54 protein-coding genes (2 of these 54 running past the window's edge) are annotated in these 55,568 nt (G+C 65.9%); 33 read left to right on the top strand and 21 right to left on the bottom strand.

Annotated features, from left to right (window positions below):
• The 3 genes in view from AC5RWA_RS07795 to AC5RWA_RS07785 are tightly spaced (at most 48 nt apart) and all read left to right on the top strand, a layout consistent with a single transcriptional unit that may run on beyond the window.
• Positions 1-585 carry the end of an NAD(P)(+) transhydrogenase (Re/Si-specific) subunit beta gene (locus AC5RWA_RS07795; protein WP_115526098.1) on the top strand. Its footprint begins 789 nt before the window's first position, so only the last 585 of its 1,374 coding nucleotides appear in the window; its start codon lies off the left edge, out of view; the stop codon is at positions 583-585.
• Positions 586-633: 48 nt separating this feature from the next.
• Positions 634-858: a hypothetical protein gene (locus tag AC5RWA_RS07790; RefSeq protein WP_494057160.1), complete on the top strand. Its 225-nt coding sequence runs from the start codon at positions 634-636 to the stop codon at positions 856-858.
• A complete protein-coding gene (locus tag AC5RWA_RS07785; protein ID WP_115526100.1) occupies positions 855-1,775 on the top strand; it encodes a diacylglycerol/lipid kinase family protein in 921 nt (306 codons plus the stop codon). The genes AC5RWA_RS07790 and AC5RWA_RS07785 overlap by 4 nt, the downstream gene beginning before the upstream one ends.
• 59 nt (positions 1,776-1,834) lie before the next feature.
• On the opposite strand, the gene AC5RWA_RS07780 is transcribed toward AC5RWA_RS07785, so the two are convergent.
• On the bottom strand, positions 1,835-2,674 hold the full coding sequence (locus AC5RWA_RS07780; protein WP_494057159.1) for an ACT domain-containing protein: 840 nt from the start codon (positions 2,672-2,674) through the stop codon (positions 1,835-1,837).
• Positions 2,675-2,834: 160 nt separating this feature from the next.
• Here AC5RWA_RS07780 and AC5RWA_RS07775 point away from each other — a divergent pair, with 160 nt between their 5' ends.
• The 3 genes from AC5RWA_RS07775 (at position 2,835) to AC5RWA_RS07765 (ending at position 6,005) form a co-directional block, all read left to right on the top strand.
• On the top strand, positions 2,835-3,899 hold the full coding sequence (locus tag AC5RWA_RS07775; protein WP_494057158.1) for an FUSC family protein: 1,065 nt from the start codon (positions 2,835-2,837) through the stop codon (positions 3,897-3,899).
• A 60-nt stretch (positions 3,900-3,959) separates the two neighbouring features.
• Positions 3,960-4,703, top strand: coding sequence for an IclR family transcriptional regulator (locus AC5RWA_RS07770; RefSeq protein WP_494057157.1), 744 nt, complete (start codon positions 3,960-3,962; stop codon positions 4,701-4,703).
• 111 nt (positions 4,704-4,814) lie between these two features.
• On the top strand, positions 4,815-6,005 hold the full coding sequence (locus AC5RWA_RS07765; protein WP_494057156.1) for a 4-hydroxybenzoate 3-monooxygenase: 1,191 nt from the start codon (positions 4,815-4,817) through the stop codon (positions 6,003-6,005).
• Here AC5RWA_RS07765 and AC5RWA_RS07760 read toward each other — a convergent pair.
• Positions 6,002-6,538 carry a TetR/AcrR family transcriptional regulator gene (locus AC5RWA_RS07760; protein ID WP_494057155.1) on the bottom strand — a complete coding sequence of 179 codons (537 nt, stop codon included), beginning with the start codon at positions 6,536-6,538 and terminating at the stop codon, positions 6,002-6,004. The genes AC5RWA_RS07765 and AC5RWA_RS07760 overlap by 4 nt on opposite strands.
• A gap of 56 nt (positions 6,539-6,594) precedes the next feature.
• Here AC5RWA_RS07760 and AC5RWA_RS07755 point away from each other — a divergent pair, with 56 nt between their 5' ends.
• Positions 6,595-7,650 carry an FAD-dependent monooxygenase gene (locus AC5RWA_RS07755; protein WP_494057154.1) on the top strand — a complete coding sequence of 352 codons (1,056 nt, stop codon included), beginning with the start codon at positions 6,595-6,597 and terminating at the stop codon, positions 7,648-7,650.
• Here AC5RWA_RS07755 and AC5RWA_RS07750 read toward each other — a convergent pair whose 3' ends face one another.
• From AC5RWA_RS07750 to AC5RWA_RS07730, 5 genes are all read right to left on the bottom strand, one after another.
• Positions 7,651-9,471, bottom strand: coding sequence for an ABC transporter permease (locus tag AC5RWA_RS07750; RefSeq protein WP_494057153.1), 1,821 nt, complete (start codon positions 9,469-9,471; stop codon positions 7,651-7,653). It lies immediately after the preceding gene.
• The gene (locus AC5RWA_RS07745) at positions 9,468-10,535 is read right to left on the bottom strand and encodes an ABC transporter ATP-binding protein (protein ID WP_115526105.1); all 1,068 of its coding nucleotides are present in this window, start codon (positions 10,533-10,535) and stop codon (positions 9,468-9,470) included. The genes AC5RWA_RS07750 and AC5RWA_RS07745 overlap by 4 nt, the downstream gene beginning before the upstream one ends.
• A 48-nt stretch (positions 10,536-10,583) precedes the next feature.
• Entirely contained in the window at positions 10,584-11,660 is a 1,077-nt protein-coding gene (locus AC5RWA_RS07740) for an extracellular solute-binding protein (RefSeq protein WP_494057152.1), read from the bottom strand.
• Positions 11,661-11,828: 168 nt separating this feature from the next.
• The gene (locus AC5RWA_RS07735; protein WP_079598037.1) at positions 11,829-12,263 is read right to left on the bottom strand and encodes an acyl-CoA thioesterase; all 435 of its coding nucleotides are present in this window, start codon (positions 12,261-12,263) and stop codon (positions 11,829-11,831) included.
• 52 nt (positions 12,264-12,315) lie between these two features.
• Entirely contained in the window at positions 12,316-12,819 is a 504-nt protein-coding gene (locus AC5RWA_RS07730; protein ID WP_079598036.1) for a GNAT family N-acetyltransferase, read from the bottom strand.
• Between the two features lie 154 nt (positions 12,820-12,973).
• On the opposite strand from AC5RWA_RS07730, the gene AC5RWA_RS07725 reads away from it, so the two are divergent.
• From AC5RWA_RS07725 to AC5RWA_RS07715, 3 genes are all read left to right on the top strand, one after another.
• A complete protein-coding gene (locus AC5RWA_RS07725; protein WP_275725282.1) occupies positions 12,974-13,486 on the top strand; it encodes a MarR family winged helix-turn-helix transcriptional regulator in 513 nt (170 codons plus the stop codon).
• Positions 13,487-13,556: 70 nt separating this feature from the next.
• Entirely contained in the window at positions 13,557-13,796 is a 240-nt protein-coding gene (locus AC5RWA_RS07720; protein WP_494057151.1) for a hypothetical protein, read from the top strand.
• Positions 13,793-14,701 carry a serine/threonine-protein kinase gene (locus AC5RWA_RS07715; RefSeq protein WP_494057150.1) on the top strand — a complete coding sequence of 303 codons (909 nt, stop codon included), beginning with the start codon at positions 13,793-13,795 and terminating at the stop codon, positions 14,699-14,701. Before AC5RWA_RS07720 ends, AC5RWA_RS07715 begins: the two co-directional genes overlap by 4 nt.
• Before the next feature lie 10 nt (positions 14,702-14,711).
• Here AC5RWA_RS07715 and AC5RWA_RS07710 read toward each other — a convergent pair whose 3' ends face one another.
• Entirely contained in the window at positions 14,712-15,389 is a 678-nt protein-coding gene (locus tag AC5RWA_RS07710) for a histidine phosphatase family protein (RefSeq protein WP_494057149.1), read from the bottom strand.
• A 129-nt stretch (positions 15,390-15,518) separates the two neighbouring features.
• On the bottom strand, positions 15,519-16,961 hold the full coding sequence (purB, locus tag AC5RWA_RS07705; RefSeq protein WP_494057148.1) for an adenylosuccinate lyase: 1,443 nt from the start codon (positions 16,959-16,961) through the stop codon (positions 15,519-15,521).
• A gap of 173 nt (positions 16,962-17,134) precedes the next feature.
• Between purB and AC5RWA_RS07700 the strand changes: the two genes are divergently transcribed.
• Together AC5RWA_RS07700 and AC5RWA_RS07695 are read left to right on the top strand one after the other, a co-directional pair.
• On the top strand, positions 17,135-17,434 hold the full coding sequence (locus AC5RWA_RS07700; protein WP_275725288.1) for a hypothetical protein: 300 nt from the start codon (positions 17,135-17,137) through the stop codon (positions 17,432-17,434).
• Between the two features lie 17 nt (positions 17,435-17,451).
• Positions 17,452-18,804, top strand: coding sequence for a hypothetical protein (locus AC5RWA_RS07695; RefSeq protein WP_494057147.1), 1,353 nt, complete (start codon positions 17,452-17,454; stop codon positions 18,802-18,804).
• A 23-nt stretch (positions 18,805-18,827) separates the two neighbouring features.
• Here AC5RWA_RS07695 and AC5RWA_RS07690 read toward each other — a convergent pair whose 3' ends face one another.
• Positions 18,828-19,256, bottom strand: coding sequence for a phage holin family protein (locus tag AC5RWA_RS07690; RefSeq protein WP_494057146.1), 429 nt, complete (start codon positions 19,254-19,256; stop codon positions 18,828-18,830).
• A 120-nt stretch (positions 19,257-19,376) separates the two neighbouring features.
• Here AC5RWA_RS07690 and AC5RWA_RS07685 point away from each other — a divergent pair, with 120 nt between their 5' ends.
• The 5 genes from AC5RWA_RS07685 (at position 19,377) to AC5RWA_RS07665 (ending at position 24,986) form a co-directional block, all read left to right on the top strand.
• Complete coding sequence (locus tag AC5RWA_RS07685; protein ID WP_494057145.1) at positions 19,377-20,495, top strand: histidinol-phosphate transaminase; 1,119 nt, start codon at positions 19,377-19,379, stop codon at positions 20,493-20,495.
• 149 nt (positions 20,496-20,644) lie between these two features.
• Positions 20,645-21,889: a pyruvate dehydrogenase (acetyl-transferring) E1 component subunit alpha gene (gene pdhA / locus AC5RWA_RS07680; RefSeq protein WP_079598026.1), complete on the top strand. Its 1,245-nt coding sequence runs from the start codon at positions 20,645-20,647 to the stop codon at positions 21,887-21,889.
• The gene (locus tag AC5RWA_RS07675) at positions 21,889-22,869 is read left to right on the top strand and encodes an alpha-ketoacid dehydrogenase subunit beta (protein WP_079598025.1); all 981 of its coding nucleotides are present in this window, start codon (positions 21,889-21,891) and stop codon (positions 22,867-22,869) included. Before pdhA ends, AC5RWA_RS07675 begins: the two co-directional genes overlap by 1 nt.
• Before the next feature lie 7 nt (positions 22,870-22,876).
• Positions 22,877-24,364, top strand: coding sequence for a dihydrolipoamide acetyltransferase family protein (locus AC5RWA_RS07670; RefSeq protein ID WP_494057144.1), 1,488 nt, complete (start codon positions 22,877-22,879; stop codon positions 24,362-24,364).
• On the top strand, positions 24,357-24,986 hold the full coding sequence (locus tag AC5RWA_RS07665; RefSeq protein WP_494057143.1) for a phosphatase PAP2 family protein: 630 nt from the start codon (positions 24,357-24,359) through the stop codon (positions 24,984-24,986). The genes AC5RWA_RS07670 and AC5RWA_RS07665 overlap by 8 nt, the downstream gene beginning before the upstream one ends.
• 27 nt (positions 24,987-25,013) lie before the next feature.
• Here AC5RWA_RS07665 and AC5RWA_RS07660 read toward each other — a convergent pair whose 3' ends face one another.
• From AC5RWA_RS07660 to AC5RWA_RS07640, 5 genes are all read right to left on the bottom strand, one after another.
• Positions 25,014-25,355 carry a hypothetical protein gene (locus tag AC5RWA_RS07660; protein WP_079598084.1) on the bottom strand — a complete coding sequence of 114 codons (342 nt, stop codon included), beginning with the start codon at positions 25,353-25,355 and terminating at the stop codon, positions 25,014-25,016.
• Between the two features lie 153 nt (positions 25,356-25,508).
• A complete protein-coding gene (locus AC5RWA_RS07655) occupies positions 25,509-25,937 on the bottom strand; it encodes a universal stress protein (RefSeq protein WP_079598023.1) in 429 nt (142 codons plus the stop codon).
• Between the two features lie 45 nt (positions 25,938-25,982).
• On the bottom strand, positions 25,983-27,272 hold the full coding sequence (locus AC5RWA_RS07650) for an aminotransferase-like domain-containing protein (protein WP_494057142.1): 1,290 nt from the start codon (positions 27,270-27,272) through the stop codon (positions 25,983-25,985).
• Between the two features lie 80 nt (positions 27,273-27,352).
• A complete protein-coding gene (locus AC5RWA_RS07645; RefSeq protein ID WP_494057141.1) occupies positions 27,353-27,778 on the bottom strand; it encodes a GerMN domain-containing protein in 426 nt (141 codons plus the stop codon).
• Positions 27,779-28,326: 548 nt separating this feature from the next.
• Positions 28,327-28,884 carry an NAD(P)H-dependent oxidoreductase gene (locus tag AC5RWA_RS07640; RefSeq protein WP_079598020.1) on the bottom strand — a complete coding sequence of 186 codons (558 nt, stop codon included), beginning with the start codon at positions 28,882-28,884 and terminating at the stop codon, positions 28,327-28,329.
• A 124-nt stretch (positions 28,885-29,008) separates the two neighbouring features.
• Here AC5RWA_RS07640 and AC5RWA_RS07635 point away from each other — a divergent pair, with 124 nt between their 5' ends.
• The 6 genes from AC5RWA_RS07635 to AC5RWA_RS07610 all read left to right on the top strand — a co-directional run bounded on the left by AC5RWA_RS07635 (position 29,009) and on the right by AC5RWA_RS07610 (position 37,224).
• The gene (locus tag AC5RWA_RS07635) at positions 29,009-29,617 is read left to right on the top strand and encodes a TetR/AcrR family transcriptional regulator (RefSeq protein ID WP_494057140.1); all 609 of its coding nucleotides are present in this window, start codon (positions 29,009-29,011) and stop codon (positions 29,615-29,617) included.
• A 359-nt stretch (positions 29,618-29,976) separates the two neighbouring features.
• A complete protein-coding gene (locus AC5RWA_RS07630) occupies positions 29,977-30,960 on the top strand; it encodes an ABC transporter permease (RefSeq protein WP_494057407.1) in 984 nt (327 codons plus the stop codon).
• 2 nt (positions 30,961-30,962) lie between these two features.
• Positions 30,963-31,967: an ABC transporter permease gene (locus AC5RWA_RS07625; RefSeq protein WP_079598018.1), complete on the top strand. Its 1,005-nt coding sequence runs from the start codon at positions 30,963-30,965 to the stop codon at positions 31,965-31,967.
• A complete protein-coding gene (locus AC5RWA_RS07620; RefSeq protein WP_494057139.1) occupies positions 31,964-34,201 on the top strand; it encodes an ABC transporter ATP-binding protein in 2,238 nt (745 codons plus the stop codon). Before AC5RWA_RS07625 ends, AC5RWA_RS07620 begins: the two co-directional genes overlap by 4 nt.
• A 52-nt stretch (positions 34,202-34,253) precedes the next feature.
• Positions 34,254-35,972, top strand: a complete 1,719-nt coding sequence (locus AC5RWA_RS07615; protein WP_494057138.1) for an ABC transporter family substrate-binding protein — start codon at positions 34,254-34,256, stop codon at positions 35,970-35,972.
• A gap of 178 nt (positions 35,973-36,150) precedes the next feature.
• On the top strand, positions 36,151-37,224 hold the full coding sequence (locus AC5RWA_RS07610; protein ID WP_494057137.1) for a Gfo/Idh/MocA family protein: 1,074 nt from the start codon (positions 36,151-36,153) through the stop codon (positions 37,222-37,224).
• Positions 37,225-37,325: 101 nt separating this feature from the next.
• Here AC5RWA_RS07610 and ald read toward each other — a convergent pair whose 3' ends face one another.
• Positions 37,326-38,444 carry an alanine dehydrogenase gene (gene ald / locus AC5RWA_RS07605; RefSeq protein WP_494057136.1) on the bottom strand — a complete coding sequence of 373 codons (1,119 nt, stop codon included), beginning with the start codon at positions 38,442-38,444 and terminating at the stop codon, positions 37,326-37,328.
• 234 nt (positions 38,445-38,678) lie between these two features.
• Here ald and AC5RWA_RS07600 point away from each other — a divergent pair, with 234 nt between their 5' ends.
• Positions 38,679-39,899, top strand: coding sequence for a PucR family transcriptional regulator (locus tag AC5RWA_RS07600; RefSeq protein WP_079598012.1), 1,221 nt, complete (start codon positions 38,679-38,681; stop codon positions 39,897-39,899).
• Here the strand turns inward: AC5RWA_RS07600 and AC5RWA_RS07595 are convergent.
• Positions 39,896-40,333 (bottom strand): helix-turn-helix domain-containing protein, encoded by a 438-nt coding sequence (locus AC5RWA_RS07595; protein ID WP_494057135.1) that lies wholly within the window; start codon positions 40,331-40,333, stop codon positions 39,896-39,898. The two genes, AC5RWA_RS07600 and AC5RWA_RS07595, sit on opposite strands and share 4 nt — an antisense overlap.
• A 48-nt stretch (positions 40,334-40,381) precedes the next feature.
• Between AC5RWA_RS07595 and AC5RWA_RS07590 the strand changes: the two genes are divergently transcribed.
• Positions 40,382-41,176, top strand: a complete 795-nt coding sequence (locus AC5RWA_RS07590; RefSeq protein ID WP_494057134.1) for an alpha/beta fold hydrolase — start codon at positions 40,382-40,384, stop codon at positions 41,174-41,176.
• 16 nt (positions 41,177-41,192) lie between these two features.
• Here the strand turns inward: AC5RWA_RS07590 and ptsP are convergent, their stop codons facing one another.
• Entirely contained in the window at positions 41,193-42,878 is a 1,686-nt protein-coding gene (ptsP, locus tag AC5RWA_RS07585) for a phosphoenolpyruvate--protein phosphotransferase (RefSeq protein WP_494057133.1), read from the bottom strand.
• Positions 42,879-43,038: 160 nt separating this feature from the next.
• On the opposite strand from ptsP, the gene AC5RWA_RS07580 reads away from it, so the two are divergent.
• From AC5RWA_RS07580 to AC5RWA_RS07550, 7 genes are all read left to right on the top strand, one after another.
• The gene (locus AC5RWA_RS07580; RefSeq protein WP_079598008.1) at positions 43,039-43,764 is read left to right on the top strand and encodes a TetR/AcrR family transcriptional regulator; all 726 of its coding nucleotides are present in this window, start codon (positions 43,039-43,041) and stop codon (positions 43,762-43,764) included.
• Positions 43,765-43,864: 100 nt separating this feature from the next.
• Complete coding sequence (locus tag AC5RWA_RS07575; protein ID WP_494057132.1) at positions 43,865-45,937, top strand: PTS mannitol transporter subunit IICBA; 2,073 nt, start codon at positions 43,865-43,867, stop codon at positions 45,935-45,937.
• Positions 45,937-47,100 carry a mannitol-1-phosphate 5-dehydrogenase gene (locus tag AC5RWA_RS07570; RefSeq protein ID WP_494057131.1) on the top strand — a complete coding sequence of 388 codons (1,164 nt, stop codon included), beginning with the start codon at positions 45,937-45,939 and terminating at the stop codon, positions 47,098-47,100. The genes AC5RWA_RS07575 and AC5RWA_RS07570 overlap by 1 nt, the downstream gene beginning before the upstream one ends.
• Positions 47,101-47,295: 195 nt before the next feature.
• Positions 47,296-48,243 (top strand): siderophore ABC transporter substrate-binding protein, encoded by a 948-nt coding sequence (locus tag AC5RWA_RS07565; protein ID WP_275727645.1) that lies wholly within the window; start codon positions 47,296-47,298, stop codon positions 48,241-48,243.
• 25 nt (positions 48,244-48,268) lie between these two features.
• Complete coding sequence (locus AC5RWA_RS07560; protein ID WP_494057130.1) at positions 48,269-49,276, top strand: ABC transporter permease; 1,008 nt, start codon at positions 48,269-48,271, stop codon at positions 49,274-49,276.
• Positions 49,269-50,297, top strand: a complete 1,029-nt coding sequence (locus AC5RWA_RS07555) for an iron chelate uptake ABC transporter family permease subunit (protein WP_494057129.1) — start codon at positions 49,269-49,271, stop codon at positions 50,295-50,297. The genes AC5RWA_RS07560 and AC5RWA_RS07555 overlap by 8 nt, the downstream gene beginning before the upstream one ends.
• Positions 50,294-51,055, top strand: a complete 762-nt coding sequence (locus AC5RWA_RS07550) for an iron ABC transporter ATP-binding protein (RefSeq protein WP_079598002.1) — start codon at positions 50,294-50,296, stop codon at positions 51,053-51,055. The genes AC5RWA_RS07555 and AC5RWA_RS07550 overlap by 4 nt, the downstream gene beginning before the upstream one ends.
• 15 nt (positions 51,056-51,070) lie before the next feature.
• Here the strand turns inward: AC5RWA_RS07550 and AC5RWA_RS07545 are convergent, their stop codons facing one another.
• The 3 genes from AC5RWA_RS07545 to rraA form a co-directional block, all read right to left on the bottom strand.
• Positions 51,071-52,510: a sugar porter family MFS transporter gene (locus AC5RWA_RS07545; RefSeq protein WP_494057128.1), complete on the bottom strand. Its 1,440-nt coding sequence runs from the start codon at positions 52,508-52,510 to the stop codon at positions 51,071-51,073.
• Between the two features lie 218 nt (positions 52,511-52,728).
• Positions 52,729-54,378: an MDR family MFS transporter gene (locus AC5RWA_RS07540; protein ID WP_494057127.1), complete on the bottom strand. Its 1,650-nt coding sequence runs from the start codon at positions 54,376-54,378 to the stop codon at positions 52,729-52,731.
• A 111-nt stretch (positions 54,379-54,489) separates the two neighbouring features.
• The gene (gene rraA, locus AC5RWA_RS07535) at positions 54,490-54,987 is read right to left on the bottom strand and encodes a ribonuclease E activity regulator RraA (protein ID WP_494057126.1); all 498 of its coding nucleotides are present in this window, start codon (positions 54,985-54,987) and stop codon (positions 54,490-54,492) included.
• 121 nt (positions 54,988-55,108) lie between these two features.
• Here rraA and AC5RWA_RS07530 point away from each other — a divergent pair, with 121 nt between their 5' ends.
• A protein-coding gene (locus AC5RWA_RS07530) for an MFS transporter (RefSeq protein WP_494057125.1) crosses the window boundary here: on the top strand, positions 55,109-55,568 show its start. The gene runs 827 nt beyond the window's last position; only the first 460 of its 1,287 coding nucleotides appear in the window; the start codon lies at positions 55,109-55,111; its stop codon lies off the right edge, out of view.

Raw genomic sequence — 55,568 nt, 5'->3', positions numbered from 1 at the left:
TTCGGCGCCTTCCGGGGAGGTTCGACGGCGGGGTCCACCGCCGTGAGCGAGCGTCCTGTCCGGTCGTCCAGCGCCGAGGACGTGGCCGTGCTGCTGGGCTATGCGCAGCGCGTGATCATTGTCCCGGGGTATGGCCTGGCCGTGGCGCAGGGGCAGCACACCGCGGCGGAACTGGCGCAGGCCCTGGAGGCCCGCGGCATCGACGTCGATTTTGCCATCCACCCGGTGGCAGGGAGGATGCCGGGGCACATGAACGTGCTCCTGGCCGAGGCGAACGTGCCCTACGAGTCGCTCAAGGAGATGGGTGAGATCAACCCGGAGTTCAAGACCGCGGACGTGGCGCTGGTGGTGGGCGCCAATGATGTTGTGAACCCGGCGGCGAAGACCTCCTCCGGCTCGCCGATTTACGGCATGCCTATTTTGGAGGTGGCGGATGCCCGGCAGGTGGTGTTCCTGAAACGTTCGATGCGTCCGGGGTTTGCCGGGATCGAAAACGACCTGCTGTACGAACCCCAGACGTCGCTGCTATTCGGAGACGCAAAGGACTCGCTGGCCCAGGTGCTGGGGGCGGTCAAGGCGCTGTAGCCTGCAAGGAACAGGATTCACCGGAAACAGCCCAAGGAGCCGTACCGCATGAGCGACCCCCAGACCACCTCCGACGCGCCTCCCGCGGGCGGTTCGTCCCGGCCCGCCTGGCTGCTGCCGGTCATCGTGAGCATTGCCACCAGCCTGCTCGGCATGGTTCTGGTGGCGGCACAGGGTTTGTACTGGATGATTGCTGTCATCGCCGCGGTTGAGGCCCTGGGGATCTTCACCATCATCCGCTCCGCCCGGATCAACGCCCGAAGGACACCATGACCACCCACAGCTCCAACACGCTTCAGCGCGCCGCCATCATCGTGAACCCCGCCAAGCCGGTGGACATCGACGTGCGGGGCCTGGTGGCCAAGCACTGCGTCGAAAACGGCTGGGGCGAGACGCTCTGGTACGAGACCACCAAGGAAGACCCGGGCGTCGGCCAGGCGAAGGACGCCCTAGCCGCGGGAGCGGACATCGTCATCGCCGCGGGCGGCGACGGGACCGTGCGGTGCGTCGCCGAGGTCCTTGCCGGCGGCGACGTCCCGATGGGCCTGCTGCCGCTGGGTACCGGCAACCTGCTGGCCCGCAATCTTGGCATGGACGTCACGGATTACGACGGCGCCATGGCCGGTGCGCTGATCGGTACGGAGCGGAAGATCGACGTGGTCCGCGCCCGCCGCAGCGACCCCGACGAGGAGCAGCTGTTCCTTGTCATGGCCGGGGTGGGGTACGACGCCACCATCATGGCGGACACCAACGAGGACCTCAAGGACAAGGTGGGCTGGCTCGCCTACGTTGACGCGGGTATCCGCAACCTTCCCGGCAAACCCGTGAAGGCCACCGTGGTGATCGACGGCCAAACCGTGGTGCGCCGGGGCGTCCGCAGCGTCATGGTGGGCAACTGCGGCAAGGTCCAGGGCGGCCTGGAAATCTTCCCGGACGCCAAAATGGATGACGGGCTGCTGGACATCGCGGTCCTGGCGCCGCACCACGGCCGGCTGGGCTGGCTGTCCGTACTTGCAGGCATCATCGGCAAGGGACGGGGCAAGGACACCGCGGTGGAGTACTTCCAGGGCAAGTCAGTAGAGATCAGCCTGGAGCACAACGACGACTACCAGCTGGACGGCGACCATGAGGGACAGGGTAAGCACGTCCTGATGACCATGGTCCCCTCCGCCCTCACCCTGCGGATGTAGCACCCAACCGGGTAGCGCGAACTGCCGTTTTGGAGCCTCAAAACGGCAGTTAGCGCTACCTAGCTGGGACGGGAGGCAGCCGGGCGGTGCGCCAGGATCTCGGCGAGCTCTGCGAGCCGGTGGGCGCGGGCGGACTCCGCGGGCGTGAACGGTTCGCCGGGCCGGACGAAGATGATGGGCCCGTGCCAGGCGGTGGGGATCTTCAGGCGTGTGCCGGCGTCGTTCTTTTCCAGGACGGCCTCTGCCGGGCTGAGGATCCGGGCCCGCAGCAGTTCCGCCACGGCCAGGGGAAGCTCCTCCGGGGCGTCGGCAATCCGGGCGGCCAGGCTCAGCGCCCTGGTCTGGCCGTCGGCCATCGCCAGGGCCGTGGTGGGCCAGACGTGCGCCCGGGTCCCGCCGGATTCGTGCAGGGCCTCCAGTAACTCGCGCTCGCTGACGGAGCCGGGAGCAGCAAGGACAAACTCGTCCAGCACCCCGCCCGGCACCGGATGGACGTGGATGCTCAGGATGTTGGTGTCCAGGCGGGCCAGTGCCTTGGTGACTTTCTGCAGCGACCCCGGCTCGTCGCGCAGGACTGTCCGTGCCCGCCACAGAGCCGGTGCCGTACCAAGCTTCCGGCGGTGGCGGAGTGCGGGGGCGTGCAGCCAGCCGCGCAGGATCCGGGCAGCGGACGGCTCCGCCACCCAGATCACCAGGACAGTGGCGGTGACGGCCAGTACGAGGACTTTGGCCACGTAGGGGAGCTGGGTGTCCACCACCAGGGCGTGCACCAGGAGTTCGATGGGCAGCATCACGGCCACGTTGGCCAGGGTCAGGCGGGTTTTGGGAGGCTCGGGCATCAGGCCGCAGACTTCACAGCTCAGTTCGGCGGCTGGGGAATGCTGTGCGCGTGGCGTCATGGCATAAGCATCGCCGGGTGCTGTTTCGGCAGCGTTGCCTCCTGATTCCATTCAAGGGAACGCGGCGGGCAGTTTCCGGAGCCGGCGCCGTAAGATCGTGAAGGAACGTCAGCGCGGCCGCCCGTCCAACCAGGTACCGCAGGAAAGGCGCTATTGCCACGTGAAGATGCTCGCTGAGATGTTCAGCATTGCTCCCGCCAACAAGGACCACCACCCTGCCCTGAGATGCGCCGTGGGAGTTTTCGTTCCGCTCTTCATCCTGGTCCTCCTGGGGAGGCTGGACCTGGCCATCTTCGCGTCCTTCGGGGCGTTCGCCGGAATCTACGGCCGCGGCGAGCCGCACGGCATCCGCTTCGCGCTGCAGCTGCGCGCCGGGCTGCTGATGTTGCTGGTGATCCTCCTGGCTGCCCTCGCGGCGAGGATGGAGGCGGCCTGGGGCCTGGACGTCCCCACCACCACCTGGCTCCTGGTCCTCGCCACCACCGTGGTTGCCGGGGCCTGCTCGGTGGCCATCTCGTGGCTGCGGCTGCGCCCGGCCGGTTCGCTGTTCCACATCTTTGCCTTCGCCGCCATTGCCTCCATCCCCAACCAGCCCCCGCTGTGGCAGGGCATGCTGGTTTCCGTCCTCACTACCGGCTTCTGCCTGCTGATCGGATTCTCCTCCCGCGTGCTGCCCAGCCACCGCACGCCGTGGGCCAGGCCCCGGCCCATCCGGCGCACCCCGGACGAGAAACGGGCGGCATGGCTGGAAGGCTTTGGCTACCTGGTGGCCGCCGGGCTCGCCGGGGCACTGGCCACCTGGGCAGGGGAACGGCTTGGATTCGGCCACAACTACTGGGCCATGGTGGCTGCCGTGGTTCCGCTCGTGGGGCACACCACCCGCCACCGGGTGCGCCGCGGAATCCAAAGGATCATCGGCACGGTGCTGGGCCTGGTGATCCTGGCCGGCATCGTGCTGCTGGGGCTGCAACCGTGGCAGACGGTGCTCGTGATGGCGCTGTGCCAGTTCGGCGCGGAGATGTTCATCATCCGGCAGTACCTGCTGGCCCAGGTGTTCGTCACCCCGCTGGCACTGATCTCCACGCTGCTGGTGGTGCCTTCGGCGCCCGGCATCCTGCTCCGGGACCGCATCATCGAAACGGTGATCGGGGCCGCCGTCGGGATTGCCGTGGTGCTTGCCCCGGGAGCGTGGCGCCGCGTGCGTCAACGCACGACGACGGCCTAGCCGCCTGCAGCGGCGGGCGGTACCCTGAGGCTTCAACCATTCATCGGAAGCTGGTGCTGCGTGGCGAATTCGAGGTCCGGCGATTCGGTGGTGGACCGGATCGTCCGGCTCATCTCTGCCTTTCCGCCGGAAGTCAGCACGCTCCAGCTGTCCGACCTTGCGGTCCGGGCGGACCTGCCGCTCACCACCACGCACCGGCTGGTCCGGCAGTTGGCGGGGCATGGACTCCTGGAGACGGGGCCTGAGGGCATGGTGCGTCCGGGGCTGCGGCTGTGGGAGCTGGTGAACCGCACGTCCCCAACCCTTGCCTTGCGCCAGGCGGCCATGCCGTTCATGGAGGACATCCAGCATGTGCTCAACCAGAACGTGAACTTCGCCGTGCTGGACGGCTGGGAGGCGCTCTTCGTGGAGCGGCTGTCCCGGCGGGGTTCCGTGGCCAACCGTGCCCAGGTGGCCGGGCGGATGCCCGTCCACATCTCTTCTGCGGGGCTGGCGCTGATGGCGCACCAGGACAAGGCGCTCCAGGCGCAATACCTGGAGCAGTTCGTCGACCCCGACGGAAAGGTCACCAGGGACGCCATCCGCGCGCTGCTCAGCGAAACGTCCCATCAGGGCTTCGCCCAGCTGGCTGGCGTCGTGGACCCGGATACGTGGGGCATCGCCGTCCCCGTGCTTAACCGCAAGCAGCGCGCGGTGGCATCCCTCGGCGTCGTGGTTCCCCTGCGCGAGATGCGCCTGCAGGCGCTGGTGCCCGCCCTGCAGACAGCCGCCCGCGGCATTGCCCGGAACCTTGCCGACTCCTGACCCGGAACCATTCAACGGAATTGCTGTAACGACGGTCACCCCTGGCGGTGCACACTGTTAGCCAGACGCACTGAACCGGCCCCAGCGGCCCCGCAACGAAGCGAGAGAATCATGGCAGCACGCAAGATCATCACCACCCAGGTAGCCATCATGGGCGCCGGCCCCGCCGGGCTGATGCTGTCCCACCTGCTGGCCAAGGCCGGCATCGAGTCCACCGTCATTGAAGTCCGCAGCCACAAGGAGATCTCCGAGACGGTCCGGGCCGGAATCCTGGAGCACGGGACGGTCAACCTGCTGGTGGACAGCGGCGTCTCGGACCGGGTGCTGCGTGACGGGGACCGGCACGACGGCATTGAGCTGCGCTTCAACGGTGAAAGCCACCGCGTCGACTTCAAGGACCTGGTGGGGGAGTCCGTCTGGCTGTACCCGCAGACGGACGTTTTCCTGGACCTCGCCGCGCGCAGGACGGCCGACGGCGGCGACGTCCGGTACAGCGTCACGGACACCACCGTCCACGACCTCGAAGGCAAGCCGAAGGTCTGGTTCACCGACTCCGACGGCGTGGAATACGAAATCCAGGCAGACTTCCTGGTGGGCGCCGACGGCTCCCGCAGCCACTGCCGGTTCCAGATCCCCGAGGCGCACCGCAAGTGGTACTTCCACGAATACCCCTTCGCCTGGTTCGGCATCCTGGCCGAGGCTCCGCGCAGCTCCGACGAACTGATCTACGCCAACTCGGCCAACGGCTTCGCACTGATCAGCCAGCGCACCGAAACCGTGCAGCGGATGTACTTCCAGTGCGACCCCAAGGAAAACGTCGCCAACTGGGACGACGACCGCATCTGGGCCGAGTTCCGCAGCCGCGTGAACGGCAACGGCTTCGAGCTCAAGGAAGGGCCGGTCATCGAGAAAATGGTCCTGCCGTTCCGCAGCTTCGTCCACACCCCGATGCGCCATGGCAACCTCTTCCTCGTGGGGGACGCCGCCCACACGGTCCCGCCCACCGGCGCGAAGGGCCTGAACCTTGCCATCCATGACGTCAAGGTCCTCTTCGAAGGACTTGACACCCATTACAACTCCGGATCGGACCGCCTGCTCGAGGCGTACAGCGACCGCGCCCTGGAGCGGGTCTGGAAGGCGCAGCAGTTCTCCTACTGGATGACCACCATGCTCCACACCCCCGCCGACGCCGACGATTTCTCCCGTGCACGCCAGCTCGGCGAACTCAACTCCGTCGTCTCCTCCCGGCACGGACTGGCCTACCTCGCCGAGGCCTACACCGGCTGGCCCGGCGCCCGCTAAGCCAGCAGCCGCCGGACTGCTGCGGCGATGGCTGCACCGTCCGGTTGCTCATCGCGCCTGACCGTGAGCAGGTGCAGCAGCACGCCGTCGCCGTAGTCCGCCAGGTCCCGTGCCCGGGCAGGCGCATCCGCCACACCCAGCGCGGCGAGGGCCTGCTCCAGGCCGCCCACCAGCCGGAAGTGTCCCGCTGTCACTGACTCGGGCCTGTCGAGGGAGATGGCCAGGCGGGCGCGGCTGAGCCCCGCGTGCCGCCCGGCCAGCGCCAGCATCAGGGTGGCCAGCTGGTCTGCCAGTTCCTCAATGTCCTGCGGCGGACCGGCGGGGCCCTGGTCCTGCAGGAGTGCGGCGTCCAGCTCCAGCATGCGGTCAAGCACCGCTTCCACGAGGGCCGCGCGGTTCCGGTAGTAGTTGGAAGTGGTGCCCTCGGGCAGGTGTGCGGCGGCATCCACTGCCCGGTGGGTGAGGCCCTTCATGCCCTTCTCCGCCACCACGGCGAGGGCGGCGTCCATCAATTCGGTGCGTCTGTCGGGCATGGCCACAGTCTAATTGCCCCCTAGCCATCCACTACAAAAGTAGTAGAATCACAGGCATGGAAACCATCTCGATCGTTGGCGGCGGAATCGCGGGACTGGCATTGGCCGCCTGCCTGGACCCGGACCGGTTCCAGGTGACGGTGTATGAGAAGCGCCCCGAACTGCCCGCTGTCGGAAACGCGCTGGGCATGTGGCCGAATGCCCAGCGTGCGCTGGAGCGGCTGGGAATCCTTGAAGAGGCGCGGGCGGTCAGCCCGGTGATCGGCAGCGGATCGGTCCGTGACGCCCAGGGTGAGCCGTGGGTCACCGTCAGCGTGGGGGATATGTTCGGCATATCCCGGGTTGACCTTCTCCGGTTGCTGGACGGCGCAGTCCCGGGAACCGTCCACCGGATTACCAGCAACGTCACATCACTTCCTGCCGACGGCAGCCTTGTGGTCGGCGCCGACGGCGTGCACAGCGCAGTCCGCCGGGAGATCTGGGGCGCCGCAACCGATGCCCGCCTCACCCCGTACCTCGCCCTCCGCGGCACTCTCCCAGCTCCGGTCAGTCCCGGCGAGGTGGGAGAGTACTGGGGCCGCGGCGACCTGTTCGGCATGGCTGCCGCCAGGGGAGGGTCCTTCTGGTACGCCAGCTACCGCTCCGGGGTGGGCCCGTACGGGATTAACGCAGCATCAGCCTTGGACCACGCCCGGGAACGCTATGCCACCCACGCCCCCGCCATCCGCCGCACGCTGGCCGCAGCCACTCCCGAAGCATGCCTGGTCCAGCGGATCTGGACAGTTCCGCGCCTGGGCTCCTATGTCCGCGGGCGGACCGCGCTCATCGGCGATGCCGCCCACGCCATGCTCCCCACCCTGGGTCGCGGCGCCTGCGAGTCCTTGGTGGACGCGGTGACACTGGCTGACCTTCTCAACACGCTGCCCGAAGACCAGGCACTGCGTGCCTACGACCGGCAGCGGCGGCTGCGGACCCGCGTCCTGAGCCTGGCATCCTCGGCGCTGGGGCGCGTCGCCCTCGCCGACGGTGGCCAGCCCTTCCGCGACCGCCTCCTCAGCCTCGCCCGACGGCGGAACGGACGTTCCGCCGTCGTCAGCGGTTCCGCGGACTGATCACCGGACGGGAGCTGCCGGCTGTGCGGCATCCTCTGTGGATACCGGCGTTCCAGGAAGACCCGGACCGGGAACCGGGGAGGCGGGCGGAACGGCCGGCAGCCGCTTCTTCCGTGACTTGCCCCTGCTTGAGCGGCCGTAGACGAGATACATGGTGACCCCGGTGATCACCATCAGGAGCACTGTGTAGACGAAGGTGTTGGCAACCCCCGCCACGCCTTCGGCGCCGTCGGTGTTGGCTTTGATGACCAGGCCCAGCGGCTGGACCAGGGGGTGGGCCAGGAAGATGGCCGTGTCGTAGTCGTCCAGCAGGCTGTTGAAGTTCAGTGCGGTGATGGCGGCGGCCGCCGGAAGCACCAGCGGCAGCAGGATCCGCCGGAACACATACAGCGTCCTGGCACCCATGATGGCCGCCGCTTCCTCCAGCGAGGAGTTCACCGAGGCGAAGGAAGCCTTCAGCATGCGGAGCGTGAACGGGATCTTGACGGTGACAAAGGCGATCAGGAGGATCACCGTGGTGCCTGTGAGCACCGCACCGCCCACCAGCGGATTGGGGTGGTCGTAGCTGATGATCAGGCCAAGGGCCAGCAGTGCCGAAGGCAGGATCCAGGGAATGTGCAGCAGGTATTCGAAAGCTGTTGCCGCCCAGTTTTTGTATTTCTGCAGCAGCCGGGCCACGAACAGCAGCCCGCCCACGGCGATGAGCGCGGCCAGTGCGCTGTACACCACGCTGACGATGAACGGCCGCAGCCCGGACTGCTGGGTCAGGACCCGCACGTAGTTGTCCAGGGTGAGGTTGCCCAGGGCGAGCTGGCCGGTCTGGATGGCGGCGCCGTCCGCGAATGAATACAGCACGATCAGCACCACGGGCAGTGTGTACACCGCGAACAGCAGGTATGCCAGCACATGGACGGCAATGTTGGCTGCGGGGTTGGTGATCTCCTGCTTCTGCAGCTCGGAGGACACCTTGGACACCGAGAAGTAGGTCCCGCCCTTCTCCAGGCGGGACATCACCGCGAGCATCAGGATGGTGGCCAGGCCAAGGATCACGGCCAGCAGCGCCGCGAGGTCCCGTGAGGTGGGGCTGTTGGTGAAGGTCAGGATCATCGGGGTGATGGTCTGGAAATCGCGCCCGCCCAGCACCTGCGGGGCGCTCAGTGCCCCCAGCCCGGTAAGGAAGGACAGGATGGTCACGGCGAACAGCGTGGGCTTGAGCATGGGAAGCACAATCCGGCGCAGGATGGTCCAGGTGGAGGCGCCCAGGTTCCGGGCGGCCTCGATGGTCTGGTAGTCGATGCCCTTCAGCGCGTTGGCCACGAACAGCATGTGGTTGGTGGTGGTGGCGAAGGTCATCACCACCAGGACAGCGAAGAACCCGGAGAACCAGCCCGGATCCATGCCGGGAAACACCTTCACCAACAAGGACGTGACAATCCCCTTGTCCCCATAGATGAACTTGTACCCGGCGGCCAGCACGATGCCGCCGTAGATGAACGTGGAGGCGTAGCCCAGGAAGAGGATCCGTGAGCCCCGGATCCGGAAGTAATGCGTCACCAGGACAATGAAGATGCCCACCAGGTTGACCGTGATGGACAGGGCCACTGCCAGCAGGAAGCTGTTGCCCAGCGCCTTCATGGCCCGCTGGGACGAGAAGAGCTTTTCGGCCGCCCGCCCGGAAAAGCTGCCGTCCGGAAAGAACGTGGCGATCAGGACGTTGACGTTGGGCCATACCAGGAACGCGGCGATGAACCAGGTGAGCACCACACCCACCACCAGGACGAACGGGGAGCGGACCATGCCGCGGACGGACGCGCTGCTCATGGCAGGACGACCGCCTGTTCCTGCTGCCTCAGGGCGACGCCTGTTTCCCGGTGGTACTGCAGGATATGGGCAGGCTGGAGGTAGACAGTGGTTTCCGTTCCCGGTTCCGGGTGGGCTCCGCCGTCCTCCTTGACCAGCAGCCGGATCTCCGCGCCGTGGCTGCGCACCACATACCGGCTGTGCAGGCCGTGGTAGGTGCGGGATACTACGGTACCGGGAAGTCCGACGGCGGGGCTGCCGCCGGCAGGTGCGGCAAGTGACGCCTTCTCCACCCGCAGGTAGGAGGTGGCTTCCGTGCTGAGCTGCGCGCCGGAAAGACGGTTCACTTCGGCCACGAACTCCGGTGTCAGGGTGGAGCTGTCACCGATGAAGTTGCAGACGAACTCCGTGCCGGCATGGTCGTAGATTTCCTGCGGGGTGCCCACCTGCTCCACCACTCCCTTGTTGAACACGGCCACCCGGTCGCTCATGGCCAGGGCTTCGTCCTGGTCATGGGTGACGTACACGGTGGTAATGCCGAACTCGCTCTGCAGGTCCTTGAGCTGCTGCCGGAGCTGGTGGCGGAGCTTGGCGTCCAGGTTGGACAGCGGCTCGTCCAGCAGCAGGATCTTGGGCCGCAGCACCAGTGCCCGCGCCACGGCCACCCGCTGCTGCTGCCCGCCGGACAGCTCGGCCACGTTCTTGGCCAGCTGCTCATCACTGAGTTCCACCCGGCGGGCAATGTCCCGGACAAGCCGGTCACTGTCGGCCTGCTTCTCCTTCCGGACCCGCAGGCCGAAGGCTATGTTCTCCCACACGCTCATGCTCGGAAACAGGGCATAGTTCTGGAACACCATGCCCACCTGCCGCTTATCGCTCGGCAGCCGGGTGACGTCCTTGCCGTCCACGTGGACAGTGCCCGCGGACGGCTGGATGAAACCTGCCAGGGTGCGCAGCGCCGTCGTCTTTCCGCAGCCTGACGGGCCCAGCAGGGTGAAGAATTCGCCCGGCCGGACGTGCAGGTCCAGGTGCGGTATGGCGGTGAAGTCACCAAAGGAAACTTCAATGTTGTCCAAGCGGATCATGGCAAAACCTGTCTGGTGGAGCGGGAAAGCTGGCGGCGGGAAACCGGACTACGTCATGTACTCGAGCTCGATCTTCTCCACCCAGGCGCCCATGTTCTCCTGCACGAACTCCCAGTCGATGTCCTGCTGCTTGAGGTCCGCGAAGAAGTCCACCACCTCGGGGTTGGCCTTCGCTTCGGCGGACTTGTTCACCGGCATGGAGTTGAACTGCTGGGCAAACGCACCCTGGACATCCGCACTGCCGAACCAGTCGATGAACTTCTGCGCCTGCTCCTTCTTCCCGGTCCCCTTCACCAGGGCGATCTGCTCCACCGCGAGCGGGACACCCACGGAGGGAATGACCGTGTCAACGTTCACCTTGAAGGACTTTTCCCGTTCGGCGATGATCGAGGACGGCATCTGTCCCATGTCCACCTCGCCGGAAGCGATGCGTGCGAAAAGGTCGGTCTTGGCAACGGCCGGGCTGCCGTTCTGGAAGTACTGCTCAACCTGCTGCCAGCCCTCATCGGAAATGCCCAGGTCGCCGGAGTCGTCCCGGTAGCGGCTGAGGATGCCGGCGAACACGAGCTGGGCGGTGGCCGTGCCCAGTCCGGTCACGCGCTCGTAGCGGTCCTTGAATTCATCCTTGGTCCACAGGTCCGTCCAGTCCTGCGGGGCGGCGTCCTTGGAGATCTTGTCTGAGTTGTAGCCCAGAAGGATGGCCTGTTTCACCAGGGGCCAGTAGGTTTCGCCGTCGCCCAGTTCCTTGTCCACCTCGCCTGCCCAGGAGGGGGTGTACGGTTCCAGGGCGTCTTCGGCCTTGATCTGCGAGAAGTACATGTTGTTCAAGCCGAAGGCCACGTCCGCGATCGGGTTGTTCTTCTCGGCAATCAGTTTGTTGGTGGCGTCCGCGCCGCCGGCACCCACGATCTCGATGGTGAAGCCGGCTTCTGCTGCCTTGGCGGTCAGCCATTCGCCGCGGCCTTCGCCGTTGGAGTTGGTGTACACCACCAGCGTTTCGCCGGAACCCCCGGCGGGAGCGGAGGACGCGTCCGCGGAGGAAGCGGGCGGAGTTGCGGCACCGCCGCATCCGGCAAGAAGGGCGGCGGCGACGGCGGCGGCAACCAAGGACTGCAATTTACGCACGATCAGGACTCATTTCTGCACTGGAACCGGAGCATGTCCGCACAGCCTATAGCCGGGCGTGCGGAATGGGGGGCTGTTTTGCTATCGATTCGATAAACAGCCCGGCTGTTCACTGTGGTCCAGTGGAGGGAATGGTGGGCGGCGTGCGGGTGAACGCCGGGTGAAACGTCAGTCCTGGGTCACCGTTTCCGTCAGGTGGTGGGTGGGAATGCGGTCGCGGTCGTAGGTGATCTCCGTGTAGCCATGCGGTTCGGGCTTTCCGGAGGGATTCAGGTTAACGAAGACGATCTCCTCGATGGTGAGGATGCTCTGCCGGGTGATCATGTTGCGGACTTCGGCGCGCATGGTCAGCGATGTCCTGCCGAACCGCGTGGCCGTCAGGCCCATCTCGATCAGGTCGCCCTGGACGGCCGAGCTGACGAAGTTGATTTCCGAGATGTACTTTGTCACCGCCCTGCCGTTGCCCAGCTGGAGGATGGCGTAGATCGCGGCTTCCTCGTCAATCCACTTCAGCAGGCTTCCACCGAACAGGGTCCCGTTGGCGTTGAGGTCCTCAGGACGTACCCACTTGCGGGTGCGGAAGGTGATGTCTGCTGTTTCCATAGGCCGAGATTAGCCGAGGCGCGGAACCCCTACGCACTTATGACGCCGGCCCTTATGCCATGGCCGTGTGGGCAGCGCTTCGTGCATCAATGCTCTTGGCGTAGCAGTAGGAGTGTTCCACCCCGATATAGGGACCATAATTCGGGACCGGCTCAAACCCGGAGTTCTGGTAGAAATTGCGGCCGTCCGGCTGTGCGGAACCGGCTTCGGCCTTGATCCTGGTGATCCCCTGTTTGTGTGCCTCTGCCTCCAGTGCGGCCAGGATGGAGCTGGCCACGCCCGAGCCTCGGGTGTAGGGAAGGACGTACAGGCGCTTGATCTCGGCGGTGGTGGAATCCAGGAGCCGGAGGCCGCCGCAGCCCACGGGCTGGCCCGATCCCTTGTCATACGCCACGAGGAACACGGCGCAATCAGCGCCCGACGGCGGTGTGCCGGGTTCGTGGTCAGGGGTACCAAAGCGCGCATCGAGTTCAGCCTGCTGCGCGCGGCGCAGGTCGGCGCCCACAGGGTTGGACCAGGATACCTGCCGGATGTTCAGCCGCGGATTGGTCTGCATGTCTGCCTCGATTCGCCGAAGGGATATGCATTATGAGGCTAGAAGCCGGCGGTTACGCGGGTGTTTCTTCTGCGTAAGCGGTTGGATAACGTGGACGGGCCGCTTAGCCCGTATTGCTAGCTTGCCTACTTATCAGTTGGTCTAAGATCAATCCATGGGTTCCACGGGTAACGAAGGCTCCGGCTACTGGTACGGTCCGGACGGGCAGTTGGATTACGGTGCTGCCGTGCTGAAGTCACTGCGCGATTACCGGGCCGCGGAGACTGCCGTCCGCCGTTCCACCAGGGACTCCATGGGCATGGGCGAAACGGACATCCTGGCGCTACGCTTCCTCCTCCGCGCCCAGGCTTCCGGGAAGGCGGTTGTTCCCAAGGATTTGAGCCAGTTCCTCGGCATCACCAGCGCGTCCACCACCTCGCTGATCGACAGGCTGGTGGCCAGCGGGCACGTCCGCCGCGAGGCCCACCCCTCCGACCGCCGTTCCATCGTCGTCATTCCCACCGTGGAATCCGACACGGAGGTGCGCGAAACGCTGGGTGCGATGCACCGCCGGATGATGACTGTTGCCGAAGGTCTGACGGCGGACCAGGCCCACGTCGTGGTCGACTTCCTGCAGCAGATGACGGATGCCCTCTCCGTCAGGGACGGGCACCAAAAAAGTAACTAGCCGGACTAGCTAGTCTGGCTAGTAATATGTAAGCTTACGATCAACCTTGAAGTTTCTTCCTTAGGGAGTCGTGAGCGCGTTGACCACTTTTACCGAAGTCCATTGCGGGACGCCCATGGAACTTGCCACTCCTGCCATCGGGCCGGCGGGCGCTGGTTACAGCTTTCCGCCGGACAATGCCGTCCTCATCGAACTGCCGCCGGTATGGCGTTGCCGCTGCGGATTCCAGCTCGATGCCTGGCTGCCCGCTGACTCAGCCGATGAAGCGGCCGCCCTGGCCGAAGCCTGCGTCCCGCCACGGCACCCATGACCGCGCCCGCCCTGGCTCCCGCAAAACAAGCACCCAGCGAACAGGGACACCCGGAACGGGGACGTGCGCACCGGCCTCGCCGCGCCGGGAACCCTGACGGAAGCGTCGTCGTCGCGGGGCGCTTTTACCTCAAGGAACGCCTTGGGCGCGGTTCCGCAGCAGAAGTCTTCCGGGCCGTGGACCTCGCAGGCGGACCGGATGTGGCCGTCAAGATGGCTTCGGTGCACTCAGCCAAGCAGCACGAGCGGATCCGCAACGAAGCCGGCATCCTGGCGGCGCTGGATCATCCCTCCATCATCAGGTTCATTGCCCACGGTTCCCTGCCGGACCACGGACCGCACGGCGGGCGGCCGTTCCTGGTGCAGGAGCTGGCGCTGGGATCCAGCATGTCCGAGGCAGTCCGGATCAACAGCCACAACCCCGGCGACGTGGCAGTCTGGGCCCACGGGCTGTTCAGTGCGCTCGCCCACCTTCACTCCAAGGGCCTGGTCCACCGCGACATCAAGCCTGCCAACCTGATGCTGAGCGGCCTGCGGAGAAGTCCTGTCCGGATCATCGACTTCGGAATCACAGCGGCAGCCGGCTCAGCACCCGAGCCGGGCATCTCCTCCGGAACAGTGCACTACATGAGCCCGGAACAGGCAGCAGGAGGGGCCGCCCGGCCGTCGTGGGATGTCTACTCCCTGGGGCTGGTCCTCCTGGAACTGCTGACCGGGACCAAGGCATTTCCCGGGACTGCCATCGAATCCCTGGTGGCCAGGACGCTTCGCAGCCCTGATGTTCCTGATGTCGTGGCGCCCCGCTGGAGGCCGTTCCTGCGGTCCCTGACGGCCATGGACAGCCGGGAACGTCCGACGGTGGAAGAGGCTGCGGCGTTTGCCGCACGGCTTGTCCCGCGGCACTGAGCCGTGACGGCTAAGGGCCCGCTACGTTCCCACCGGTAGGATCTTCTGCCGTGGGATCTGCGAGGGCCAGCCCGCCGACAGGGCTGCCGTCCCAGTGGAGCAGTTTCCAGCCCGCGTCGGGGTCGCCTTCCAGGGCGACGATTCCGGTGTTCGCCAGTACGTGGCGTGCGGCGAACTCGTGGTCAGCGTCCTCCGCCCGGCGCCCGGCCCAGGTGCGGATCGCGGCACCATGGCTGACTACCGCTGCAGTTTCATGCTGTCCTTGAGCCGCCTGGTCCACCACCCGGGTGATGGCAGCGTCGAAGCGGTCGAAGAACGCGTGGCCGTCCGGCCCCGCCGGCATGCGGACATCAAGATCCCCGGCCGCCCAGGCGAACACCGTCCCCATGTACCGCTTGTGGGACTCGTGGTCCGTCAGTTTTTCCAAGGCGCCGGCCTCGATCTCATGAAGGCCATCCAGCACGGTCACATCCAGACTGTGCAGCTTGCCCAGCGGCGCCGCGGTGATCTGTGTGCGGATCAGGGTGGAGGCATACAGCGCGCCGATCGGCTCGTTGGCCAGCGACCTGGCCATGGCCTCGGCCTGCCGTTCGCCAAGTTCGGTGAGCCCGGGCCCCGGATGGGCGGTATCCAGCTGGCCAAGGACGTTGCCGGGGGTTTGTCCATGACGGATGAGCAGCAGCTTCATGCTCTCCAGTTTCGCACCCCGGCAACAGGACCGTGGACCGGCGCCGTGCAGGGCCTGGCAACGCGAAGGCGCCGGGCCCGCCAGAGCCCGGCGCCGCCGTCGTACTTCCTTTGATGTTTGCCGACCGGCCTACTTGAGGTGGTCCACCAGCTGGTCGGCGATGCCCGTGTACTTCCCGGGCGTCAGAGCGAGCAGGCGGGCCTCAGCGTCGGCCGAAAGGCCAAGGCTCTGCACGAATTCCTGCATGCGGGCGGCGTCCACGCGCTGGCCCCGGGTGAGGTCCTTGAGCCGCTCGTACGGGTTTTCCATGCCTTCGACGCCGGCAATCGCCTCCGCGCGCATGACCATCTGGATGGCCTCGCCCAGGACTTCCCAGTTGGTGTCGAGATCCCCGGCCAGCACGTCCTCAGCGACGTCCAGGCGTTCCAGGCCTTTGGCGACGTTGGAGATGGCGAGCAGTGAGTGGCCAAAGGCCACGCCGATGTTGCGCTGGCTGGAGGAGTCCGTGAGGTCGCGCTGCCAGCGGGAGGTCACCAGGGTGGCGGCCAGGGTGTCCAGCAGGCCGTTGGAGATTTCGAGGTTGGCCTCGGCATTCTCGAAGCGGATCGGGTTGACCTTGTGCGGCATGGTGGAGGAACCGGTGGCTCCGGCCACGGGGATCTGGGCGAAGTAGCCGATGGAGATGTAGCTCCAGATGTCCGTGCAGACGTTGTGCAGGATGCGGTTGAAACGCGCGACGTCGGCGTACAGTTCTGCCTGCCAGTCGTGGCTTTCAATCTGCGTGGTGAGGGGGTTCCAGGTCAGCCCCAGCCCTTCCACGAAGGACTTGGCCACGTGCTGCCAGTCTGCGCCGGGAACCGAAGCAACGTGGGCGGCGTAGGTGCCGGTGGCACCGTTGATCTTGCCGAGGTACTCCGTCCGGGCGATCCGCTCCAGCTGGCGTGTGAGGCGGTGTGCGATGACCGCCAGTTCCTTGCCCAGGGTGGTGGGCGTGGCCGGCTGCCCGTGGGTCCGCGACAGCATGGGAACGGCGCGGTTGTCCTCAGCCATCCTGCTGATCTGGGCCACGAGCGCGCGGGCAGCGGGCAGCCACACGTCCTCCACAGCGCCCTTGACTCCCAGGGCGTAGGAGAGGTTGTTGATGTCCTCGGATGTGCAGCCGAAGTGGACCATGGCCGTCAGGTTTTCAATGCCGATGCCGGGGAGGCGGCGTCCGATGTAGTACTCCACGGCTTTGACGTCGTGAACCGTGACGGCTTCGATTTCGGCCAGTTCAGCGACTGACGCGGCGTCGAATTCGGTGACGATGGCGCGGAGCTGCTCCTCCTGTTCCGGTGTGAGCCGCCCGGCGCCCGGGAGGACGTTGTTGCTGGTCAGGTGGATGAGCCATTCCACTTCCACAGCCACACGGTCACGGTTCAGCGCAGCTTCGGACAGGTAATCAACCAGCGGCGCGACGGCGGACTGGTACCGGCCGTCCAGGGGACCGAGCGCGATTTTTTCCGGTGACGCGGCAAGGGCCAGGCGTCCTGAGGGCGTACGTGTATCAGCTGTGGCGGCAGTTTCAGGCATGTGCTGATTCTTTCACGAACTCCGTCGGCTCCTTAAGCGTGCCTTTGCACGTTACTTGTCCACATAGCCGCCGGCGGTGCTGGGGTTGCTGCCGGGTCTTCCTTAGCGTTGTCTAACCAGTAGAACAATGCGAGGGCAGCAACCCGTGGGCTGCCCAGGGTGGGGGAGTGCGGATGTGGAATGTATTGGGGGACGGCATGCCCGGAGCGGCAGACCATGTCGCCGCCGACCTCATGCCACTGGCGGGACGGCTCGGGTCCTGCATGGCAAGGGTTGAGGAAGTCATCGCTGGCCTGAGGGCTATCCAGCTGCTCGACTGGCAGTCACCGGCGGGGCAGGCCTACCGGAACACCGTCGCCCGCCAGGAGGCTGCCCTGCGCCAGGCTTCGGAATGCCTGGCGGAAGCCAAGGCCGCCGTTGCACGGCATGCCCAGGAGAGCGTCGCGGCTGCACTCGCCAATAGCCAGCACTGATGCAAGGCGGACAACCCATGGACACTGACCGCATTCGCCTGTTCGGCCCCTCCAGGGAGGGACATCTGAGCATCAGGGGCGGCCCCACGGGCATCAGCGTCCAGCTCGAAGAGCTGACGGCAGGCGCGGAGAAGCTGGATACCCTGGCCAGTGACCTCGTTGCCGTTGAGCAGGAGACCGGGCGGATCCTGGACCACCTTTGCTGGGTTGACCGGCAGCCGGCATGGTCCACGTCCGCCCACCTGGCCGCCGTGCGGAACGGCCAGTGGCGCGTCCAGGCTGCCAGGGCAGAGCTACAGCGCATCAGCAGCCAGATACGTGCCTGCCTCCGGGACTATGAGGACGCGGAGTGGCGTGCCAACGCCGGGAGGTTCCTCGGAATCACGAGTGTGGAGGAGTTCAGCACCTCGTGGGCCACCATGGCCGCAGCAGGAGTCCCGGACCGGCGGACCGCAGAATCCATCATCACCATGCTGGGGCTGGCGGCTCCGGATGTCCGGGCAAGGATCGATCAGGAACCTTTCGTCCGGGACGCCCTGATGTTCCTGGTCGCGAACTTCATACCCAGGCCGCTCGCCGCGCGGCAGGAAGAGTCCGCCCAGGTGGAACTGGATGCATCACCGGCCGGCCTCCTGGAGCGCATCCGGAACGTCGATGCCCGCGGTCCCGGACACATTGAGGTCCTTGAGGTCCATAACGGCGGTGCTGCAACGTACGTGGTGGTCCTTCCCGGCACCCAGGCGGCAGGAATGTACGCGGGCGGTGACAACCCCTTCGACGAAGCCGGCATCGCGGAGGCGATGCTGTACGGCTCGGAGGAGATCAACCGGGCCGTCCTTGCTGCTCTGGAAACCGCCGGGGCAGAACGTGGTGCCGCCGTGGTTGCGGTGGGCTACAGCCAGGGCGGGATCCATGCCATGAACCTGGCTTCCGATCCCCGCGTCCTGGAACAGTACGACGTCAAGTATGTGCTGACAGCCGGCTCGCCGGTGGCCGGGACCAGGCCGGGAGCGGGAGTAAGCTCACTGCACCTTGAACACGAGGCTGACTGGGTGCCCGGAAGCGATGGTCTGGCGAACCCCGAAACCCGCAACCGGGTCACCGTATCCATGGCCTCCCCCGTTTCCGCTCAGGAGGATAAGGGGCTGGGCCCTGGCCACAGCTTCGAGGGGTACCAGGATGCCGCGCGGCTGGTCGCGGACAGCAGCGACCCGTCCCTGATACAGTCCACCGCAGTGCTGACAGGCGTCCTTGGAGTGGGCGGGACCGCCACGGCCACCCGTTTCTCCCTCTCGAGGGCTAAGGGCCCCATGCCCACGCTCACCCCGCAGGACCCCCGCGCCCACGGGCGGGGACATGGCGGCCGGTAGCCCCGCGGGTGGAATCCGGCAGGCTAACGCTTCCGTCCCCCGGGCAGCACACCTGCCACCAGCGATACCAGGGAAATGATGATGGCCGCCAGTACGGCGGTCCAGAAGAAGGAATCGATGGTGAACTCCACCGGTGTGTAACTGCTGATCCAGGACGTCAGGTACAGCATCGCGGCATTGATGACGATGGTGAAGAGTCCCAGGGTGAGGATGGTGATGGGGAGTGCGAGGAACCGCACCAGGGGCCGGACAAACGCGTTCACCACGCCAAAGATGGCACCGATAAAGAGGTAGGCCAGGACCAGGCCGATGGTGTCCGTGCCTTCCGTAACACCGGTCCTGGCCACAGCCTCGGAGGCCTCCTGGCTGGAGATTTCCAGGCCGGGCAGGGCCCAGCTCGCTGCCCAGATGGCAGCGGCGTTGATGATGACCCGAAGAATGAAGGAACCCATGGCCCCATGCTCGCACAGCGTGCTGGACGGGGGCTGGGTACGGTAGGGCCTTCTTCCCACGCCGGAAGAAGCTAATGCACCACCCGGAACGGTTATCGCACGAGAAGTAGGCTAGTGCGCATGACCTCATCAGAGACCCTGGCCGGTGGAATCCCGCCGCGTCCGGTGGTAGGCCGGCTGCCCCGCTACGCGGCCGGAAAACCGCCCGCCGCCGTCGACGGACTGGCCAGTTACAAGTTGTCCTCCAACGAGAACCCGCTCCCGCCGCTCCCCGCAGTTATCGAGGCGATCGCGCAGCAGACCGATTTCAACCGCTATCCGGACCCGGTCAGCACCAAGCTTCGGGCGGCGCTCGCGGATTTCCTCAATGTCCCCGCCGAGGACATCGTCACCGGAGCGGGCAGCCTGGGTGCCCTCAACCAGATCCTCGCCGCGTTCGCTGGCCAGAACGACGACGGCAAGGCCGATGAAGTCATCTATGCCTGGCGCTCCTTTGAGGCTTATCCCATCAGCGTGGGCCTGGCCGGGGCGGAGAGTGTCCGGATTCCCGTAACCTCCGACGGCCGGCACAACCTGGACGCCATGGCGGCAGCGGTTACGGCCCGCACCAGGGTGATACTCCTGTGCACGCCCAACAACCCCACCGGCCCGGCCCTTACCGCCGCCGAGACCGAAGCCTTCATCCGCTCGGTGCCTTCCAACGTCGTGGTGGTCATTGATGAGGCGTACCAGGAGTTCGTGCGGGCAGCCAATGTGGTGGACGGGATCGCCCTTTACCGGAAATACCCCAACGTGGTGGTACTCCGGACTTTCTCCAAAGCGCACGGCCTGGCTGGCCTGCGCGTCGGCTACAGCGTCTCCAATCCAGCGCTGACCCAGCACCTGCGGGTGGCTGCGACGCCGTTCGCGGTGTCGCAGATTGCCGAAAAGGCGGCCATTGTTTCCCTCCAGAATTTCCCTCAGGTTGTAGAAAGGGTACAAACGCTGGTGGACGAGCGGGCCCGCGTTACTGCCGGTCTGCGGGACCTTGGCTGGGCTGTTCCGGATGCGCAGGGAAACTTCGTCTGGCTGGATCTGGGGTCCGACAGCAGCCAATTTGCAGAGCTGGCGGGAGCCCAGGGGCTCTCGGTACGCGCTTTTCCCGGCGAGGGGGTCAGGGTTAGCGTCGGCGAGCAAGAGGCCAACACGCGCTTCCTTCGGTTATGTGCCGACTATACAAAGGCCCCGCGGGGTTCCTAGCGCTTAACAAGTAGTCCTGCGGCTACCTACTGAAGATAAAGTTAGGATCAGTAAGCCAATGTATATGCCGCACCGGGAATGTATTCCTTTTGAGGCATATATCCCAGCGACATTGCATTGCATCCGGATGCGGCAAGCAAGGAGACGGTATGGGCACACATCTGCCTTCCACCGAGTTCGACGGAACAGCGGTTGACGACCAGCGGGAAGCTGATGCGGAAGCCGTTATGGGCGAGCCCCCGGCGCAGATGGTGCAGCTGCTGGGTCCCGACGGAAAGCTGGGTTCCGATCCGGTGTACAGCGAGTACGCCGACAAGCTCACGCCCGATGCCCTGCGCGGGCTTTACGGCGATATGGCTGCCATCCGCCGGTTCGACGTGGAGGCCACCGCGCTGCAGCGCCAGGGCCAGCTGGCGCTGTGGGTGCCCCTGACCGGGCAGGAAGCTGCCCAGATCGGTTCGGGCAGGGCCAGCCAGCCGCAGGACTACATTTTTCCCACCTACCGTGAACACGGGGTGGCGCTGACGAGGAACGTGGACCTGGCTGAGCTCCTCCGCCAGTTCCGGGGCGTCTCTAATGGCGGCTGGAACCCCAAGGACACCAACTTCCACCTCTACACACTGGTCCTGGCCGCCCAGACCCTCCATGCCGTGGGCTACGCCATGGGAATCCAGCGGGACCAGAAGCTTGCCGCAGCCGCCGGCTCCAAGGCGGAGGTGCCGGACGCCGCGGTCATCGCCTACTTCGGGGATGGCGCCAGTTCCGAGGGTGACGTCCACGAATCCATGGTCTTCGCCTCCTCGTACAACGCTCCCGTGGTGTTCTTCTGCCAGAACAACCACTGGGCCATCTCGGTACCCACCAACGTGCAGACCCGCGTTCCGCTGTCCAACCGTGCCAAGGGCTACGGCTTCCCCGGCATCCGGGTGGACGGCAACGACGTCATCGCCGTCCACGCCGTCACCGAGTGGGCCCTGGAGCACGCACGCCAAGGCAAGGGCCCGGTCCTGATCGAGGCCTTCACCTACCGCGTCGGCGCCCACACCACCGCCGATGACCCCACCAAATACCGCCCGTCCTCCGAAGAGGACGCCTGGCGGGCCAAGGATCCCCTGCTGCGGCTGGAGAAATACCTGCGCGCCCAAGGCCTCGCGGACGACGCCTTCTTCGCCCAGGTCAAGGCCGACGGCGACGAACTCGCCTCCTACGTCCGGCGCACTACCCATGACCTTGAGACCCCGAACATCCGCTCCGCCTTCGCCAACACCTACGCAGAGGCGCACCCGCTGGTGGCCGAAGAGCTGGCGTGGTTCGAGGAATACTCCGCAGGGTTTGCCGGTGAGGAACCCCCGGCGGTACCGGCCGGACAGGCAGCAGCAAAGGCAGGCCACTGATGACCACCATGACCATTGCCAAGGCCATCAACGAAGGCCTCCGCGCCACCCTGGCCAGCAACCCGAAATCACTCCTGATGGGCGAAGACATCGGCCCGCTGGGCGGCGTCTACCGCGTAACAGACGGGCTCATCGGTGAATTCGGCCCCGACCGCGTGGTGGACACCCCCCTGGCGGAATCCGGCATCATCGGCACTGCCATTGGCCTGGCGCTGCGGGGTTACAGCCCCGTGTGCGAGATCCAGTTCGACGGCTTCGTCTTCCCGGGTTTCAACCAGATCACCACCCAGCTCGCCAAGATGCATGCCCGCAGCAACGGCAACCTCACGGTTCCCGTGGTCATCCGGATCCCCTACGGCGGCGGCATCGGTTCCGTGGAGCATCACTCCGAATCCCCGGAGGCCCTGTTCGCCCACACTGCGGGCTTGCGCATCATCACCCCGTCCAACGCGCATGACGCCTACTGGATGATCCAGCAGGCCGTGGAATGCCTGGATCCCGTGATCATTTTTGAGCCGAAGCGGCGCTACTGGCTTAAGGGCGACGTGGATGTGGAGAACCCGGGGCCGTCAGCGGATCCGTTCAAGGCCCACGTCCTCCGGGAAGGTACCGACGCCACCATCGTGGCCTACGGCCCCCTGGTTCCCGTTGCCCTCGCGGCCGCCAATGCCGCGGAGGAGGACGGCCGCAGCGTCGAAGTCATCGACCTTCGCTCCATCTCGCCCCTGGACTTCGATACCGTGACGGCCTCCGTACAGAAGACCGGCCGGCTGATCGTCGCCCACGAGGCCCCGACGTTCGGCGGGATCGGCGGCGAAATTGCCGCGCGGATCAGCGAACGTGCCTTCCACTCACTCGAGGCCCCCGTGATCCGCGTGGGCGGCTTCCACATGCCCTATCCCGTTGCCAAGGTGGAGGAAGACTACCTTCCGGACATCGACCGCATCCTCGAGGCGCTGGACCGCGCCCTCTCCTACTGAGGACACCATGACTCTCAACAAGTTCAACCTGCCGGACGTCGGCGAGGGCCTCACCGAGGCGGAAATTGTCTCCTGGAAGGTCAAGCCCGGTGACGCCGTCGCCATCAACGATGTCCTGTGCGAAATCGAAACCGCAAAGTCCATCGTGGAACTGCCCTCCCCGTTTGCCGGGACAGTCACCGAACTGCTGGTCCCCGAAGGGGTGACCATCGACGTCGGGACGGCCATCATCAGCGTCAGCGATGACGTGGCAGGCGACCCCACGCCCGCAGACGTGCGCGCCCCGGAAACGCCCGTGCAGCCCCTCTACGGCATGCTGCCCGCCGATGAGGGAGCAAGGGCCGACGGCGGCGCGCAGGAAAGTGCCCTGGCCGGCGGTCCGCTGGTGGGTTCCGGACCGAAGGCCGACGCCGTCAAGCGCCGCCCGCGGAAAGCCCAGCCCTCCGCTGCCGTGACACTCAACGCCCCGGAAGTGGAGCCCGTCCAGCCACACACGCCGGCCGCCGTGACAGCAGCACCCGAGGTTTCGGCCGGCCCGGCCGCAGGTGACATGGACAACCGCCCCACCCTGGGCGGCACCATCACGGGCCTGGTCAACCGGGTCCTGGCCAAGCCTCCCGTACGCAAGATTGCCCGGGACCTCGGCATCGACCTTGCGGACGTGGTGGCCACCGGTTCACGGGGCGAGGTGACCCGCGAGGACCTGGTCAGCTACCAGGCCCAGCGCGACGCAGAGCTGGACAAGGCGGACGGCTTCTGGGGCAAAGCGGGCAAGCCGCAGGACCAGCGGATTGAACGGATTCCGGTCAAGGGCGTCCGCAAGGCCACGGCCAAGGCGATGGTGGAATCCGCGTTCTCCGCGCCGCACGTCAGCATCTTTGTGGACGTGGACGCCAGCCGCACCATGGAGTTCGTCAAGCGGCTCAAGGCATCCCGGGATTTCGAGGGCATCAGGGTCTCCCCGCTGCTCATCCTGGCCAAGGCCGTCATCTGGGCTGCCGCGCGCAACCCCAGCGTCAACGCCACCTGGGTGGACAACGCGGACGGGGCTGACGCCGCGGAAATCCACGTCAAGCACTACATGAACCTGGGCATCGCGGCTGCCACGCCGCGGGGCCTGATGGTGCCGAACATCAAGAACGCACAGGACCTGTCCCTGAAGGAGCTGGCGCTGGCGCTGAATAACCTGGCCACCACCGCCAGGGCCGGAAAAACCCAGCCCGCCGAGATGCAGGGCGGCACGCTGACCATCACGAACATCGGCGCCCTGGGCATCGACACGGGAACGCCCATCATCAACCCGGGCGAGGTGGCCATCGTTGCCTTTGGCACCATCAAGCAGAAACCCTGGGTCCTTGACGGTGAAGTGATCCCGCGCTGGATCACCACGCTTGGCGGCTCGTTCGACCACCGCGTTGTGGACGGTGACCTCTCCGCCCGCTTCATGGCGGACGTCGCCGCCATCCTGGAAGAGCCTGCGCTCCTCCTTGACTGACGGCGTGGGCATCAGCGCCGGCACCATCCGGGCGAAGAACAGGACCGCCCGGTGGCTGACGGAGACGTTTCAGCCTCCCGTGGTGGTGAGCATCCAGCTGCTGGTCAGTCCGCTGACCGAGGGCGGTTTTCCGGCCACCATGGCGTACGGCGCGTTGGCGGCCCTGTTTGTCTGCGTGCTTCCGCTGCTTCTGCTGCTGGTCCTGGTCCGGCTGGGAAAGGTTACCGACCATCATGTCAGTAACCGGAAGCAGCGGGCTCCTGTCCTGCTGATGGCCCTGGCATCGATCCTTGTAGGGCTGGTGGTCCTGGAGGCTGTTGGCGCGCCCCGGAGCGTTGTTGCCATGGTCCTTGCGGTGGTTGGCGGAGTCGTGGTGCTGGCCGGAGTGAGCCCGTTCTGGAAGATCAGCGGGCACGCTGCCGCCATCTCCTGCTCGACCGTCATCGCCGTGCTGATGCTCGGGGCGGCCTGGACTCCGTTGCTTCTCCTGATCCCGGCCGTCGGCTGGTCCCGTGTGGTACTGCGGGCCCATTCGGTGGCACAGGTGGTGACGGGGTCACTCTTCGGCGGAGTGGTGATGGCAGGCATCTGGTGGATCCTGCAGGGCCTGATGGTGGCCTAGGCAGTACAAGTCCCGGCCGGGCAGGCCCTAGAACGAGGAATACGGGTACGCCGAAAACATCTCGATGGTGGCCGGATCTGCGGTAGTTCCCAGGACCACGGCCGCGGCCGTCATGAGGACGCCCATAGCAGCGGCCATGCCGGCCCACGCCGTGAAGAGCTTCCAGTCTTCGCGCAGCACGCTTCCCACGGTTTCGGGAAGCTGCAGCCCGGGCGTGATGAGGTTCGGCGCGGAGTCCACACTGCCGTCATCCAGCAGTGCCACGACGGTGCCATTGCTGCGGTCAACCCGCATGGAGCAGATGTGGTTGCCGTGGCGGGCCAGGAGGATGTCGTGGCCTACGAGCTGCCGGCGCTGGAGAGTGATCAAGATATGCCCCTCGATAGTGGTTGCTGGGTGCCGCACCATTGGGGGCCTATTCAATTTTATCGTTGCGCTAACGGCTGAACCCGGGTATCGGGCGTGAAACCAGACACCCCCCGCAGCGACTTTCGCCACCCGGGGGAGTGTCCGGGGTTACTGCTAGTCGGCGTCGTACGTGTTCGCGATGTAGACGTCGCAGGGCGCGTTGTGCGCCACGCTGTTGGCCACGCTGCCCAGGACGCGGCCTATGCCCTGCATCCTGCGGTTGCCCACAACGATGATGCGGGCTTCCATCCGGACCGCTTCCTTGATGAGGGCATCCGCCGGCCGGCCGCGGGCTGCGGAATACGTGACCTTGACGCCGCCACCGAGGGACTCCGCCACGGTACGGGCCACGTGTTCGGCCGCGTCGGCGTCTGAGACGATCCACTGGTCGCTGCCGCTGCCGAAGATCTCGGTGCGGTCGCTGTCGAAGGCCGACACAACGTGGAGTGATGCGTCCAAGGCAGCGGCGAGGTCGCGTGCGGACTCGGCTGCCTTCTTCGCTGTTCCGCTGCCGTCAACCCCTACAACGATGATTCCGCTCATGTGATGCTCCTTTGCTTCGTTTATGCGGCACTGGTCAGGCCAACGCTACAGCGCAGCTATGGCTTCCTGAAGCACAGGCGCCAGGCGGCGGACACCCTCGGCGATGGCTTCGGGAGGCACGGCGCTGAAGGCGAGTCGCAGTTTGTTGGACGGTTCGTCCGACGGCGTGAAGGCGGCGCCGGGGATAAATACCACGCCGGCGTCGATGGCCTTGTGCAGCAGCGGGTAGGTGTCCACGCCTTCCGGCAGCGTCACCCAGACAAAAAAGCCGCCCTCCGGGCTGGTCCACGTGGCCCCTGCGGGCATGTGTTCCTGCAACGCAGCCAGCATCGCCGCGCACCGCTCGGCGTACAGGCCGCGGTAGGTCTCGATCTGGCCCCTCCAGTCGTACTCACGAAGGTAGGCGGAGACCAGCATCTGGTTCAGGGCGGGCGGGCACAGCGTCACAGACTCGGCTGCAAGGTAGTAGCGCCGCTGCAGGTGTTCCGGCACCAGCGCCCACCCGATGCGCAGGCCGGGCGCGAAGATCTTCGAGAACGAACCCATGTAGATGACGTCCCCGGGATTGTCGGCCCGGAGCGGGGCCAAGTGCTCGCCGGAGTAGCGCAGCAGACCGTAGGGGTTGTCTTCGAGGATCAGAATATTCGCAGTGCGGCATATATCCACCACCTGCTGCCGGCGCTCTTTGGCGAGGGTGGTCCCTGACGGGTTGTTGAAGTTCGGGATGGTGTAAAGGAACTTGATGTTCTTGCCGGCCAGTTGAAGCGCCGCGATCCGCGCCTCCAGGAGATCGGGGACCAGGCCGGATTCATCCATGTCCACCGTTTCCACCTGCACCTGGTATGCCTCGAATGTGTTGAGGGCACCCACGTAGGTAGGGTCTTCCACGAGCACCACGTCGCCGGGATTGCAGAACAATTTGGTGGCAACATCCTGGGCCGACTGTGAACCGGCGGTGATCACCACGTTCTGCGGCAGGGCGTCGAGGATACCTTCAGCGGCCATCACCTCGCAGATCTGGGTGCGCAGTTCTTCGGTCCCCTGTCCGGCGCCATACTGCAGCGCCGTGAGGCCGTCCTCGGCAATGATTTTGGCGGCGGTGGCCGCAAGCCGGTCCAGCGGAAGCGACTGCAGGTACGGACTGCCGCCCGCAAGGGAGACCAGGCCGGGCCGCATGGAAATATCGAAAACGTCCCGCACCGCCGACTGCCGGATGTTCGCGGCACGCTCCGAGAACAGGTCCTCATGCCGGTGCGCTGACGTTGCAGCCCGTTCAATCGCATCTATGGCTTCCGCTGGCAGCGTCCCTGCTGCATCAAGTGTTTCGTGGCTCACACCCACAGGATACAGCCGGATGTTGCTCCAAAAGCAACACTTGTTGTCAACCCGCTTACGACAGGTTGCTGGGCGGGTGGCTAGTCCTGCCTCAGTGCTTCTTTCAGCGGCTGCCCGTTGACGTAGATTTCAGCCCGGATTGCGCCCACGGCCGCAACCGCTGTCTGCGTCAGCTGCGCCTCAACCCGCGGGATGTCGCACACCCCGCCAAGGCTCAACGCGCCGGCCAGGTACACGGTGACCGTCGTTCCATCGAAAGAGCCGGAGAGGAACTTCAGCCCGGAGTCCGCCAAGGCGTTGTACATCTCCCGGCCCTGTCCCGCCCCGGGGCCAAGCATTCCCGCTCCACCCGTTCCCCGCAGAAGCGCACCTATGGCGGCCGGCAGCGGATCGGAATCGGGGGCTTCACCCTCCATGCCCACCAGGCTGTCATTGCAGCCGAATCGCACGCCGTTGCTGCCGCCGTCGTCCAGGAGCACGTAGTATGCCGTCACTGTGCGCGGCACGGCAGGAATGGTGGCCGGGGCCGGCGCCGGTGGTGCGGGCGCCTGCGTTGCGGGCGCCCGTCCGGCCTCGGGAACGGGCAAGCCCTGCGCGGCTTCCGGCGTTGTGGAAGGGCCGGCCGGCGGTACGCTCTCGGCAGGAGGGAGCGTTTCCGGCTCCGGTCCTGCCGGCGGCTGGTCCTGGGGCTGTGGCGCCGGAGCCGCCGGGGGTGCCGCAGCCGGGGCGCTGCTGCCGGGGGCGGATGGAGGGAAAGCCCCCGCGCCTGGACCTGCAGGCGGTGTGCTAATGCAGGCGCAGAGCAGCAGCGGCAGTGCCAGGCAGGCTTTTGCCGTTAGGCGCAAGCCCGTCCGTCGCCTCCCGGCGCTCCATTCTGCTGCCATGACTGCACCGCGATCCCGTTCCGGTACGTTCCGTGGGTTAACGTTACGGCTGGCATTTCCGGCGGAGTGTGTCCGTGAGGTACCGGTTGGGACAAGAGTTGGTCACGGCAGTACCCGGATGCAGCAGCGCCCGGTACGCGTAGCTGCGTACCGGGCGCCGGCGGGTGTCCCTAGGCTGCGGGAGCGGCGGCAGCAAGGGCATCGAACACGCCCTTGATCTGCTCCACAACCTCGGCGTCATCCTTGGGGTGGATTTCGGCGAACCGGACCATGGACCCGGGAACGGCGAGCTTGACGTCCTCGAGGACCTGGGCGCCGGCGATGCCGGCTGCCTTGCGCGCCTCATCCTGCGCCCACACGCCACCGAACTGGCCAAAGGCAGTGCCGACGACGGCCGTGGGCTTGCCGGCGAGGGCTCCGGCGCCGAAGGGGCGGGACAGCCAGTCGATGGCGTTCTTCAGGGCTGCGGGAACGGTGCCGTTGTGCTCGGGGGTCACCAGGAGGACGGTGTCGGCTTCGCTGGCAGCGGCACGCAGGGCGGCGGCGGCGGCAGGTACCTGGCCTTCGACGTCGATGTCCTCGTTGTAGAAGGGGATGTTGCCCAGGCTGTCGTGGATGACAACCTCCACCTGCTCGGGGGCGTTCAGCTGGATGGCCTCGGCCAGCTTCTGGTTCGTTGACCCGGCGCGCAGGCTGCCGACGAGGGTGAGGACGGTGCTCTTAGTCATGAATACTCCTGGGGTAGGGGCAGCGGGAGGGGCCGCGTGCCGGTTGAAGCTGAGGCTTGTTATGCCTTCACCAGCCTAAACGGACCACGGTCCGCTTATTATTCCCAGGGGCTAGAATGTGGCTGTGAGCTCCATCCCACTGCGGCCGGGAATGACGCCGGCAACGCCCGCCGAGCGCAGTGATGCCGTCCGGAACCGGGAACGCCTGCTGGTGGCTGCCCGTGAACTGATATCGGAATGCGGGGCCGAAGGCCTGACCATGGACCGCCTCGCGGAACGTGCCGGCGTGGGCAAGGGCACAGTGTTCCGGCGCTTCGGCAGCAGGGCCGGGCTCATGCTGACGCTGCTCGACGATTCCGAATCCGCGTTCCAGGCCCGGTTCCTGTTTGGCCCTCCTCCGCTGGGTCCCGGCGCGCCCGGACGTGAGCGGCTGATCGCGTTCGGTTCTGAACGGATCGCCTACGTGGTGGAGTTCGGCGACCTGGTGCTTGCCGCTGAGAACGCCTCGCGGGGCCGGTTTGACGTGCCGGCCGCGGCGCTGTGGCACCGGCACATCGAGGTGCTCCTGCGCGAGGCGGGTTTCGACTCGGACCCCTGGCTCATGGCAGGGTCCCTGAGCGCAACGCTGGATCCGGAGCGGCTCCTCCACCTGGTACGGGACCGCGGCGTGGCACCGGAAAGGCTGGCCGCCTCTTGGGCCGACCTTGTCACAAGGGTGGTCAAAGACGCGTAGATTACGCCGGACCCAGCCGCGGCGTCCAGTCATACGGACTTCACAGAATTATTCATAACAATCTGATACGCGCGGGTAGCTTTCCTGCGGTTGCCCACGTTTTACCTCATGGCTTGTGATAGTTTCCTCAAGAAATGTGACCCGCGACATAGTCCATCAGGACGGCCCTGCCAAGGCTGCGGGACAGCCAGCTACCCGCTGGCACAACACCCGGTAAGGCGGCACAACCCCCGCCAATCCCGGGAAGACGGAAGGATCCTGCGCGTGATTGTTGAACTGTCCCGCACTCCGGCACGCCGGCGGAAGCAAGCGTGCCACTTCAGTCAGCGCGCGGCGGCGAATCCGAAGTAGCGCACACCATGCTCAAGTACCTCGCCAGGCGCGGCATCACCTATTTGGTCATGATCTTCCTGACCACGTCGGCCGGATATTTCCTTGCCGTCAGTACACTCAAACCGGCATTGCTGGAACAGGAGCGCATTCCGCGTCCGACGCCGGAGCAGGTAGCCACTTCCATGCGCCTGAAGGGCCTGGACCCGGAGCTCAGCCCCTGGGAGCGGTACCTTGAGTGGTTGACCGCCATCGTGACCCGGTGGGACTGGGGCAGGAGCCCCAATGGGGCGTTCATCAACGCCGAATTCGGTGACCGGGTGTGGATCTCGACGCGGCTGTTCCTCGCGTCCATCATCCTGACCCTGATCATCGGTGTGGCCCTGGGCGTTTATTCGGCCGCCCGGCAGTACAAGTTCCAGGACCGGGTGATCACGTCCTACAGCTACCTCGCCTACATTGTGCCCGCCCCCATCGCATACTTCCTCGTACAGCTGGGCGCCATCAACATCAACGAAACAGTAGGCCAGCGGATCTTCTTCGTCACCGGCATTTCCACTCCCGGCATGGAACCGGGGTGGGAGCAGTTCGTGGACATGCTGGCGCACTACGCGGTTCCGACCATAGCGATCACGCTGGTCGGCTGGGGTTCCTACCAAATAGCGCAGCGCCAGTACCTTTTGGACAACGTCAACGCCGACTTTGTCCGCACCGCGCGCGCCAAGGGGCTCACCCGCAACCAGGCGATCACCCGGCATGCGCTCCGCGTCTCGTTCATTCCCGTTGCCCAAAGCATCGCCTTCACCATCCCAGCCATCTTTGCCGGCGGCTTCTTCGCGGAGAAAATCTTCGCCTGGCCCGGTGTCGGCTCGTGGAGCATCGATGCCATCTCGCTGCAGGACGTCAACGCGGCCACTGCCACGCTCGCCTACGGTTCCGTCATTTTCGCCCTGGGGGCCATCCTGGCTGATTTTGCCACAACCCTCGTTGACCCCAGAGTGCGGGTGCAGTAGCCATGACCAACCTCAATGCCGTCGACCCCGCTGCCGCTGCGCAGGACGCGCACCTGGAAAACGCCGATGTGGTGATCGGCAAGAACACGATCATCTTCCGCCGCTTCATGCGCAACAAAACCGCCGTGGCGGGCCTCGCCATCTTCCTTGCCCTGACGCTCTTCTCCTTTGTGGGCGGCTACTTCACGCAGTGGGACAAGGAAACCATCGATCCCTTCAACATTGGGATGCCGCCGTCGGCGGAGCATTACCTGGGCACCTCCCAGGCTGGCATCGACCTCTATGCGATGACTGTGGAAGGAACCCGGATCTCCATCCTGATCGGCCTGATCGTGGGCCTGGTGTCGGTCCTCATCGCCGCCGTGTACGGGTGCACCATGGCGTACTTTGGCGGCAAGGTGGACAAGGTGATGCTTTTTGTCCTTGAAGCGCTCATCATGATGCCCGCTCTGCTGGTGGTGGCGGTTGCCACCAGCGGGGGAGGGGAAGGCCTGAAACGGGACCTGCCCTCCTGGCTGCTGCTGATCATCGTCCTGCTGGTCTTCAGCTGGATGGGAACGGCCAGGCTGATCCGTTCGCTGTCCATGTCGCTCATGCAGCGGGACTTCGTCAAGGCAGCCCAGTACATGGGCGTCCCGCCGCGCCGGATCGTGTGGCGGCACCTGGTCCCCAACATCGGCTCCCTGCTGGTTCTGGACATCACCCGCGGTGTCACCGGAGCCATCCTTGCGGAAGTCGCCTTTTCCTTCATCGGCATCGGCATCAAGGTTCCGGACGTCAGCCTCGGCGTGCTGATCGGCGGTGCGACCTCCCAGGTCCAGACGTTCCCCTGGATGTTCTGGGTACCCCTGACGGTGATGTTCCTCCTCACCGGTTCCCTGGCGATGATGAACGACGGCCTGCGGGATGCCTTCGACCCCAGTTCCAGTTCCTCGGGCAAAGCCAGGAAAACCAAAGCCCGGAGAATCAGCGCAGAGACGGCAACCATGAAGAAGAAGGCGTCATGAGCAGCGAAACCACTGCCGGGCCGGCAGAGTCCACCGGGCCGGTTGAGCGGCTGCACATCGCCGGGCTCCACGCGGCAACGGATGCCGTGCTGTCCGTCCGGGACCTCAACGTCCGCTTCAACACCGAAAACGGCGTGGTGCATGCCGTCCGCGGTGTTGACTTTGACCTCCTGCCCGGCAAGACGCTGGGCATCGTGGGGGAGTCCGGCTCGGGAAAATCCGTGACGTCCCTGGCCATCATGGGGCTGCTGCCCGCCACGGCCGAGATTTCCGGCTCCGTGAGGCTTAAGGGCCGCGAACTGCTGGGCCTCAGTGACAAGGCCATGTGCGAATACCGCGGCAACGAGCTGGCCATGGTCTTCCAGGACCCCCTCTCGTCCCTGACGCCCGTCTACACCGTGGGCACCCAGATCACCGAAGCGCTCACCATCCACAACCCCACCATGAGCAGGCAGGCCAAAGAAGCCCGCGCCGTCGAACTCCTGGCCATGGTGGGAATCCCCAGCCCCAAGGACAGGCTGCGAGCCTTCCCGCACGAATTCTCCGGCGGCATGCGCCAGCGCGTGATGATTGCCATTGCCATTGCCAACAATCCGCGGGTCCTCATTGCGGACGAGCCGACGACGGCCCTGGACGTCACCATCCAGGCGCAGGTCCTGGAGGTTCTCCACAGGGCGCAGGAGGAAACGGGCGCCGCCGTCGTCATGATCACGCACGACCTGGGCGTCGTGGCTGGCATGGCCGACGAGATCATGGTGATGTACGCCGGCAAGCCGGTGGAGACCGGCGAGGTTGACGAGATCTACTACAACCCGCGGATGCCGTACACGATGGGGCTGCTGGGCGCGGTTCCCAGGGTGGATGTGGCGGAAAAGACGTCCCTGGTGCCCATTGAGGGTATGCCGCCCAACCTGCTCCACCAGCCCACCGGCTGCTCCTTCGCTCCGCGTTGCCCGCTGGTCTCGGACGCCTGCCTGGCCGGGGAACCGGCTTTGGCCCCGGTGGCGGGAGGGGTCCAGCACCGGGCCGCGTGCATCAAGGCGGAATCGCTCGGGAGCGCAGACGTAGACGTGCAGGACGTGTTTGCCGCCCCGCCGGTTCCGGTGTCGCGCTTCGACTCCATCCCCCGGACCGAACGCTCAACCGTGCTGCAGCTCAAGGATGTCCGCAAGCACTTCCCGCTGACCAGGGGTGCTTTGTTCAAGCGCCGCATCGGCACCGTCAAGGCCGTGGACGGCCTGAGCTTTGATATCCGCGAGGGTGAATGCTTTTCCATCGTGGGGGAGTCCGGCTCGGGAAAGACCACCACCCTCCTGGAAATCATGGAGTTCCACAAGGATCAGGACGGCGAGGTGGTGATCGGCGGGATCAGCAACAAGCAGGCCGTCGATGCCAAAACCAAGGGCGCGATGCGGCGGGAACTGCAAATGGTGTTCCAGGACCCCACCGGGGCGCTGGACCCCCGGTTCACGGTCTACGAGGTGCTCGCCGAGCCGCTCCAGAACGTGGGCATGGACAGGCCGGCCATCAGGAAGCGCATCATGGAACTGATGAAGCTCGTGGGACTGCAGCCGGACCACGTCAACCGCTTCCCCAACCAGTTCTCCGGCGGGCAGCGGCAGCGGATCGGGATAGCCCGGGCGCTTGCCGTCAACCCCAAGCTGGTGGTGCTGGACGAGCCCGTCTCCGCCCTCGACGTTTCCGTCCAGGCAGGCGTCATCAACCTCCTGGACAAGCTCCGCGCCGAGCTGGGCCTGAGCTACCTCCTGGTGGCCCACGATCTTTCGGTGGTCCGGCACATCTCCAACCGGGTAGCCGTCATGTACCTGGGCAAGATCGTGGAAATCGGCGAGGTGGACCGGGTTTTCGACAACCCGCGCCACCCGTACACCCGGGCCCTCCTGTCCGCCATCCCGGTGCCCGATCCCCAGCTGGAGCGCACCCGCGAACGCATCATCCTCCAGGGCGACCTGCCCTCGCCCCTGGATGCGCCGAAAGGCTGCAACTTCGCCACGCGGTGTCCCGTCTTCGCTGCACTTCCGCCGGCGAAGCAGGAAAAGTGCCTCACATTGGAGCCGCCGCTGGAACCCGTCGCACCATCGGCGGCCACGCAGGCCCTGGAAGCGGCTCCTGTACCCTCTCCGGACCAGCGCTTTGCCTGCTTTTTCCCGGACGGGGAATTGGACGAAGACATGCTGGTGGTCCACGAACCGGCGGACCACCATGCGCCCTAGGATTATCCGACCCATCACAAGCACCACCACTAGCAACAACGAAGGGAAAACCATGAGGAATCTGACCAGGATCGGCGGAGCCGCAGCCATTGCTGCAACTCTGGCGCTGACGGCCTGTGGCGGTGGTGGCGGTGCCACCGGGCCCGAGACGGCCAAAGGCCAGGAGGCAGGCAGCGACCTGTCCAAGCTCATCAGCATCAACGAGAAGCCGGCAGCCGATCTTGAGCAGGGCGGAAAGGTCACGCTCCCGCTGGGAAGCATCGGCCCGGACTTCAACGGTTTTTCCAACAACGGCAACAGCTCGGATAACTCCGCAATGATGGCACCGATCAACCCGGTGGCTGTGAGCGGCGGCGGCATCGGCGGCTGCTGGAAGGTGGACTTCCTCGGCAAGGCGACGCCGAACCCGGACTTCTGTGAGTCCGTGGACAGCGAGATGGTGGACGGCAAGCAGACCATCACCATCAAGGTCAACGAGAAGGCAACGTATAACGACGGCACGCCCATCGACATCAAGGCCTTCCAGAACACCTGGAACATCCTGAAGAGCCCTGATGCGGGCTACGACATCGTTAGCTCCGGTGCCTACGAATTCGTGGAGTCTGTGGAAGCCGGCAGCAGCGACAAGGAAGTCATCGTCAAGATGACCCAGCCGGTGTATCCGGTGGAGGACCTCTTCTTCGGCCTGATCCACCCTGCCGTGAACTCACCCCAGATCTTCAACGAAGGCTTTGTGGGCAACATGCATCCTGAATGGATGGCCGGCCCGTTCAAGGTGGACCAGTACGATGCCGCCGCCAAGACCGTGACGCTGGTCCCCAACGAGAAATGGTGGGGCAACAAGCCGGTGCTGGAGAGCGTGACCTTCCGCCAGCTGGAAACCAGCGCCCAGATTGCCGCCTTCAAAAACGGCGAAATCGACGCCATGTCCGCCAACACCATCGCGCTCTACAAGCAGCTTGAGGGCACCAGCAACTCCGAGGTCCGCCGCGGCCAGCGCCTCTTCGCCGGCGGCATGAACATCAATGCGCAGCGGGTCACCGACGTTGCCGTCCGCAAGGCCATCTTCGCCGCCGTGGACCGTGAAGCCCTCCGCAAGGTCCGCTTCAACGGCCTGAACTGGGAAGAGCCCAGCTCCGGCTCCATGATGCTCCTGCCCTTCTCGGAGTACTACCAGGACAACTACCCGGTCAAGGAAACGGGCCCGGAAGCCGCCAAGAAGGTCCTGACCGACGCCGGCTACACCGAGAACGCCAACGGCATCATGGAGAAGGACGGCAAGCCCGCAGCCTTCAAGATCAGCAATTTCGGTGACGATCCCACCACTCTCGCCTTCACCCAGACCCTGCAGAAGCAGCTTCAGGCCGGCGGCATGGACGTGGGCATTGACCAGCGCGCCTCCGCCGACTTCGGAAAGGTCATCGGCGCCCGCGAATTCGACATGAGCGTCTCCGGCTACACGGTTGGCGCGGACGCCACGTCGGCGGTCAAGCAGTACTACGACTCCAAGACCAACGAAAACGGCCTCGGTGACGCAGAACTGGACAAGAAGATCGCCGACCTCGCCTCCATCGAGGACAACGCGGAGCGCAACAAGGCGGCCATGGAGGTTGAGAAGGAGCACATGGCCAAGTACTTCTCCATGGGCGTGGTCATGAACGGCCCGCAGATCTCCTTCGTCCGCACCGGCCTGGCCAATTACGGCCCGTCCCTGTTCCAGAGCCTGTCCCAGGTTCCGGACTGGACCACGCTGGGCTGGGAAAAGAAGTAGGCTTCCAGCCGCACTGACGCAAAGGCCGGCATCCCTGAAAGCCAGGGGTGCCGGCCTTCGCCGTACCCCGAAACCCCCGGACGCTCTCTCACCTTTCGCCGGTTTTTCGTCGACGCTCTCGCATTTATTTCCGATTTTTCCCGGACGCTCCCTCGCTGCTGCGGAGTAGCGTAGTCCCATGACCGGGACTGAAGCTGCACCGCGAACCATCCGTACCGCCGTCGTTGGATATGGCCTGGCAGGGAGCGTCTTCCATGCGCCGCTGATCGCGTCGGACGGCAGTTACTCCCTGGACATTATCGCCACGTCCGACGGCGGCAGGCAGGCGGCTGCCACGGCCCGCTTTCCCCGGGTGAAGACAGTGCCTGACGGTCCGGCCGTGCTGAAGCGCGCTGATGACCTGGACCTCGTAGTGCTGGCAACACCCCCGGCCACCCATTACCCGTTGGCCAAAGCCGCCCTGGAGGCAGGGCTGGACGTGGTGGTGGACAAGCCGTTCGCGGTCACCAGCGCCGAGGGCCGGGAACTGGTTGAGCTCGCCGGGGAACTTGACAGGGTGTTGACGGTCTTCCAGAACCGCAGGTGGGACGGCGATTACCTGACCCTGCGCAAGCTGCTGGCGGTGGAGGCTGTGGGTACCGTGACGAGGTTCGAGTCGCGTTTTGAGCGCTGGTCCCCGATTATCGCCAAAGCCTGGAAGGCACGCGCCACGGCGACCGAGGGGGGCGGTGCGCTGTACGATCTGGGCAGCCACCTGATCGACCAGGCCCTCCAGCTTTTCGGCCCGGCATCAGTGGTCCATGCGGAATTGCGGGCGCGGAGGTCGGACGAACGCGCTGAGGACGACGTGTTCCTGGTGCTGAGGCACGAGACCGGGGTGCTGAGCCACCTCACGATGAACATGCTGTGCGCCCAGCAGGCCCCGCGGTTCCGCGTCCTCGGTTCCGTCGGAGGCTATACCAAGCACGGTGTGGACCCCCAGGAACCCTACATCGTGGCCGGCGGCAGCCCGCTGGACGAGGAGTACGGCGTCGAAGCGCCGGAATGGGCAGGGCTCCTGGGCCGTGATGGCCACCTGGACGCCCTGCCCACCGAGCGCGGCGCCTATCCCGAGTTCTACCGGCTCCTCGCGGACAAAATCCTCGACGGCGGCGTGGACTCCAGCCTGCCCCTCCCCGTAAACCCGGAGGATGCCGTCGAAACCCTCAAACTCATAGAAAAGGCACGCGAACTCTCTGCGGCAAGGTCTTAAACCGAAACGCTGGACGACGGACATCCGGCAGCGTGCGTCAAAGCGACGAAGGAGCAGCACGCAGAGGATGTGTGTCGTCCAGCGCAGCGGGACGGGGAGGACTAGGCCGAGACTAGTTCGTGCCAGTCCGTTACGAGCGGCAGGTTGTGGGCCTCGGACACGGAGTGGTGCGCCACGTGGCCGGCGGCGATGTTGAGCCCTGCGGCCAGGGCGGGATCCCGGTCGAAGGCGGCCTTGACGCCCAGGTTGGCCAGGGCGACTGCGTAGCGCAGGGTGACGTTGGTCAGCGCGTAGGTGGAGGTGTTGGGCACGGCGCCGGGCATGTTGGCCACGCAGTAGAAGATGGTGTTGTGGACCTTGTAGGTGGGTTCCTGGTGCGTGGTGGGGTGGGTGTCCTCGAAGCAGCCGCCCTGGTCCACGGCGATGTCCACCAGGACCGAGCCGGGCTTCATGCGGGCCACGAGGTCGTTGGTGACCAGCTTGGGCGCCTTGGCACCGGGAATCAGGACGGAGCCGATCACCAGGTCGGCGTCCACCACGGACTTTTCGATCTCGTACTTGTTCGAGGCCACGGTCTTGAGCCGGCCCTGGTACTGGGCGTCCAGTTCGCGCAGCCGGTGGATGTTGATGTCCATGATGGTGACGTCGGCGCCGAGGCCCAGGGCCATGGCCGCCGCGTTGGTGCCGGCAACGCCTGCACCGAGGACAACCACCTTGGCGGGGCGGACGCCGGGTACGCCGCCCAGCAGGATGCCCTTGCCGCCGGCGGGGGCCATCAGCGAGGAGGCGCCCACCTGGACGGAGAGCCGGCCGGCCACCTCGGACATGGGGGCGAGGAGCGGCAGGCTCCGGCCTTCCTGGACGGTTTCGTACGCGATGGCGGTGACGCCGGAGTTGATGAGCTCCCGGGTCAGTTCGGGCTCGGCCGCGAGGTGGAGGTAGGTGAAGAGGATCAGGCCCTTGCGGAACCGGTGGTACTCGGCCTTGATGGGTTCCTTGACCTTCATCACCATGTCCGCGCGGGCCCAGACGTCGTCCGCCTCGTTCACGATCTCGGCGCCGGCGATCGAGTATTCCTCGTCCGTGATGCCTGAGCCCAACCCTGCACCCCGCTCCACGAGGACGGTGTGGCCGTGGGTGCGGAACTCGTGAACACCGGCGGCGGTGATGGCCACCCGGAATTCGTTGTTCTTGATTTCTTTGGGGACGCCGATGATCATCGTGGGCTCCAGGTTCTCGGCCGGATCGGCCGGAAAGTGCGGGAAGGATTCTGTATTTCCACGATAAATCCGGTTGTGAGCCAGCCGACATGGCTGCAGTGCGGGACCCTGAAGGGAACCGCGTGATTCCGCGGTTTTTGCTGGGGTGGGATCGACATTTGTCGAGTCGCGGAGCGTCAGGTGTCGCCTCCTGTCCGTTCGGCTCCGCAGCTTCCCAGGCAGTACTGTTGGCCCATGCAGCAGCAGGGTGTGGAGCAGCTCGTGGAGCAGGTGGCGCAGAAGCTGGGCCGCGGGCTTTCGCTGGAGGACCTGGACGGTGTGCTGCTCGCCTACAGCTCCAACCAGTCCCACGCTGACCGTGTGCGTGTGAACTTTCTGCTGAGCAAGAAGGTGCCGGCGGACGTGAGCGCGTGGCAGCTCTCGCACGGCATCGCAACGGCCGTCCGGCCTGTGGTGGTCCCCGCCAACGAGGACCTGGGCATGCTGGGCCGGGTGTGCGTTCCATTGATGGTGCGCGGCTTCCGCGTGGGGTACCTGTGGGTGCAGCAGGACAGCGTGGAGGAAAGCCCGACGGCGATCCTCACCCAGCTGCCGGGAGTTAACCATGAACTGGAGATGCTGTCCGGGCTGCTGCTCGATTCCAACACCGCCGAATCCGAGTACCGGCGCGCTCGCGAGCGTGAGTTCCTGGCAGCCTGCGCCGGCGAACCGAACGCGGTGGCCGCCGTGGCCGGGTGGAAGGAAGTCCAGGGCCGGGGGCCGTGGCAGGTGGTCACGGTGCTGGACGCGGACGGCTGGGCGGCCGGGCCGGATCCGATTGCTTCCACGCTGATCCACCGCTCAACTGCCCTGCAGGCCACCGTGGGGGTGGACGCCGTACTGTTCAGTGCAGGAACCGAAACGCATTCGGTGGTGTTGTTCCGCGAATCGACGGGGCGGGCAAACCATGCCCAGGTCCTGGTGCACTACCAGCTGGAGCTGGCCAAACGGTCGGGCCGGCCCGTCCACCGCATCATTCTGGGCATTAGTGAAGGCTTCGGGCGCACCCGCCAGCTGGCCGAGGCGTACCGGCAGTCAAAGATGGCGGCGCAGGCTGCGGCGGTGGACCCGCAGCTGGGAGAACTGGTGGATTGCCGGGCCACGGGGGTTTACCAGTTGCTGGCCTCGGCGGGGGGAGGGGTTGGCGCCTGGGCAGACTCAGGCTCCGTCTACTTCCGGATGCTGGAGGACCACGACCGCAACGGCGAACTGATTCCGGTCCTGGAGCTCCTGTATGACAACGACGGGTCAGTCCAGGATGTGGCCGCCAAGCTACACCTGCACCGCAGCAGCATCTACAACCGGCTGGGCAGGATCCGCCAGCTCCTGGGTGTGGACCCGCTCAAGGGGCTGCCCCGCCTGGAGCTTCATGCCGCGTTGAAGATGCGCCGCTGGTCGGCCCGCCCCAGGATCTAGCCTTCCCGAACCTCCTGGTCCGGGGCTTCCTGGCCGCCGGCCTTCTTCCGGGCATCCTTCTTCTGCTGCTCCACTTTCTGCCGCTCCAGCCAGGCCAGGATGGCGGCCAGGGGAATGCGCCGGTGGCTGCCCCGGTACTCCACCGGGATCTCGCCGCGGTCCGTCATGTTCCGCAGGTAGGTGTGCGAAATTCCGGCGAGCTCTGCGGCTTTGGACGTTGTCAGCATTTCCTCGACGCTGCTGACGGTCACCGCTTCGCCGCGGCTGAACCGGTGGAGGAGATCGACGACGGCGTCCCTCGCCAGGGGCGGCAGCCGGTGGACAGTGCCATCCACAAAAACGGTGATGTCATCGCTGCCCGCGAGTGCCTGGTTTAGCTTGTGGGCATCTTCCGGGGGAAGGGCGCCTGTCATCCGGGGAGCTATCAGTGCCATCATTTCAGCCTACCCGGGCCCTGCGGCCGCGGGAGGTATGCTCGGCTGATGGTATTGAGTGGCGGCCGCGACGTGGAATACAACGGCCTGCAGGGCCGGCTGTACGCTTCCGCCGGGCCTGCGGGCGCTGCGCCGCGGACCGGTGCGAGGCCCGCCTACGTGCTGCTCCATGGCATCGGGGTCTCCCACCGCTACCTTGCCCGGCTGCACCTGGAACTGGCCAAGGGCGCGGACGTCTACTCCTTCGACCTGCCGGGATTTGGTGCGTCGACGCGTCCCCGGCGGCAGCTGCAGGTGGCTGACTTCGCCGCGTTCGTGAGCGGCGTCCTCACTGAAGCAGGGGTCCGGAGTGTTGTGCCGGTGGGCCATTCGATGGGCGCCCAGTTCGCGGTGGAGATGGCACTTCAGGCACCGGACCTGGTGGCCGGGGCAGTCCTGATGGGCCCCGTGGTGGACACAGCCCGGAAGTCGGTGGCTGCGCAGGCGCTGGCGCTCACCCGCGACGCACTGTTCAGTGAATCGCTGATTTCCAACATCATCGTGTTCGGTGACTATTTCCGCGCAGGCCCGCGGTGGTACCTGACGGAGCTGCCGGTGATGATGGAGTACCCGCTGGAGGAGAAACTGGCCGCGGTCCACCAGCCGGTGCTGGTGCTGCGCGGCGGCAAGGACCCCATCGCCCGCCGCCCGTGGTGTGACACGCTGGCTGCGGCCGCTCCACAGGGCACGGTGGCGGAGATTCCGGGGCAGGGCCACGTCGTCCAGTACACCGCGCCGGAGACCGCCGCCGAAACAATCAGCGGCTGGGTCCGGGCGGTGGACGGGTTCGGCGTCACGGCCTGATGGCCGCGCTGGCGGTTTAGAGCCCGAGTTCTTCCAGGACCGGCAGTTTCTCCCGGACCCAGGCCCGGGCCTCGGTGGCGCTCGGTGCGGACAGCGCCAGCTTGGCCAGCTGCTGAGCCTCGGAAAGCGTCACCGTCTTCAGGACCGCGGCGACGGCCGCGAGGGAACGGGCGGTCATGGACAGGGTGGCCACGCCCAACCCGGTAAGGACGACGGCGAGGGCGGGGTCGGCCGCGGCCTCACCACAGACGCCCACGGGTTTGTTGTTGCCTTCCGCACGGGACCCTTCAACGGTCAGCCCCACCAGGCGCAGGACGGCAGGCTGCCACGGCGTGTTCAGGTTGGCGAGGGGGCCAAGCTGGCGGTCCGCCGCCATGGCGTACTGCGTGAGGTCGTTGGTGCCCAGGCTGGCGAAGCCCACTTCCCGGAGGATCGCTTCCGCGGTCAGGGCTGCGGAGGGAACCTCCACCATCACCCCGGGAGTCTTGATGCCGGCGTCCGCGCACATCGAGGCGAAGCGCGCGGCTTCCTCGGCGGTGGAGATCATGGGTGCCATCACCCACACGTCCGCCTCGGACTGCTTCTCCGCCAATGCGATCGCTTCCAGCTGGCGGTCCAGCACGCCGGGCGTGGTGAAGTCCGTGCGGTAGCCGCGGACACCCAGGGCAGGGTTGGGCTCCGTGGAGTCGGTCAGGAACGGCAGCGGCTTGTCCGCGCCGGCGTCGAGCGTGCGCAGGACCACTTTCTTGCCCGGGAAGGCATCAAAGACCTTCTTGTAGGCGAGGGCCTGCTCTTCAACGCTGGGTTCGGTGTCCCGTTCCAGGAAGCAGAACTCGGTGCGGAACAGCCCCACGCCCTGGGCGCCAAGTTTGGCGGCCGCCTCGGCATCCTTGCCGCCGCCCACGTTGGCGAGCAGCGGGACCAGGTGGCCGTCCGCCGTCGCTCCCGTGCCGCTGAACTCGGCCAGCAGGGAAGCCGTGGCCGCCCAGGCCTCTGCTGCAGCGCGAAGGGGCTCGTCAGGCTCGGAAGTCACAGCCCCGGCTGCGCCGTCCAAGTACACTTCCGTGCCGTCCGGGAGTTCATCCACGCCGACTGCGGCCACAACGGCGGGCAGGCCGAGGGACCGGGCGATGATGGCGGTGTGAGACTGCGGGCCGCCGCCTGCGGTGACAAGGGCCAGGACCTTGTTCGTGTCCAAGGTGGCGGTGTCGGCCGGCGCCAGGTCCTCGGCCACCAGGATGAAGGGGTTGTTGGAGGCCGGGATGCCCGGCGCGGGCACACCGCGCAGTTCGGCGACTATCCGGGCGCGGACGTCCAGGACGTCGGTGGCGCGCTCGGCCATGTAGCCGCCGAGGTTGTGAAGCATTTCGGAAACGGAGGAACCGGACTCCCAGATGGCACGCTCCGCGGACGTCCCGCGGGCAACAAGCTTGGCCGCACCCTTGATTAGCATGGTGTCCTTGGCCATCAGTGCCGTGGCTTCCAGGACCGCCTTGCCGTCACCCGTGGCGTGGGCCGCACGGGCCTTCAGTTCGTCGTGAACGGCCTGGGAGGCCGCTTTCAGTGCTGCGGTAGCTTCCTCTGGCGTGGTGCCTGCCGGGAGCTGTTCGCCGGCGGGAGGTTCGCTGATCGGTTTGGGCATCTGGCGGATGGTGCCGATGACGCGGCCTGGGCTGACGCCTACTCCTGGGAAGTTCTGCACTGAAGGTCCTCATTCTCTGCCGGTAGCCAGGCGCGTCAGGATAACCGGCGCCGTGCCGGGTCCACCAGGGACTGCTACGTCCGGAGGCGGGAAACGTGCCTGAAAAAATTGTATGTGATTCAGTTCATATAGCAATGCTATAGGTGCTAGGGTAGCGGTTATGAGTTTGGATGGCCAGCTTCCCCCCAAGATGCGGCTGCTGCGTGCTGCCGCGGAGCTGCTTGCCAACTCCGGGGGAGCAGCCGTCTCCACCCGCCAGATCACGCAGCTGGCGGGGGTTACAGCTCCCACTCTGTACCACCACTTCGGTGACAAGGAAGGTCTTTTCGACGCCGTCGTCGCCGCGGGATTCGAAGAATATGTCGCGGGCGAAAGGGATTTCGCCCCCTCCGGACAGCCGCTCGAGGATATCCGGAGAATGTGGGACAACCACGTCCAGTTCGGGCTCAACCAGCCGGAGCTGTACCTGGTGATGTTCGGCAACATCCGCCCGGAAAGCCGCCCCGCCATCGTTGCCGATGCCGAGGCGCTGATGGAGGAGATGCTGAACAAGGCAGCGGCGGCGGGCCAGCTGAACGTCCAGCCACGGGAAGCGGCCAGGTCCATCCTGGCGGCCAACGTGGGCGTGACGCTGATGCTGATTGCGGAGCCCGCCAGCGAACGGAACCTCGAACTGTCCACCATGACCCGGGACGCCATGATTTTCGCGGTGTCCGCCGAGCCCGCCAGCGGCACGGCCCCGGGTGACACCGGGAAATCCTCGGTGGTGGTGGCTGCGATCGCCCTGAACGCCGCACTTCAGGCCTCGCACTCAGACCAGCTCTCCAGCTCGGAACTCAAACTCTTCCTCGAATGGCTGCACCGGATCTCCACCAGCCCGGCGTGAGCCAGCACCACTTTGGCGGTACCCCCGTTCCACCAGCAGTACGTCGTCGTAATCAACGGACCATCCTGCGGAGCAGCAGGAATGACGGTTAGGAAATCACATGGCAACAGAGACAGTTGCAAAACCCCGCACCAGCATGCGGGTTGGCGTCCAGAAATTCGGGACGTTCCTGTCCGGAATGATCATGCCCAACATCGGCGCCTTCATCGCCTGGGGCATCATCACGGCCCTCTTCATCGAAAAGGGCTGGCTGCCGGTTCCCCAACTGGGTGGCTTCGGCGAGACGGACGGTGTGAAGAACATCGGCCTTGTGGGGCCGATGATCACGTACCTGCTGCCGCTCCTGATCGGCTACACCGGCGGCAAGATGGTCTATGACGTCCGTGGCGGCGTGGTGGGTGCCATCGGCACCATGGGCGTGATTGTTGGCGCCGGCATCCCGATGTTCATCGGCGCCATGATCATGGGCCCGCTGGGCGGCTGGACCATGAAGAAGATCGACTCGATCTGGGACGGCAAGATCCGCCCCGGCTTCGAGATGCTGGTCAACAACTTCTCCGCCGGTATCTGGGGCGCGCTGCTGGCCATGCTTGGCTTCTACGCGATTGCGCCGGTGGTGTCCGCCTTCAGCGCCGGGGCCGGGAACGTGGTGCAGTTCCTGGTGAACAACGGCCTGCTCCCGTTGACCAGCATCTTTATCGAACCGGCCAAGGTGCTGTTCCTCAACAACGCCATTAACCATGGCGTGCTGACGCCGCTCGGAGTGCAGCAGTCCCTGGAGCAGGGCAAGTCCATCCTGTTCCTGCTGGAGGCCAACCCCGGTCCGGGCCTGGGCATCCTGCTTGCGTACATGTTCTTCGGCCGCGGCGCCGCCAAGGCCTCCGCTCCGGGTGCCGCGATCATCCACTTCTTCGGCGGCATCCACGAAATCTACTTCCCGTACGTGCTGATGCGTCCGCTGCTCATCCTGGCGGCCATTGCCGGCGGCATGACGGGCATCGCCACGCTCGCGATCACCAACTCCGGCCTGGTGGCGCCTGCCGCGCCGGGTTCCATTTTCGCGGTGCTCGCCCAGACCTCCCGGGACAGCTACGTGGGCGTGATCCTGGCGGTCCTGCTTGCCACGGCGGCGTCTTTCCTGGTGGCCTCGGTCATCATGAAGACCACCAAGCACAGCGATGAGGTTGACCTGAATGATGCCACCTCGCGCATGGAGCAGATGAAGGGCAAGAAGAGCTCCGTTGCTTCCACCCTCACGGGTGCCGGCGCAGGTGCTGCCGCCGGCGGCGGCGTGGGCGTGCTCGCCGGACCGGTGCGGAACATCGTGTTCGCGTGCGACGCCGGCATGGGCTCCAGTGCCATGGGCGCCTCGGTGCTGCGGAACAAGATCAAGGCGGCCGGCTTCCCCGACGTCAAGGTCACCAACGCCTCCATCGCCAACCTCAACGACACCTACGACGTGGTGGTTACGCATCAGGACCTGACCGAACGCGCCAAGCCCGCTACTTCAAGCGCCGTGCACTACTCCGTTGACAACTTCATGAACAGCCCCCGCTACGACGAAATCGTGGAGCTGGTCAGGGGGAGCAACACCGGCGGCGCCGCGGCCACCGAAGGGCAGGACGCCGGCGCGGGAACGCCCGGCGGAGCCTCCGCATCCGGCCCCGCAACGGCGGTAGCGGCAGGAACGGCAGCGGGCGGAACCGCTGCCGGCACCGCCGAAACCCAGGCAGCGGGCAGTTCCGAAATCCTCGCCCGCGAGAGCGTGATCCTCACCGGCTCAGCCACCACCAGGGACGCCGCCATTGACGAAGCCGGACGGCTCCTGCTGGCCCGCGGCGCAGTGGATGAAGGCTACATCGCGGCCATGCACGAACGCGAGGAATCGGTGTCCACCTACATGGGCAGCTACCTCGCCATCCCGCACGGGACCAACGCAGCGAAGGACCACATCCGCAAGTCCGCGGTGTCGGTGATCCGCTACCCCGAGGGCATCGACTGGAACGGCAAGCAGGTCAAATTCGTGGTGGGTGTCGCCGGCATCAACAACGAACACCTGCACATCCTGTCCTCCATCGCGAAGGTCTTCACCAACAAGGAACAGGTGGCCCGGCTGGAGGCTGCCACGTCCGAGGACGAAGTCCTGGAGCTCTTCGGAAAGGTCAACGCATAGTGAAGGCAGTACATTTTGGTGCCGGAAACATCGGCCGCGGCTTCGTGGGCCTGCTCCTGCATGACGCCGGCTACGAGGTGGTGTTCGCGGACGTCGCGGACGCCCTGATCGGGCAGCTGGCGGCGGCGGACAGCTACGCGGTCCACGAAGTGGGGGAGAACCCCGCGGTGCGGACGGTCAGCAACTTCCGGGCGCTGAACTCCAACACCCAGGAAGCGGAGCTCGTCAAAGAGATCGCGACGGCGGACATCGTCACCACCGCGGTGGGCCCGCACGTCCTGAAGTTCGTGGCGCCCGTGATCGCCCGGGGCATCGTTGCAAGGGGCGCGGAACTCGCTCCGCTGCAGGTCATGGCCTGCGAGAACGCGATCAACGCCACGGACATCCTGGCCAAGGAAGTGGCTTCCCAGCCGGGGGCCGCCGCCGGGGCGCTGGACGGCAAGGCAGTGTTCGCCAACACTGCGGTGGACCGGATCGTCCCCAACCAGGAAGCCGGCCAGGGCCTGGATGTCACCGTGGAGACGTTCTACGAGTGGGTCATCGACCGGACAGCGTTCCAGGGGGCGGCGCCGGTGATTCCGGGTGCCACCTTCGTGGACGAGCTCTCGCCGTACATTGAGCGGAAGCTGTTCACGGTGAACACCGGGCACGCCTCTGCCGCCTACTTCGGGTTCGAGGCCGGACTGGAAAAGATCTCCGATGCCATGGCGGACCAGGATGTAGCCGAGGACGTCCGGGCGGTGCTGGAGGAGACCAAGCAGCTGCTGGTGTCCAAGCACGGTTTCAGCAACGACGAGCAGGAAGCCTACGTCCAGAAGATCCTGGTCCGGTTCTCCAATCCGTATCTGCCGGACACGGTGAACCGGGTGGGCCGGGCACCCCTGAGGAAACTCAGCAGGCACGAGCGGTTCATCGGGCCCGCCGCCGAGCTCGCCGAACGCGGCGTAGTACCTGAGGCGCTCCTCGGTGCGATCGCCGCGGCGCTGCGCTTCAACGACCCCGCGGACGTCGAGGTGACGGAGCTGGCTGCCATCCTCGCCTCGGCCGGCGCGGCGGACGCAACCGCCAGGATCACGGGCCTGGAGCCCGGCCACCCGCTGTTCAACGCCGTCTCCACCCTGGTGGAGGAGCGGCAGGCAGAGGTGGCGCGCACCCCCGTCTGAGCCAAGGTCCCACTCCACGACGCACTGCACAAGGACGACGCCGGCACTTTCCCAGGTGCCGGCGTCGTCCTGTGTGATGTCCCCCACTTTGGCCCCAATCCGCCCTTCTCATTTTGAAGTTAGCCTTTCCTTACTTATAGGCTCAGCCCTATTAGGCAACAGAGTTGTGACGTATTACCTGAGTGGAGAAAAAACGTGAAGAAGAAGCTGTCGAGCTACCTGGGGGCACTGGCTGCGGGAGCAGCTCTTTTGACCGTGACCGCGTGCGGCGGAAGCGCGACCGCCACGCCCGCTGAGGAAGCCGCCACCATCACCGTGGAGCACGCGCAGGGCAGCACCGCCGACGTGCCGGTCAACCCGGAGAAGGTCTTCACCTTCGACCTTGGTGTGCTGGACACCCTCGACGCGCTGGGCGTGGAGCCTGCAGGCGTTCCCGAAGCGCAGTACCCGGAGGCCCTGTCCAAGTACTCGGACGCCAAGTACACCAAGATCGGCTCGGTCAAGGAACCGGACTTCGAAGCCGTCAGCGCCGGCGACCCGGACCTCATCATCATCTCCGGCCGCACCGCCGGGGCATATGAGGAACTGAGCAAGATCGCCCCCACCATCGACCTGTCCATCGATGCGGCCAACCCGATGGAAAGCTTCAAGACGCAGGCCCAAAAGCTTGGAACCATCTTCGACAAGTCCGCCGAAGTGGAAGAGCAGCTCGCGGCCGTGGACGCCACCGTGTCCGAGACCAAGGCCAAGGCAGCGAATGCCGGCAAGGGCCTCATCGTCCTGACCTCGGGCGGCGAAGTGACCGCCTACGGCGCAGGCTCCCGGTTCGGCATCATCCACGACGTCCTGGGCGTACCGACGGCCGCTGACGTGAAGGTGGACGGCAGCCACGGTGAAGCCATCTCCTTCGAGTACATCAAGCAGGCCAACCCGGACATTCTCTACGTCATCAACCGCGACAGCGCCGTCGGTGCCGAGGCGTCTGCCGCCAACCCCATCCTCGACAACGAACTGGTGCAGTCAACCAACGCCGCCAGGAACAACAAGGTCATCAACCTGGACCCCATGGGCTGGTACGTCATCGGTTACGGGCTGAACAACGTCAAGGCAATGGTTGACGCCGTCGCCGAATCCGTGGCCTAAAGCCCGGCTCCTGAGCTAACACGCCATGACCGCCACCGCCGTGCGCCCCGCCGCGCCGGCAACCCGCAGCCAGGCCCGCCACCATGCGGGCCTGGCTGCGGCCGCAGTTGCCGTTCTTTTCCTCGCCGCCGCCAGCATGTTCGTGGGCGTCAGCGACGTGTCACTTCCGGCACTGCTGGCCGCGGACCCGGCCACGGTGGAGATCTTCTGGGTTTCGCGGGTGCCGCGGACCCTCGCCGTGCTCCTGGCCGGGATGGCCGTTGCCGTTGCCGGGCTGATCATGCAGCTCATGGCCCGCAACCGCTTCGTGGAGCCGTCCACGGTGGGAACGGTCGAGTCCGCCACCCTCGGGATCCTGGTGGTAACAGTTTTTGCGCCTTCCGCTCCCGTGCTGGCCAAAATGCTGGTTGCCAGCGCTTTCGCCATGTTGGGCACGGCGCTGTTCCTGGCCATCCTGCGCCGGCTGCCGGCCCGCAACACCCTGCTCATCCCGCTGGTGGGCATCATGCTGGGCGGGGTCATCGCCGCCGTCACCACATTCTTCGCCTACCGCTACGACCTGCTGCAGACCCTGAGCAACTGGATGATCGGAGATTTCTCCGGCGTCCTCCGCGGACGGTACGAGCTGCTCTGGATCGTCGCCGTCCTGATGCTCGTGGGGCTGCTGGCCGCCGACCGGTTCACCGTGGCCGGCATGGGCCAGGACTTCACCACCAACCTGGGCCTGAACTATGCCCGCACCATGCGCCTGGGACTCGTCATCGTCTCGCTGATCTCCGCCGTCGTGGTCACCACGGTGGGCGCCGTGCCGTTCCTCGGCCTGGTGGTCCCCAACATCGTGTCCCTCATCTTCGGCGACAACCTCCGCCGCGCGGTTCCCTGGACCGCCCTGTTCGGCGCCGCCTTCGTGCTGGTCTGCGACATCATCGGCCGCACCATCCGCTACCCCTACGAGGTCCCCGTGGGAATGGTCATGTCTGTGCTGGGCGCCATCCTCTTCCTCGTCCTGATCCTGAGGAAGCGCAATGCCTGAAGCGCTCGCCACCAAACCCCGCACGGCTCACAGCCCTGTCCCCAAGCCCACGCTCCGAACCCGCATCAGGAACGCCTCGCCGCGCCTGGTCCTGGGGATCCTGCTGGCGCTGACCGCCATCGTCGTCTGCTTCTTCCTGTTCTTCGAACTCAAAGGCAACGTGGGCTACATCCTCCCGCGCCGGGCCATCAAGGTGGCCGCCATGCTGCTGGTGGCCGTGGCTGTGGGCGTGTCCACGCTGCTGTTCCAGACGGTCACCGCCAACCGGATCCTCACGCCGTCCATCATGGGCTTCGATTCCCTGTACATCCTGATCCAGACGGTGCTGGCCTTCACCCTCGGGGCCGCGTCCGTGGTGGCAGCCCCGCCCACCCTTCAGTTCGCCGTCGAAGTGGTCTTGATGGTGGTGTTCAGCGCGCTGCTGTACCGCTGGATGTTCACCGGAGCAACACGTTCCCTGCACCTGCTCCTGCTGGTGGGCGTCATCCTGGGCAGCCTGTTCCGCGGCTTTTCCTCGCTGCTGCAGCGGCTCATGGAGCCCAGCGAATTCATCATCCTCCAGGACCTGTTTTTCGCATCCTTCAACAACGTTGACCCGGCACTGCTGGGCGTCTCCGCGGGGATCATCGCCGCCGTCTGCGCAGCGGTATGGCGCGGACGGCACACCCTGGACGTCCTGGCGCTCGGCCGGGAGGTGGCCATCAACGTGGGCGTGGACCACCGCCGGGCGGTCATGCTGGTCCTGCTGGGCTGTTCGCTGCTGGTGGCCGTGTCCACCGCGCTGGTGGGGCCGGTGACCTTCTTCGGCCTCCTGGTGGTGAGCCTGGGCTACCAGCTGTGCCGCGGGTTCAGCCACACCTGGCTGCTGCCCATCGTTGTGCTCATCGGCGCCATTGCCCTGGTGGGCGGGCAACTGGTCCTGGAGAAGGTGTTCGGCTTCGGCACCGCCCTGAGCGTTGTCATCGAGTTCACCGGCGGCATCCTGTTTCTCTACCTCCTGCTGAAAGGCTCCCTGAAATGACCATCGCGGTCCGCAACGTCTCCAAGAGCTACGGCGGCCAGGCGGTCCTCGAGGACGTCAGCTGCACCATTCCGCAGGGCGGCATCACGTCGATCATCGGACCCAACGGCGCCGGGAAATCCACGCTCCTCTCGCTCATCAGCCGGCTGCAGCCGCTGGAGGAGGGCGCCGTGTCCGTGGCTGGGCTGGACATCGCCTCCACGGACAGCCGGGAGCTGGCCCGGACCATGGCCATCCTGCGGCAGGAGAACCACCTCACTATGCGCCTCACCGTGCGCGACCTGGTGGCCTTCGGCCGGTTCCCGCACTCAGGCGGCCGGCCCACCGTTGAGGACCTGGCCAAGGTGGAGGAGGCCATCGCCCACCTGGACCTGACACCCATGGCAGACAAGTTCGTGGACGAGCTCTCAGGCGGGCAGCGGCAACGGGCCTTCATCGCCATGGTGCTGGCCCAGGACACCCAGTACCTGCTCCTGGACGAACCGCTGAACAACCTGGACATGAAGCACTCGGTGGAAATGATGCGGCTCCTGCGCCGGCTGGCCGACGACCTGGGCAAGACCATCGTCCTGGTGGTCCACGACATCAACTTCGCGTCCTGCTACTCGGACACCATCCTGGCCATGAAGGACGGCCGGCTGGTCCACCAGGGCAGCCCCCGGCAGATCATGCAGCAGGCCATGCTCCGCGACGTTTACGACATCGACATCCGGATCGAGGAGATCGACGGGAACCGGATCGGCGTCTACTTCGCCTGACGCTCTCCGGCGTCGCTAGGCCTTGGCGGAACCCTTGGCTACGAACAGCGTCTCGGCCTGTTCCAGGGACATGCCGTTGGTCTCCGGCACCTTGAACATCACGAAGAAGAATGACGCCGCAGCGAACAACGCGTACATGGCGTAGGTCAGGGGAAGCGAACCGGCGGCCATTACCGGGAAGCTGAGCGTAATCGCGAAGTTCGCCACCCATTGGGCAGCCGCGGCCAGGCCCAGGGCGCGGGCACGGATCCTCGACGGGAAGATCTCGCCCAGGAGGACCCACACCAGCGGGCCCCACGAGGCGCCGAAGCTGACCACGAACACGTTTGCAGCCACCAGGGCAACGGGTCCCCACGGGCCCGGCAAAGAGATATCGGCACCGCTGCCAGTGGCCGATGCGAAAGCCAGGGCCATGGCACCCAGCGACACAGCCATGCCCACGGAACCTGCCAGCAGGATGGGCCGGCGCCCGATCCGGTCCACGAGGGCGATGGCGACAAGGGTGACCAGGATGTTGGTGACGGACGTGGCCACCGAGATGGTGAGCGAGTCCTGCTCCTGGAAGCCAACGGCCTTCCACAGGGTGGTGGAGTAGTAGAAGATCACGTTGATGCCCACGAACTGCTGCAGCACGGAGAGGATGATGCCCACCCAGACCACTGCCTGCAGGCCGAACGTCCTGCCGCGCAGCGAGCCCTTCTGGCCGGCGAGCTTGTCCTCTTCGATGGCCTCCCGGATTTCACGGATGTGCCGGTCCGTGTCCTCAGCGGGAGCAATCGAGTCAAAGACCTTGCGCGCTTCGTCCTCCTTGCCCAGGAACACCAGGAAGCGCGGCGATTCGGGGAGCGTGAACGCCACCCAGCCATAGACCAGGGCTGGCAGGGCGGCGGCCAGGAACATCCAGCGCCAGGCCTCGATGCCCAGCCAGAACGACTGGCCGGCACCGCCGGCGCTGGTAGCGAACAGGGCGTCGGACAGGAGCGCGGCGAAGATACCGGTGGTGATGGCCAGCTGCTGCAGCGATGCGAGGCGGCCGCGGACCTTGCGCGGCGAAATCTCGGAGATGTAGGCCGGAGCGATCACGGAGGCCAGGCCGATGCCCAGCCCGCCCACCAGGCGCCAGAAAATCAGGTCCCAGACGCTGAAGGCGAACCCGGTCCCCAGGGCGCTGACCAGGAAAAGCAGCGCGCCGAGCTTCATGGCGGGGATGCGCCCGTAGCGGTCGGCCACCTTGCCGGCGAGGTAGGCGCCGCCCGCGCAGCCCAGCAGGGCGATGGCGACGGCGAAGCCTGTGACAGCCTCGGACAGTGCGAATTCATCCTTCATGGCGTCCACAGCACCGTTGACCACGGACGAATCGAAGCCGAAGAGGAATCCGCCCACCGCCCCCGCGAGGGCCAGCCAGATCACCCGCTGCGGTATCCGGGCGGTCGTCTGCTCCTGTGCAGTGGGCATGGTTCTCCCTGGGTCTGGGGGTTTGATGGATGCGGTGCGGACGTCGTCGGCTGCGGTACCGGCCAGAAGGGCCGGCGCACACGCGCTAAACAGTGTGGCACGTCACCGGCCAGGGTTCCACTTGGGACCCTCCAGCCCCACAAGGCAAAACGACGACGGCGGATGGGCCGCCGTCGTCGTCTGTCCTTGGTTGCCGCCCCGGTAAGGGGTGGCGGGCGTCAGTGGGCTGCCACCGGTTCCTTGGCCGCGTTCTGGTCCGTCAGCTTCTTGTTGGGCAGCGCGAAGCTGATGAGGAAGGCGATGCCGGTCAGCGCGGCGGCCGTGAACATGACCACGTCGATGGAATAGGCAAAGCCTTCGGTGATGGGCCGCGTCAGGACGCTGTTGGCGGTGTGCAGCCAGCTGGTGTCGTTGAGGGATTCGTTCGAGGCGCCGTTCTGGAAGAACTCGTAGAGCTTGGCGTTGGCCGGGTCTGCAGCGACGGCGGGGTCCTGGAGGACTGCCAGGTAGGCGGGATCGGTCATGGCGGATTTCATGCTGTCGGCGATCCGGCTGGCCGCCAGGCTGAACAGCAGCGAGATGAACACGGCCGTCCCCACGGCGCCGCCCATGGAGCGGAAGAACGCCGCGGAGGACGTTCCCACGCCCATGTCACGCGGCGGGACCGAGGTCTGCATCGCAAGGGTAAGCGGCTGCATGCAGAAACCCAGGCCCATGCCGAAGAAGACCGCGATGACGCCCGGAACCCACAGTCCGGTATCCACGTGCAGCGACAGTCCCATGACCAGCGCTGCCGCCGTGAGGATGCCGGTCCCCATGATGGGGAAGATCCGGTAGGTGCCCGATGCCGAGATGGTCCGGCCGGCCGTGATGGACCCGGTGAGGATGCCCACGGTGAAGGTGATCATCATGAGGCCGGCCTCGGTGGGCGTGAGTCCCTTCACCAGCTGGAGGTACAGGGGCAGCATGGCAATGGCACCGAACATGCCGATGCCGATGATGAAGTTCAGCAGCGAGGACAGCCCGAAAGTGGTGTTCCGGAAAAGCCGCAGGGGGATCAGGGCATAGTCGCCCGCGCGCTTCTCGGCCAGCAGGAACCAGACGATGCCCGCCACGCCCAGCCCGTAGCAGAGGAAAGAGTTCAGGGATGTCCAGCCCCAGCTGCGGCCCTGCTCGGCCACCAGCAGGAGCGGAACGATCGCCAGGGTGATGGCGGCCGCGCCCCAGTAATCGATCTTCTGCTTGACGTGCTTCGCGGGCAGGTGGAGGAACAGGAAGACTACGGCCAGTGCGGCCAGGCCGATGGGCAGGTTGATGAAGAACACCCAGCGCCAGCCGTCGAAACCCAGGATGTTGGCGGATCCTGCGAACGCGCCGCCCACCACCGGGCCCAGCACCGAGGAGATGCCGAACACGCTCATGAAGTAGCCCTGGTATTTCGCCCGGTCCTTGAGCGAGACGATGTCGCCGATGATGGTCAGCGCCAGTGCCAGCAGTCCGCCGGCGCCCAGGCCCTGGACGCCGCGGGCGAACGCCAGTTCGGTCATGGAGTTGACCGAGCCGGCATAGAGCGAGCCCACCAGGAAGATGGCGATCGCGGTGAGGTACAGGGGCCGGCGGCCAAAGATGTCGCTCAACTTGCCGTACAGCGGCGTGCTGACGGTTGAGGTGATGAGGTACGCGGTGGTGGCCCAGGCCTGGAGTGACAGCCCGTCCAGGTCGTTGGCAATGGTGTAGATGGACGTGGACACGATGGTCTGGTCCAGCGACGCCAGGAACATGCCCAGCATCAGTCCCCCCATCACGGTGACAATCTGGCGCTGCGTCAGCGCTTCTCCGGCGGCGCGCGCCGTGGGGGTTTTGGACATGCAGGACTCCAGGGGAAGGAAGTAGGAAAAGCGTAGGATAGTTGCTTTCAGTAACTATCCTACGCCCGCTTCTTATTCCCCGTCCCGACGAACTTTTTTGGTGGCGCCCCGTCAGCGCTCGACGAGGATGCCGTCAGGGTCGCACCAGATCATGGCTCCGGTCCGGATGGTCACGCTGTCGATCACCACGTCAACGTCCACTTCACCGGCGCTCGCCTTGGCACTCTTCTTCGGGTTGCTGCCCAAGGCTTTCACGCCGAGGTCCATTCCCGCGATCGCTTCACGGTCCCGGATGGCTCCGTTGATAACGACGCCGGCCCAGCCGTTGGCCACGGCGCTTTCGGCAATCATGTCCCCCATTAGGGCTGTCCCCAGCGAGCCGCCGCCGTCCACTACCAGCACGTTGCCGTTGCCCGGTGTGGCCAGGGTGGACTTCACCAGGCCGTTGTCCTGGAAGCAGCGGATGGTCCGGACGGGCCCGCTGAAGTGGGAACGCCCGCCGAGGGACTGGAACTGCAGTGAGACTGATGCCAGTTCGTCGCCGCGCTCGTCGTAGAGGTCGGCGGTGTTGACGGCGGTGCTTTCCGCTGGAGTGGACGCTGCGCTCATGGTTCTCCTCAGTGCTTGGGCTGACGTTGCAGAGTGCTATTCCGCCATCGGACACGGCGGAGTGGTACCGCCCACGATAGTCTGATCCCGTCGCCTATCAGCCGTCCCCGGGGAGCACGTCATGAGCCTGTCAGATACTCCCGCACCGCTGGATCAGGGAGCCGGGGCGCAGGGTACGACGGCGGCGCTCGCCGAGCCGACGCAAAAGGTCACCGCGCGCTGGGTCGCCGGGCTGGTGCTGGTCAACGTGGGCATCAACGCCGCCTTCTTCGGGCCCATAAATATCTTTATCGCCGAGCAGGCCATTGGCATCGACGAAACAAACAAGGAAGCCATCGCCTCCCTCGTACTTGGGTGCGGTGCCGCCGTATCCCTGGTGGCCAATCCGCTCTTCGGGGCGCTGTCTGACCGGACGGTCTCGGGTTTCGGCCGGCGTGCCCCTTGGGTGCTGGCCGGTGCCGTCCTGGCCGCGGCAGCATTGCTGGCGTTGTCCGGGGCCACGGCTGTTGCCCTGATGGTCCTGTTCTGGTGCCTGGTCCAGCTCGGCGCCAACGCGGCCTATGCGGCCATCACCGCCGCCA

The organism is Arthrobacter sp. 210 2 (genome assembly GCF_059093025.1).
This window is presented reverse-complemented; position numbering and strand designations above follow the sequence as displayed.

Excerpts from the sequence above, each read along its gene's own strand:
- AC5RWA_RS07790 (WP_494057160.1), top strand. The coding sequence starts at position 634 with ATGAGCGACCCCCAGACCACCTCCGACGCGCCTCCCGCGGGCGGTTCG.
- AC5RWA_RS07785 (WP_115526100.1), top strand. The coding sequence starts at position 855 with ATGACCACCCACAGCTCCAACACGCTTCAGCGCGCCGCCATCATCGTG.
- AC5RWA_RS07780 (WP_494057159.1), bottom strand. The coding sequence starts at position 2,674 with ATGACGCCACGCGCACAGCATTCCCCAGCCGCCGAACTGAGCTGTGAA.
- AC5RWA_RS07765 (WP_494057156.1), top strand. The coding sequence starts at position 4,815 with ATGGCAGCACGCAAGATCATCACCACCCAGGTAGCCATCATGGGCGCC.
- AC5RWA_RS07760 (WP_494057155.1), bottom strand. The coding sequence starts at position 6,538 with ATGCCCGACAGACGCACCGAATTGATGGACGCCGCCCTCGCCGTGGTG.
- AC5RWA_RS07755 (WP_494057154.1), top strand. The coding sequence starts at position 6,595 with ATGGAAACCATCTCGATCGTTGGCGGCGGAATCGCGGGACTGGCATTG.
- AC5RWA_RS07750 (WP_494057153.1), bottom strand. The coding sequence starts at position 9,471 with ATGAGCAGCGCGTCCGTCCGCGGCATGGTCCGCTCCCCGTTCGTCCTG.
- AC5RWA_RS07745 (WP_115526105.1), bottom strand. The coding sequence starts at position 10,535 with ATGATCCGCTTGGACAACATTGAAGTTTCCTTTGGTGACTTCACCGCC.
- AC5RWA_RS07735 (WP_079598037.1), bottom strand. The coding sequence starts at position 12,263 with ATGGAAACAGCAGACATCACCTTCCGCACCCGCAAGTGGGTACGTCCT.
- AC5RWA_RS07730 (WP_079598036.1), bottom strand. The coding sequence starts at position 12,819 with ATGCAGACCAATCCGCGGCTGAACATCCGGCAGGTATCCTGGTCCAAC.
- AC5RWA_RS07725 (WP_275725282.1), top strand. The coding sequence starts at position 12,974 with ATGGGTTCCACGGGTAACGAAGGCTCCGGCTACTGGTACGGTCCGGAC.
- AC5RWA_RS07715 (WP_494057150.1), top strand. The coding sequence starts at position 13,793 with ATGACCGCGCCCGCCCTGGCTCCCGCAAAACAAGCACCCAGCGAACAG.
- AC5RWA_RS07710 (WP_494057149.1), bottom strand. The coding sequence starts at position 15,389 with ATGAAGCTGCTGCTCATCCGTCATGGACAAACCCCCGGCAACGTCCTT.
- purB (WP_494057148.1), bottom strand. The coding sequence starts at position 16,961 with ATGCCTGAAACTGCCGCCACAGCTGATACACGTACGCCCTCAGGACGC.
- AC5RWA_RS07700 (WP_275725288.1), top strand. The coding sequence starts at position 17,135 with ATGTGGAATGTATTGGGGGACGGCATGCCCGGAGCGGCAGACCATGTC.
- AC5RWA_RS07695 (WP_494057147.1), top strand. The coding sequence starts at position 17,452 with ATGGACACTGACCGCATTCGCCTGTTCGGCCCCTCCAGGGAGGGACAT.
- AC5RWA_RS07690 (WP_494057146.1), bottom strand. The coding sequence starts at position 19,256 with ATGGGTTCCTTCATTCTTCGGGTCATCATCAACGCCGCTGCCATCTGG.
- AC5RWA_RS07685 (WP_494057145.1), top strand. The coding sequence starts at position 19,377 with ATGACCTCATCAGAGACCCTGGCCGGTGGAATCCCGCCGCGTCCGGTG.
- pdhA (WP_079598026.1), top strand. The coding sequence starts at position 20,645 with ATGGGCACACATCTGCCTTCCACCGAGTTCGACGGAACAGCGGTTGAC.
- AC5RWA_RS07675 (WP_079598025.1), top strand. The coding sequence starts at position 21,889 with ATGACCACCATGACCATTGCCAAGGCCATCAACGAAGGCCTCCGCGCC.
- AC5RWA_RS07670 (WP_494057144.1), top strand. The coding sequence starts at position 22,877 with ATGACTCTCAACAAGTTCAACCTGCCGGACGTCGGCGAGGGCCTCACC.
- AC5RWA_RS07655 (WP_079598023.1), bottom strand. The coding sequence starts at position 25,937 with ATGAGCGGAATCATCGTTGTAGGGGTTGACGGCAGCGGAACAGCGAAG.
- AC5RWA_RS07640 (WP_079598020.1), bottom strand. The coding sequence starts at position 28,884 with ATGACTAAGAGCACCGTCCTCACCCTCGTCGGCAGCCTGCGCGCCGGG.
- AC5RWA_RS07630 (WP_494057407.1), top strand. The coding sequence starts at position 29,977 with ATGCTCAAGTACCTCGCCAGGCGCGGCATCACCTATTTGGTCATGATC.
- AC5RWA_RS07625 (WP_079598018.1), top strand. The coding sequence starts at position 30,963 with ATGACCAACCTCAATGCCGTCGACCCCGCTGCCGCTGCGCAGGACGCG.
- AC5RWA_RS07620 (WP_494057139.1), top strand. The coding sequence starts at position 31,964 with ATGAGCAGCGAAACCACTGCCGGGCCGGCAGAGTCCACCGGGCCGGTT.
- AC5RWA_RS07615 (WP_494057138.1), top strand. The coding sequence starts at position 34,254 with ATGAGGAATCTGACCAGGATCGGCGGAGCCGCAGCCATTGCTGCAACT.
- AC5RWA_RS07610 (WP_494057137.1), top strand. The coding sequence starts at position 36,151 with ATGACCGGGACTGAAGCTGCACCGCGAACCATCCGTACCGCCGTCGTT.
- ald (WP_494057136.1), bottom strand. The coding sequence starts at position 38,444 with ATGATCATCGGCGTCCCCAAAGAAATCAAGAACAACGAATTCCGGGTG.
- AC5RWA_RS07600 (WP_079598012.1), top strand. The coding sequence starts at position 38,679 with ATGCAGCAGCAGGGTGTGGAGCAGCTCGTGGAGCAGGTGGCGCAGAAG.
- AC5RWA_RS07595 (WP_494057135.1), bottom strand. The coding sequence starts at position 40,333 with ATGGCACTGATAGCTCCCCGGATGACAGGCGCCCTTCCCCCGGAAGAT.
- AC5RWA_RS07590 (WP_494057134.1), top strand. The coding sequence starts at position 40,382 with ATGGTATTGAGTGGCGGCCGCGACGTGGAATACAACGGCCTGCAGGGC.
- AC5RWA_RS07580 (WP_079598008.1), top strand. The coding sequence starts at position 43,039 with ATGAGTTTGGATGGCCAGCTTCCCCCCAAGATGCGGCTGCTGCGTGCT.
- AC5RWA_RS07575 (WP_494057132.1), top strand. The coding sequence starts at position 43,865 with ATGGCAACAGAGACAGTTGCAAAACCCCGCACCAGCATGCGGGTTGGC.
- AC5RWA_RS07560 (WP_494057130.1), top strand. The coding sequence starts at position 48,269 with ATGACCGCCACCGCCGTGCGCCCCGCCGCGCCGGCAACCCGCAGCCAG.
- AC5RWA_RS07555 (WP_494057129.1), top strand. The coding sequence starts at position 49,269 with ATGCCTGAAGCGCTCGCCACCAAACCCCGCACGGCTCACAGCCCTGTC.
- AC5RWA_RS07550 (WP_079598002.1), top strand. The coding sequence starts at position 50,294 with ATGACCATCGCGGTCCGCAACGTCTCCAAGAGCTACGGCGGCCAGGCG.
- AC5RWA_RS07545 (WP_494057128.1), bottom strand. The coding sequence starts at position 52,510 with ATGCCCACTGCACAGGAGCAGACGACCGCCCGGATACCGCAGCGGGTG.
- AC5RWA_RS07540 (WP_494057127.1), bottom strand. The coding sequence starts at position 54,378 with ATGTCCAAAACCCCCACGGCGCGCGCCGCCGGAGAAGCGCTGACGCAG.
- rraA (WP_494057126.1), bottom strand. The coding sequence starts at position 54,987 with ATGAGCGCAGCGTCCACTCCAGCGGAAAGCACCGCCGTCAACACCGCC.